Annotated in this window: 48 protein-coding genes, 2 CRISPR repeat arrays and 1 riboswitch (2 of these 51 running past the window's edge); of the genes, 19 read left to right on the forward strand and 29 right to left on the reverse strand. The window is 68.8% G+C overall.

What is annotated here, in order from left to right:
- Window positions 1-1,363 carry the 3' portion of an MFS transporter gene (locus ACM0M4_RS20080; RefSeq protein ID WP_034012712.1) on the forward strand. Its footprint begins 143 nt before the window's first position, so the window shows 1,363 of its 1,506 coding nt (coding positions 144-1,506); the start codon falls outside the window, past its left edge; it ends in the stop codon at window positions 1,361-1,363.
- Here the strand turns inward: ACM0M4_RS20080 and ACM0M4_RS20085 are convergent.
- The 12 genes from ACM0M4_RS20085 to ACM0M4_RS20140 form a co-directional block, all read right to left on the reverse strand.
- Window positions 1,326-2,063 carry an adenosylcobinamide-GDP ribazoletransferase gene (locus tag ACM0M4_RS20085; RefSeq protein ID WP_010793952.1) on the reverse strand — a complete coding sequence of 246 codons (738 nt, stop codon included), beginning with the start codon at window positions 2,061-2,063 and terminating at the stop codon, window positions 1,326-1,328. The genes ACM0M4_RS20080 and ACM0M4_RS20085 overlap by 38 nt on opposite strands.
- 2 nt (window positions 2,064-2,065) lie before the next feature.
- Window positions 2,066-2,650: an alpha-ribazole phosphatase family protein gene (gene cobC / locus ACM0M4_RS20090; protein ID WP_003120508.1), complete on the reverse strand. Its 585-nt coding sequence runs from the start codon at window positions 2,648-2,650 to the stop codon at window positions 2,066-2,068.
- Window positions 2,647-3,702, reverse strand: coding sequence for a nicotinate-nucleotide--dimethylbenzimidazole phosphoribosyltransferase (gene cobT, locus ACM0M4_RS20095; protein ID WP_033975827.1), 1,056 nt, complete (start codon window positions 3,700-3,702; stop codon window positions 2,647-2,649). Before cobT ends, cobC begins: the two co-directional genes overlap by 4 nt.
- Window positions 3,699-4,220 carry a bifunctional adenosylcobinamide kinase/adenosylcobinamide-phosphate guanylyltransferase gene (gene cobU / locus ACM0M4_RS20100; protein WP_003082599.1) on the reverse strand — a complete coding sequence of 174 codons (522 nt, stop codon included), beginning with the start codon at window positions 4,218-4,220 and terminating at the stop codon, window positions 3,699-3,701. The genes cobT and cobU overlap by 4 nt, the downstream gene beginning before the upstream one ends.
- The gene (locus ACM0M4_RS20105; protein ID WP_003112353.1) at window positions 4,213-5,685 is read right to left on the reverse strand and encodes a cobyric acid synthase; all 1,473 of its coding nucleotides are present in this window, start codon (window positions 5,683-5,685) and stop codon (window positions 4,213-4,215) included. The genes cobU and ACM0M4_RS20105 overlap by 8 nt, the downstream gene beginning before the upstream one ends.
- The gene (gene cobD, locus ACM0M4_RS20110; RefSeq protein WP_003133501.1) at window positions 5,678-6,673 is read right to left on the reverse strand and encodes a threonine-phosphate decarboxylase CobD; all 996 of its coding nucleotides are present in this window, start codon (window positions 6,671-6,673) and stop codon (window positions 5,678-5,680) included. The genes ACM0M4_RS20105 and cobD overlap by 8 nt, the downstream gene beginning before the upstream one ends.
- Window positions 6,666-7,604, reverse strand: coding sequence for an adenosylcobinamide-phosphate synthase CbiB (cbiB, locus tag ACM0M4_RS20115; RefSeq protein WP_014603142.1), 939 nt, complete (start codon window positions 7,602-7,604; stop codon window positions 6,666-6,668). Before cbiB ends, cobD begins: the two co-directional genes overlap by 8 nt.
- The gene (bluB, locus tag ACM0M4_RS20120) at window positions 7,601-8,257 is read right to left on the reverse strand and encodes a 5,6-dimethylbenzimidazole synthase (protein WP_003082592.1); all 657 of its coding nucleotides are present in this window, start codon (window positions 8,255-8,257) and stop codon (window positions 7,601-7,603) included. Before bluB ends, cbiB begins: the two co-directional genes overlap by 4 nt.
- A gap of 1 nt (window position 8,258) precedes the next feature.
- Window positions 8,259-9,566, reverse strand: coding sequence for a cobyrinate a,c-diamide synthase (locus ACM0M4_RS20125; protein WP_003107030.1), 1,308 nt, complete (start codon window positions 9,564-9,566; stop codon window positions 8,259-8,261).
- 31 nt (window positions 9,567-9,597) lie between these two features.
- Complete coding sequence (gene cobO / locus ACM0M4_RS20130) at window positions 9,598-10,209, reverse strand: cob(I)yrinic acid a,c-diamide adenosyltransferase (RefSeq protein WP_003086769.1); 612 nt, start codon at window positions 10,207-10,209, stop codon at window positions 9,598-9,600.
- Window positions 10,210-10,272: 63 nt separating this feature from the next.
- Window positions 10,273-12,111, reverse strand: coding sequence for a TonB-dependent vitamin B12 receptor (gene btuB / locus ACM0M4_RS20135; protein WP_003107028.1), 1,839 nt, complete (start codon window positions 12,109-12,111; stop codon window positions 10,273-10,275).
- 96 nt (window positions 12,112-12,207) lie between these two features.
- Window positions 12,208-12,415, reverse strand: a riboswitch (cobalamin riboswitch).
- A 47-nt stretch (window positions 12,416-12,462) separates the two neighbouring features.
- Window positions 12,463-14,502 (reverse strand): FUSC family protein, encoded by a 2,040-nt coding sequence (locus tag ACM0M4_RS20140; protein WP_031761362.1) that lies wholly within the window; start codon window positions 14,500-14,502, stop codon window positions 12,463-12,465.
- Between the two features lie 244 nt (window positions 14,503-14,746).
- Here ACM0M4_RS20140 and ACM0M4_RS20145 point away from each other — a divergent pair, with 244 nt between their 5' ends.
- The 5 genes from ACM0M4_RS20145 to ACM0M4_RS20165 all read left to right on the forward strand — a co-directional run bounded on the left by ACM0M4_RS20145 (window position 14,747) and on the right by ACM0M4_RS20165 (window position 19,071).
- The gene (locus ACM0M4_RS20145) at window positions 14,747-15,415 is read left to right on the forward strand and encodes a GntR family transcriptional regulator (protein WP_003082581.1); all 669 of its coding nucleotides are present in this window, start codon (window positions 14,747-14,749) and stop codon (window positions 15,413-15,415) included.
- Between the two features lie 116 nt (window positions 15,416-15,531).
- Window positions 15,532-16,476 (forward strand): 4-hydroxyproline epimerase, encoded by a 945-nt coding sequence (locus tag ACM0M4_RS20150; protein WP_003161795.1) that lies wholly within the window; start codon window positions 15,532-15,534, stop codon window positions 16,474-16,476.
- Window positions 16,473-17,588 carry a D-hydroxyproline dehydrogenase subunit beta LhpB gene (gene lhpB, locus ACM0M4_RS20155; protein ID WP_010793949.1) on the forward strand — a complete coding sequence of 372 codons (1,116 nt, stop codon included), beginning with the start codon at window positions 16,473-16,475 and terminating at the stop codon, window positions 17,586-17,588. Before ACM0M4_RS20150 ends, lhpB begins: the two co-directional genes overlap by 4 nt.
- The gene (locus ACM0M4_RS20160) at window positions 17,585-17,821 is read left to right on the forward strand and encodes a (2Fe-2S)-binding protein (RefSeq protein ID WP_003114956.1); all 237 of its coding nucleotides are present in this window, start codon (window positions 17,585-17,587) and stop codon (window positions 17,819-17,821) included. The genes lhpB and ACM0M4_RS20160 overlap by 4 nt, the downstream gene beginning before the upstream one ends.
- Window positions 17,818-19,071: an NAD(P)/FAD-dependent oxidoreductase gene (locus ACM0M4_RS20165; RefSeq protein WP_221345420.1), complete on the forward strand. Its 1,254-nt coding sequence runs from the start codon at window positions 17,818-17,820 to the stop codon at window positions 19,069-19,071. Before ACM0M4_RS20160 ends, ACM0M4_RS20165 begins: the two co-directional genes overlap by 4 nt.
- Here ACM0M4_RS20165 and ACM0M4_RS20170 read toward each other — a convergent pair.
- Window positions 19,068-19,970: a DMT family transporter gene (locus ACM0M4_RS20170; protein WP_115288831.1), complete on the reverse strand. Its 903-nt coding sequence runs from the start codon at window positions 19,968-19,970 to the stop codon at window positions 19,068-19,070. The two genes, ACM0M4_RS20165 and ACM0M4_RS20170, sit on opposite strands and share 4 nt — an antisense overlap.
- A 99-nt stretch (window positions 19,971-20,069) precedes the next feature.
- On the opposite strand from ACM0M4_RS20170, the gene ACM0M4_RS20175 reads away from it, so the two are divergent.
- Entirely contained in the window at window positions 20,070-20,936 is an 867-nt protein-coding gene (locus ACM0M4_RS20175) for a LysR family transcriptional regulator (RefSeq protein ID WP_003082572.1), read from the forward strand.
- Window positions 20,937-21,232: 296 nt separating this feature from the next.
- Here ACM0M4_RS20175 and ACM0M4_RS20180 read toward each other — a convergent pair whose 3' ends face one another.
- Window positions 21,233-22,177 carry a helix-turn-helix transcriptional regulator gene (locus ACM0M4_RS20180; protein WP_221345421.1) on the reverse strand — a complete coding sequence of 315 codons (945 nt, stop codon included), beginning with the start codon at window positions 22,175-22,177 and terminating at the stop codon, window positions 21,233-21,235.
- Between the two features lie 38 nt (window positions 22,178-22,215).
- Here ACM0M4_RS20180 and ACM0M4_RS20185 point away from each other — a divergent pair, with 38 nt between their 5' ends.
- The 10 genes from ACM0M4_RS20185 (at window position 22,216) to ACM0M4_RS20230 (ending at window position 33,218) form a co-directional block, all read left to right on the forward strand.
- Window positions 22,216-23,658, forward strand: a complete 1,443-nt coding sequence (locus tag ACM0M4_RS20185; RefSeq protein ID WP_015503268.1) for an MFS transporter — start codon at window positions 22,216-22,218, stop codon at window positions 23,656-23,658.
- A gap of 41 nt (window positions 23,659-23,699) precedes the next feature.
- Window positions 23,700-24,497: an AraC family transcriptional regulator gene (locus ACM0M4_RS20190; protein WP_010793945.1), complete on the forward strand. Its 798-nt coding sequence runs from the start codon at window positions 23,700-23,702 to the stop codon at window positions 24,495-24,497.
- A gap of 258 nt (window positions 24,498-24,755) precedes the next feature.
- Entirely contained in the window at window positions 24,756-25,577 is an 822-nt protein-coding gene (locus ACM0M4_RS20195; RefSeq protein WP_014834078.1) for an ABC transporter substrate-binding protein, read from the forward strand.
- A gap of 58 nt (window positions 25,578-25,635) precedes the next feature.
- A complete protein-coding gene (gene lhpI / locus ACM0M4_RS20200) occupies window positions 25,636-27,378 on the forward strand; it encodes a cis-3-hydroxy-L-proline dehydratase (RefSeq protein ID WP_115288833.1) in 1,743 nt (580 codons plus the stop codon).
- Window positions 27,378-28,043: an amino acid ABC transporter permease gene (locus ACM0M4_RS20205; RefSeq protein WP_003082559.1), complete on the forward strand. Its 666-nt coding sequence runs from the start codon at window positions 27,378-27,380 to the stop codon at window positions 28,041-28,043. Before lhpI ends, ACM0M4_RS20205 begins: the two co-directional genes overlap by 1 nt.
- A 10-nt stretch (window positions 28,044-28,053) precedes the next feature.
- Complete coding sequence (locus ACM0M4_RS20210) at window positions 28,054-28,698, forward strand: amino acid ABC transporter permease (RefSeq protein WP_003082557.1); 645 nt, start codon at window positions 28,054-28,056, stop codon at window positions 28,696-28,698.
- Window positions 28,695-29,417, forward strand: a complete 723-nt coding sequence (locus ACM0M4_RS20215) for an amino acid ABC transporter ATP-binding protein (RefSeq protein ID WP_003082555.1) — start codon at window positions 28,695-28,697, stop codon at window positions 29,415-29,417. The genes ACM0M4_RS20210 and ACM0M4_RS20215 overlap by 4 nt, the downstream gene beginning before the upstream one ends.
- A gap of 25 nt (window positions 29,418-29,442) precedes the next feature.
- The gene (locus ACM0M4_RS20220) at window positions 29,443-30,477 is read left to right on the forward strand and encodes a trans-3-hydroxy-L-proline dehydratase (protein WP_003082552.1); all 1,035 of its coding nucleotides are present in this window, start codon (window positions 29,443-29,445) and stop codon (window positions 30,475-30,477) included.
- 150 nt (window positions 30,478-30,627) lie between these two features.
- Window positions 30,628-31,545 (forward strand): dihydrodipicolinate synthase family protein, encoded by a 918-nt coding sequence (locus ACM0M4_RS20225; protein WP_003105052.1) that lies wholly within the window; start codon window positions 30,628-30,630, stop codon window positions 31,543-31,545.
- 92 nt (window positions 31,546-31,637) lie between these two features.
- Window positions 31,638-33,218, forward strand: a complete 1,581-nt coding sequence (locus ACM0M4_RS20230) for an aldehyde dehydrogenase (NADP(+)) (protein ID WP_031653010.1) — start codon at window positions 31,638-31,640, stop codon at window positions 33,216-33,218.
- Between the two features lie 103 nt (window positions 33,219-33,321).
- Here the strand turns inward: ACM0M4_RS20230 and lhpD are convergent, their stop codons facing one another.
- On the reverse strand, window positions 33,322-34,326 hold the full coding sequence (lhpD, locus tag ACM0M4_RS20235; RefSeq protein ID WP_115288834.1) for a bifunctional delta(1)-pyrroline-2-carboxylate/delta(1)-piperideine-2-carboxylate reductase: 1,005 nt from the start codon (window positions 34,324-34,326) through the stop codon (window positions 33,322-33,324).
- 228 nt (window positions 34,327-34,554) lie between these two features.
- Between lhpD and ACM0M4_RS20240 the strand changes: the two genes are divergently transcribed.
- Window positions 34,555-36,180 carry a methyl-accepting chemotaxis protein gene (locus ACM0M4_RS20240; RefSeq protein ID WP_003082544.1) on the forward strand — a complete coding sequence of 542 codons (1,626 nt, stop codon included), beginning with the start codon at window positions 34,555-34,557 and terminating at the stop codon, window positions 36,178-36,180.
- A 12-nt stretch (window positions 36,181-36,192) separates the two neighbouring features.
- Here the strand turns inward: ACM0M4_RS20240 and aprI are convergent, their stop codons facing one another.
- The 6 genes from aprI to aprX form a co-directional block, all read right to left on the reverse strand.
- On the reverse strand, window positions 36,193-36,588 hold the full coding sequence (aprI, locus tag ACM0M4_RS20245) for an alkaline proteinase inhibitor AprI (protein ID WP_003082543.1): 396 nt from the start codon (window positions 36,586-36,588) through the stop codon (window positions 36,193-36,195).
- A 246-nt stretch (window positions 36,589-36,834) separates the two neighbouring features.
- A complete protein-coding gene (gene aprA / locus ACM0M4_RS20250) occupies window positions 36,835-38,274 on the reverse strand; it encodes a serralysin family metalloprotease AprA (protein ID WP_003082542.1) in 1,440 nt (479 codons plus the stop codon).
- 358 nt (window positions 38,275-38,632) lie between these two features.
- Window positions 38,633-40,078 (reverse strand): alkaline protease secretion protein AprF, encoded by a 1,446-nt coding sequence (gene aprF, locus ACM0M4_RS20255; RefSeq protein ID WP_003105060.1) that lies wholly within the window; start codon window positions 40,076-40,078, stop codon window positions 38,633-38,635.
- 3 nt (window positions 40,079-40,081) lie between these two features.
- Window positions 40,082-41,380, reverse strand: coding sequence for an alkaline protease secretion protein AprE (gene aprE, locus ACM0M4_RS20260; protein WP_003082540.1), 1,299 nt, complete (start codon window positions 41,378-41,380; stop codon window positions 40,082-40,084).
- Window positions 41,377-43,158, reverse strand: a complete 1,782-nt coding sequence (gene aprD / locus ACM0M4_RS20265; protein ID WP_003105063.1) for an alkaline protease secretion ATP-binding protein AprD — start codon at window positions 43,156-43,158, stop codon at window positions 41,377-41,379. Before aprD ends, aprE begins: the two co-directional genes overlap by 4 nt.
- An 86-nt stretch (window positions 43,159-43,244) precedes the next feature.
- Window positions 43,245-44,489, reverse strand: coding sequence for a type I secretion system-dependent protein AprX (aprX, locus tag ACM0M4_RS20270; RefSeq protein ID WP_031642871.1), 1,245 nt, complete (start codon window positions 44,487-44,489; stop codon window positions 43,245-43,247).
- 1,040 nt (window positions 44,490-45,529) lie between these two features.
- On the opposite strand from aprX, the gene ACM0M4_RS20275 reads away from it, so the two are divergent.
- Complete coding sequence (locus ACM0M4_RS20275) at window positions 45,530-45,844, forward strand: LasR-specific antiactivator QslA (protein ID WP_003086723.1); 315 nt, start codon at window positions 45,530-45,532, stop codon at window positions 45,842-45,844.
- A gap of 158 nt (window positions 45,845-46,002) precedes the next feature.
- Window positions 46,003-46,947: a CRISPR direct-repeat array (repeat unit 29 nt; unit sequence CGGTTCATCCCCACGCATGTGGGGAACAC).
- A 64-nt stretch (window positions 46,948-47,011) separates the two neighbouring features.
- Here ACM0M4_RS20275 and cas2e read toward each other — a convergent pair.
- From cas2e to ACM0M4_RS20315, 8 genes are read right to left on the reverse strand one after another with little or no spacing between them, the layout of a single operon-like run.
- Window positions 47,012-47,311 carry a type I-E CRISPR-associated endoribonuclease Cas2e gene (gene cas2e, locus ACM0M4_RS20280; RefSeq protein WP_003159837.1) on the reverse strand — a complete coding sequence of 100 codons (300 nt, stop codon included), beginning with the start codon at window positions 47,309-47,311 and terminating at the stop codon, window positions 47,012-47,014.
- Window positions 47,308-48,225, reverse strand: a complete 918-nt coding sequence (gene cas1e / locus ACM0M4_RS20285; protein ID WP_031299144.1) for a type I-E CRISPR-associated endonuclease Cas1e — start codon at window positions 48,223-48,225, stop codon at window positions 47,308-47,310. The genes cas2e and cas1e overlap by 4 nt, the downstream gene beginning before the upstream one ends.
- The gene (cas6e, locus tag ACM0M4_RS20290; protein WP_283903172.1) at window positions 48,225-48,836 is read right to left on the reverse strand and encodes a type I-E CRISPR-associated protein Cas6/Cse3/CasE; all 612 of its coding nucleotides are present in this window, start codon (window positions 48,834-48,836) and stop codon (window positions 48,225-48,227) included. The genes cas1e and cas6e overlap by 1 nt, the downstream gene beginning before the upstream one ends.
- Window positions 48,811-49,473, reverse strand: coding sequence for a type I-E CRISPR-associated protein Cas5/CasD (cas5e, locus tag ACM0M4_RS20295; RefSeq protein ID WP_004348746.1), 663 nt, complete (start codon window positions 49,471-49,473; stop codon window positions 48,811-48,813). Before cas5e ends, cas6e begins: the two co-directional genes overlap by 26 nt.
- Before the next feature lies 1 nt (window position 49,474).
- A complete protein-coding gene (gene cas7e, locus ACM0M4_RS20300) occupies window positions 49,475-50,617 on the reverse strand; it encodes a type I-E CRISPR-associated protein Cas7/Cse4/CasC (RefSeq protein ID WP_004348745.1) in 1,143 nt (380 codons plus the stop codon).
- 9 nt (window positions 50,618-50,626) lie between these two features.
- The gene (gene casB, locus ACM0M4_RS20305; protein WP_023106945.1) at window positions 50,627-51,157 is read right to left on the reverse strand and encodes a type I-E CRISPR-associated protein Cse2/CasB; all 531 of its coding nucleotides are present in this window, start codon (window positions 51,155-51,157) and stop codon (window positions 50,627-50,629) included.
- A complete protein-coding gene (gene casA / locus ACM0M4_RS20310) occupies window positions 51,154-52,722 on the reverse strand; it encodes a type I-E CRISPR-associated protein Cse1/CasA (RefSeq protein WP_004348741.1) in 1,569 nt (522 codons plus the stop codon). Before casA ends, casB begins: the two co-directional genes overlap by 4 nt.
- A gap of 2 nt (window positions 52,723-52,724) precedes the next feature.
- Window positions 52,725-55,397 (reverse strand): CRISPR-associated helicase/endonuclease Cas3, encoded by a 2,673-nt coding sequence (locus tag ACM0M4_RS20315; RefSeq protein ID WP_023110809.1) that lies wholly within the window; start codon window positions 55,395-55,397, stop codon window positions 52,725-52,727.
- A 781-nt stretch (window positions 55,398-56,178) separates the two neighbouring features.
- Window positions 56,179-56,534: a CRISPR direct-repeat array (repeat unit 29 nt; unit sequence CGGTTCATCCCCACACCCGTGGGGAACAC) (it continues 283 nt past the right edge of the window).

Here is a 56,534-nt window from a genome sequence, read left to right on the forward strand (position 1 = left end):
CGTCAACGCCTATCCGCTGGTGGTCGCCGGCCTGCTGCCCGGCGCCGGCTTGCTCAGCGACCGCCTTGGCCACAAGCGGCTGTTCCTCACCGGCCTGCCGCTGTTCGGCCTGGCCTCGCTGTGCGCCGCCTTCGCCCCCAGCGCCGCGGCGCTGATCGCCGCCCGCGCCGGGTTGGCGGTGGGCGCGGCACTGATGATGCCGGCGACCCTGTCGATCGTCCGCCATGTCTTCCAGGACGAACGCGAACGCGCCCTGGCCATCGGCATCTGGGCCTCCGTCGCCTCTGCCGGCGCGGCGCTGGGGCCGGTGGTCGGCGGCGTGCTGCTGGAGTTCTTCTGGTGGGGCTCGGTGTTCCTCATCAACGTCCCGGTGGTGGTCGTCGCTTTGTTGCTGGCGCTGCCGGCCATCCCGGCCTGCGGCGGCCAATCGCGGCGCCCATGGGACGCCCTCGGCTCGCTGCAGGTGATGTTCGGCCTGGTCGGGGTGGTGTATGCGATCAAGGAACTCAGCACACGCGCCCCGGACTTCGGGCTGGCCGTCCTCGCCGCGCTCGGCGGCATGCTCTGCCTGTACCTGTTCGTCCGCCGCCAGCGCCGCGCCCGCGAACCGATGATCGATTTCACGTTGTTCCGCAACCGGCGCTTCGCCCGCGGCGTCGCGGTGGCCCTGGTGGCGACCATGGCGCTGGTCGGCATGGAACTGGTGTTCAGCCAGCACCTGCAACTGGTGCAGGGCCTGACGCCGCTGAAGGCCGGCCTGTTCGTCCTGCCGATCCCGCTGGCCTCGCTGGTGGTCGGGCCGCTGGCCGGCTGGCTGGTGCCGCGCTGGGGCGAGAACCGGGTGATGTGCGCCTCCCTGCTGTTCGGCAGCGCCGGATTGCTCGGCCTGGCCCTGTCCTACCAGTCCGCCACCGGAGCGCAACTGGCCAGCCTGGTGCTGCTCGGCGTCGGCTTCGGCGGCGCGATGACCGCCGCCTCCACCGCGGTGATGCTCAACGTGGACGAACAGAGTTCCGGAATGGCGGCCGCCATCGAAGACGTGTCCTACGAATTGGGCGGGGTGATCGGCGTGACCCTGCTCGGCAGCCTGATGAGTTTCGTCTACGGGATGTCGCTGAGGCTGCCCTCGGCCGAGCTGCCGGCGCGGGTCCGCGACAGCCTCGACGACGCCCTGTTGGTCGCCGAGGGCCTGGCGCCGGAGGTCGCGTCGCGGCTCGTCGAGCTTGCCCGGCAGGCTTTCGACCAGGCCTTCGTCGCCGTGCTACTGGCCGCCGCCGCGCTGCTCTTCCTCAGCGCCATGGCGGTCCTGCGCCAGCCGCGTCCGGCTACAGAGCCAGCGCCACCAGCACCGCACACTCGGTAAGTTCGACCAGCGCGCCGGCGGTGTCCCCGGTGGTGCCGCCGAGGCGCGCGAGGAAACGGCTGCGCAGCCAGGCGAAGAGCATCAGCGTCACCAGCAACGCCAGCAGGCCGGCCAGGCCGAACGCCAGGGCCAGGCCGAAACTCACCCCCAGCACCCACGGCAGGCTGCGCGCCGGCAGGTGCTCGGCGATGGCCTGGCCGAGGCCGCCGGGGCGCGCGTATGGCGTGGTCAGGAACAGCAGCGGCAGGCTGCTGCGCGCCAGCCACGGGGCCAGCGGCAACAACCCGGCCTCGCCCTGGCCGAGCAGCGCCGCCAGGGAGGAGAACTTCAACAACAGGACCAGTACCAGGACCACCACCGCCACCGGGCCGCTGCGCGGGTCCTTCATGATCGCCAGGGTCCGCTCGCGGTCGCCCAGCCCGCCGACCCAGGCGTCCGCCATGTCGGCCAGGCCGTCCAGGTGCAGCGCGCCGCTCAGCGCCACCCACAGGCTCAGCAGCAAGGCTGCCTGCAACAGCGGCGGCGTACCATCGAGCGACAGAGCCGCGGCGTACAGCACGACGCCGATCAGCACCCCGACCAGTGGATAGCAGAGCACCGCGCGGCCGAACTGTTCCGGCGTCGGCATCGCCGACAGGCGCACCGGCAGGCGGGTGAGGAACTGCAAGGCGACCAGCAGTGAGCGCAAGGCTTCGCGCATGGCTATTCCCCTTCCCGGCATTCGTGCCAGCGATCGTCGCCCTCTCCGGCGCGCAGGCCGAACAGTGCGCCATGACCGACGTCCACCTGCAGCAAGCGCTCGCGCGGCAAGCCACGGGCGCAAGCGAGCAACAGGCGTATGACGCCGCCATGGGTCACCAGCAGCACACGACGGCCGGCGTGACGCTGGCGCAGGCGTCGCTGGGCGGCCAGCACCCGCGCCTCGAACTCGGACAGCGGCTCGCCGCCCGGCGGGGTAAAGGCGTAGGGATCGGCCCAGAAGCGGCCGAGCGCCTCGCTGTGGCCGTCCATCAGGGCGGCCGCCGAGCGCCCCTCCCAAGCGCCGAAATGCAGTTCGCGCAGATCGTTTTCCAGTTCCAGCTCGATCCCCTGGCGCTGCGCCAGTTCCTCGGCGAAGGCGCGGCAACGTTGCAATGGCGAGCTGACCAGCAGGTCCCAGCGTCCGCCTTCCACCGCCGTGCGCATCTGCGCCCAGCCACGCGCGGTCAAGGCGTCGTCGAGGCTGCCGCGGAAACCGCCGCCGGACTCGGTTTCGCCATGCCGCAGGAGGTCCAGGCGCAGGCTCATGCCGGGCGGTCCGAGACCGCCGCTTCGGCGAAGGTCGCCATCCCCGCGTGCAGCGCGCAGGCCTGGCGCAGCAGCGGCACCGCCAGCGCCGCGCCGCTGCCCTCGCCCAGGCGCAGGCCGAGGTCGAGCAGCGGTTGCGCCGCCAGGGCTTCGAGCACATGGCGATGGCCCGGCTCGGCACCGCTGTGGGCGAACAGCAGCCAGTCGCGGCAGGCCGGGTTCAGGCGCACCGCGCAGAGCGCCGCGACGCTGCAGATGTAGCCGTCGACCAGGGCGACCATGCCTTTCTGCGCGCAGGCCAGGTAGGCGCCGGCCAGCGCGGCGATCTCCAGGCCACCGAGACGGCGGAGGGTTTCGAAGGGGTCGGCGCGATGGGCGCCGTGCAGGGCCAGGGCACGCTCGATCACCGCGGCCTTGTGCGCCACGCCGCTGGCGTCCAGCCCGGTTCCCGGCCCGACCAGCGCGCTCGCCGGCGCATCCAGCAGCGCGCAGGCCATGGCCGCCGCCGCGGTGGTATTGCCGATGCCCATCTCGCCGCCGATGAACAGCTGGCTGCCGGCCTGCTCGGCGCGGCGCACGCTTTCGCGCCCGGCCTCGAGCGCCAGCAGGCACGGTTCGGCGCCCATCGCCGGGGCCTCGACGAAGTTCGCGGTGCCCGCCGCCAGGCGCAGGTGACGCACGCCGGGCAAGGCTTCCAGGGGGAACGCGGTGCCCAGGTCGACCACCTCCAGGCCGGCGCCGAGTTCGCGCGCCAGCACGCTGATCGCCGCGCCGCCGCGGACGAAGTTGCGCAGCATCTCGCCGGTGACCGCCTGCGGATAGGCCGAGATGCCCTCGGCGACTACCCCGTGGTCGCCGGCGAAGACCGTCACCCAGATCCTCTCCAGGCTCGGTCGTTCGTGCCCCTGCAACGCCGCCAGGTCGATCGCCACTTGCTCCAGGCGGCCCAGCGAGCCGCGCGGCTTGGTCAACCGGTCCTGGCGTTCGGCCGCGCGCCGGCGCATCTGCGGGTCCGCCTCGCGGCAGGTGTCGCGCCACCATTGCAGACTCATAGCGGTTCTCCTTTCAACGGCATGGGCAGGCCGGCGACGGTGAAGGTCACCCGTTCGCAGCGTTCGGCGATGGCCTGGTGCAGCCAGCCGGCCTCGTCGACGTAGCGCCGGCTGAGTTCGCCCAGCGGCACCACGCCGAGCCCGGTTTCGTTGCTGACCAGGATGATCCGTCCCGGCAGCTCGCCGAGACATTCCAGCAGCGCCTCGCGCTCGCCGTCGAGACGCTGGGGATCGTCGCAGAGCAGCAGGTTGGTCAGCCACAGGGTCAGGCAGTCGACCAGCAGGCAGCGTCCGGCCTCGGCCTCGCTGCGCAGCGTCGCCGCCAGCGCCAGAGGCTCCTCCAGGGTTCGCCAGTGGGCCGGGCGGCGCGCGCGATGCTCGGCGATGCGCCGGCCCATTTCGCCGTCGCCGGCCTGGGCGGTGGCGATGTAGCTCACCGCCAGCCCGCTCTCGGCGGCCAGGCGCTCGGCCAGGCGGCTCTTGCCGGAACGGGCGCCGCCAAGGATCAGGTCACGCATGGGGTTCTCCGCAGAGGGCGAGCAATCGCCCGGTATCCAGGTGGCGCTCGACCAGGTCGGCGAGCCGCTCGATGTCGCGTTCGCGCAAGGCCTGGTAGTCCACCGCCTGGACCTCGCGCAGGCCGGCCCAGCGCAGCAGCGCCGAACAGGCCGCGGTGGATTCGAACAGGCCGTGCAGGTAGGTGCCCATGACGTTCCCGTCGACGCTGCGGGCACCATCCGCGCGGCCATCGTCGAGCACCACCGCCGGCCGCGCCAGGGCCTCGCCACGGGTGACCCCGGCATGGATCTCGTAGCCCGACAGCGGCGCATCCTCCAGGCTCAGGCGGCCCTGTACGTTGCGCAATTGCTTGTCCGCCTCAAGGGTCGTTTCCAACGCCAGCAGGCCGAGGCCAGCGCTGCTGCCGGCCGCGCCTTCCAGGCCGAGCGGATCGTGCAGGCGCTCGCCGAGCATCTGCAGGCCGCCGCAGATCCCCAGCAGGCGACCGCCGTAGCGCAGGTGACGGAGGATCGCCTCGTCCCAGCCACGCTCGCGCAGCGCCGCGAGGTCGGCGCGCACGCTCTTCGAGCCGGGCAGGACGATCAGGTCCGCCGACGGCAGCGCCTGGCCGGGGCCGACGAAGCTCAACTCGACCTGGGGGTGCAGGCGCAGCGGATCGAAATCGGTGTGGTTGCTGATCCTCGGCAGCACCGGCACCACCACCTTCAGGCGCGGCCCGACCTTGGCCGCCTGGCGCGTGTCGATGGCGTCCTCCGCCTCCAGGTGCAGGTCGCTGACATAGGGCAGCACGCCGAGCACCGGCTTGCCGGTGCGCGCCTCCAGCCAGTCGAGGCCGGGTTGCAGCAGGGCGATGTCGCCGCGGAAGCGATTGATGACGAAGCCCTTGACCCGCTCCCGCTCCGAGTCGGAGAGCAGTTCCAGGGTGCCGACCAGGTGGGCGAAGACCCCGCCGCGGTCGATATCGGCGACCAGGATCACCGGGCAATCCACCGCTTCGGCGAAGCCCATGTTGGCGATGTCGTTGGCGCGCAGGTTGATCTCCGCCGGCGAGCCGGCGCCCTCCACCATCACCACCCGGTAGGCGGCGGCGAGCCGCCCATGGGAAGCCAGCACCGCTTCCATCGCCACGCGCTTGTAGTCGTGGTAGGCGGCGGCGTCCATGCTGGTCACCGCGCGGCCATGGATGATCACCTGGGCGCCGATGTCGGTGTTCGGCTTGAGCAGCACCGGGTTCATGTCGGTGTGCGGCGCCAGCCGGCAGGCCTGGGCCTGGACCGCCTGGGCGCGGCCGATCTCGCCGCCGTCGGCGGTGACCGCGCTGTTCAGCGCCATGTTCTGCGGCTTGAACGGCACCACCGCGACGCCGCGCCGGGCCAGCCAGCGGCACAGCGCGGTCACCAGGGTGCTCTTGCCGGCGTCCGAGGTGGTGCCCTGGACCATCAGGGTCCGTCCGCGATCACTCATGAGCAGGCTCCTTGAAGCCGAGCAGCGCGGCATCCAGCCGGGCCCAGGCGGCCTCGTCGGCGGGCAGGCCGAGGCGCAGGCTGGCCGGCTGCTCGAACTGGCGGGTGAGGATGCCGCGCCGCGCCAGGTAGTCGTGCAACGCCGCGCAGCGTGGATCGACCAGGCGCTGGAACAGCGCGCTGCCGCCCGCCGGCGGCCAGCCGTGGCGGCGCAGCAGTTCCTCCAGGCGCTGGCTGGCGGCCAGCAGGCGCTCGCGCTGCTGGCGCTGTTGCTGGCGGTCGCGCAAGGCACTCTGGGCCACATGGCGCACCGGGCCATTGACCGTCCACGGACCGAGCTGCTCGGCCAGCGCCTGCAACAGCGGCCGTTCGCCGAGGGCGAAGCCGAGCCGCGCGCCGGCCAGGCCGAAGAACTTGCCGAACGAGCGCAGCACGATCAATCCGGGCCGGTTGCTGCAGGCCGCCAGGCTCGACTGCGGGGTGCAGTCCATGAACGCCTCGTCGACCAGCAGCCAGCCGCCGCGACGTTGCAGGCGGGCATGCCAGGCCAGCAGCTCGGCGGGCTCGAAGACCCGCCCGGTGGGGTTGTTCGGGTTGACCACCAGCAGCACGTCGAGGCTGTCGAGATAGGGCTCGACCTCGGCCTCGCCGATCTCCCGCACCAGGTGCCCGGCCTGGCGCCAGGCGTGGGCGTGCTCGGCGTAGCACGGCGACAGGACGCCGACCCGCCCGCCCCGCCGCAACCTTGGCAGGGCCTGGATCGCCGCCTGGCTGCCGGCCAGCGGCAATACCCGTTCGGCGCCGTAGTAGAGGCAGGCGGCGGCTTCCAGGCCGTCGTCGCTCTCCGGCAGGCGGGTCCAGGCCTGCTCGGGGATCGCCGGCAGCGGAAACGGCCAGGGCGCGATGCCGGTGGACAGGTCCAGCCAGTCCGCCAGCGGAATGTCGTAGCGGCGCGCCGCCTCGCGCAACCGCCCTCCGTGTTCAAGCATGCAGCCACCCCATGGCCCAGAGTCCGGCCAGCACCAGCAGCCAGAGCAGCACGCCCTGGCGCACCAGCGCCAGGGCCCGATAGATGTCGCGGCCCTGCGGCTGCGGGCCGCTGCCGAGGAGCGGCCGCTGGTGCAGCTCGCCGTGGTAGATCGCCGCGCCGCCCAGGGAAACCCCCAGCGCACCGGCGCCGGCGGCCATCACCGGGCCGGCGTTGGGGCTGTCCCATTGCGGCGCCTGCTCGCGCCAGCAGCGCAGGGCCTGGCGGGTGTCGCCGAGCAGCGCGTAGGTCAGCGCCACCAGCCGCGCCGGCAGGTAGTTGAGGATGTCGTCGATCTTCGCCGCGGCCCAGCCGAAGCGCTCGAAGCGCGCGTTGCGGTAGCCCCACATCGCGTCCAGGGTATTGCTCAGGCGATACAGCACCACCCCCGGCGCGCCGGCCACGGCGAACCAGAACAGCGCGGCGTAAACCGCGTCGCTGCCGTTCTCCAGTACCGATTCGGTGGCCGCGCGGGCGACCCCGGCCTGGTCCAGCTCGCGGGTATCGCGGCTGACCAGGTAGCCGACACGTCGCCGCGCCTCGTCCAGGTCGCCGGCGCGCAAGGCCAGCGCCACCGGTTCGGCGTGCTCGCCGAGGCTGCGCAGGCCGAGCGCGGCGTACAGCGCCAGGGCCTGGACCAGCCAGCCGAGGTAGGGAAGTTCAGCGAGCGCCCAGGCCAGCAGGGTCAGCGGCAGTACCGCGAGGACCCAGGCGGTCACCCCGTGGCTGCGCCAGCCGACCCCGGGATCGGCCTCGCCGGCCAGGCGCGAGCGGTTGAAACGGCGCTCCAGGCGATCGGCCAGGCGGCCGAAGGCGACCAGCGGGTGCCAGCCCTGCGGCTCGCCGAAGCGCGCATCCAGCGCCACGCCGAGGATACCCAGCAGTGCGCTCATGCTCGCTCGCCCCAACGGTTCTGGTAGACCAGCTCGGCCAGCGGACGCGGTTCGCTCCAACCCTCCAGCGCCAGCATCGGCGCCGGGTAGAACTCCGCCACCGGGCCCAGGCAGAGCACCGCCACCGCCTCGCTGCCGGGCGGCAGGCCGAGCAACTCGCCCAGCGCGGCCGGATCGAACAACGATACCCAGCCCATCCCCAGGCCCTCGGCGCGACTGGCCAGCCAGAGGTTCTGGATCGCGCAGGCGAGCGACGCCAGGTCCATCTGCGGCAGGGTCCGGCGACCGAACACATGGCGTTCGCGGTCGTCCATCAGGGCGGCGACCAGCAGTTCGGCGCAATCCAGCACGCCCTCGACCTTGAGCCGCATGAACTCGTCGGAGCGCTCGCCGAGGGCTTCGGCGGTACGTCCGCGTTCCTCCTCGACCAGCCCGTGGATGGCCCGGCGCAACGCCGGCTCGGTGATACGGATGAAGCGCCAGGGTTGCATCAGGCCGACGCTGGGCGCCTGGTGCGCGGCCTCCAGCAGCCGCGCGAGCAGCTCCGGCGCCACGCTGCCGCCGCTGAAGTGGCGCATGTCGCGGCGCTCGGCGATGGCCCGGTAGACGGCGGCGCGCTCCGTGGCGCTGAAGGCGTGGGAAGAATCGGACATGTCAGTCGGCGTCTCGCGCGGGCGCCAGCAACGCAGCGGCGGCCTGCGGGTTGGAAGGCAGGTAGAAATGGATATAGGAAGCCGTCAGCCGGCCAAGACGGAACACCGCCTCCGCCGTGTTCCGGCCGTTCGGGCAGACGCCACGGGCCAGAGGCTCGACGGCGCAGTCGAGGGTCGAGTGATGGAAGGTATGCCCGCGCAGCCGCCCTTCCGGCAGCTCGACCTCCTGCAAGGCCAGGGCGGTCAGGCGCTTCTGCAGGCGCGCCCGGCCCGGCAGCAGGCCGAGCAGTTCGCCGCGCTCGCCGTCGGCGTCTTCCAGGCAGTCGAGCAGGTAGAGCATGCCGCCGCACTCGGCCAGCAGCGGCTTGCCGGCGGCATGGTGGGCTCGGATCGCCTCGGCCATGGCGCGATTGCCCTGCAGGCGCCCCAGGTGCAGTTCGGGATAGCCGCCCGGCAGGTACAGGCTGTCCACGGCGGGCAACGCCTGGTCCTGCAGCGGCGAGAAGAACGCCAGCTCGGCGCCGAGTTCGCGCAGCAGGTCGAGATTGGCCTGGTAGAGGAAGGCGAACGAGGCGTCGCGGGCCACGCCGATGCGCACGCCTTCCAGGCTGCGTTGCAGCGGCGCCGGAGCGGGCACCTCGAAGGTCACCGGCTCCGGCAGGTCGGTCTCGGCGCTGGCCAGCAAGGCGTCGGCGGCGGCGTCCAGGCGTACATCGAGATCGGCCAGTTCCTCGGCCTGGACCAGGCCCAGGTGGCGGCTCGGCAATTCGAATTCGGCCGAGCGCGGCAGACCGCCGAACCAGCGCATGCCGGGCGGCAGGCAATCGCGCAGGATGTCGCTGTGGCGCTGGCTGCCGACGCGGTTGCCGAGCACTCCGGAAAACGGCAGGTCCGGCTGGAAATGCGCCAGGCCGTAGGCCAGCGCGCCGAAGGTCTGGGCCATCGCCGCGCCGTTGATCACTCCCAGCACCGGCACGCCGAAACGCCGCGCCAGGTCTGCCGCCGAGGGGTTGCCATCGAACAGGCCCATCACCCCTTCGATGAGGATCAGGTCGGCCTCGCCGGCGGCCCGCGCCAGCAGGCGTCGCGCTTCGGCCTCGCCGACCATCCACAGGTCGAGCTGGTAGACCGGCGCGCCGGAGGCGCGAGCGAGAATCATCGGGTCGAGGAAGTCCGGTCCGCACTTGAACACCCGCACCCGTCGCCCCTGGCGCGCATGCAGGCGGGCCAGAGCGGCGGTGACGGTGGTCTTGCCCTGGCCGGAGGCCGGGGCGGCGATCAGCAGGGCCGGACAGCGTGCCTGGGTCATGGGCGAAGCGTCTCCGCGCATGGCGCCGGCATCAGAACTCCACTCCTTTCTGCGCCTTGATCCCGGCCTTGAACGCGTGCTTGACCAGGCTCATCTCGGTCACCGTGTCGGCGGCCTCGATCATCCCCGGCTGCGCGCCGCGGCCGGTCACCACCACATGCTGCATGGCCGGGCGCGCCTGGATGTCGGCGAGGACCCTGTCCAGTTCCAGGTAGCCGTGCTTGAGGGCGATGTTCAGTTCGTCCAGCACCACCAGGCCAACGTCCGGGTCGGCCAGCAATTGCGCGGCGACCTTCCAGGCCGCCTCGGCCTTGGCGATGTCGCGCTGGCGGTCCTGGGTCTCCCAGGTGAAGCCCTCGCCCATCACGTGATAGCTAACTTCCTCGGGGAAGCGCCGGAAGAAGGCTTCCTCGCCGGTGCTGGCGGCGCCCTTGATGAACTGCACGACACCGACCTTCATGCCATGGCCCAGGGCCCGCGCGACCATGCCGAAGGCCGAGCTGCTCTTGCCCTTGCCGTTGCCGCTATGCACCAGGAGCACGCCGCGTTCGTCGCGGGCCTGGGCGATCTTCTCGTCGACCACGGCCTTCTTGCGCTCCATCCGCTCGCGGTGGCGCTGGTCCTTCTCGGGGGATTCGTTCATCGTCGATCACTCCTTGCGGCGACGCGGCCGCGCCGTCGCCTCGTTCATTCGAAATACCCGGCCTCACAGGGCCTGGTAGCGCACGCTGAGGTAGACCGCCTGGCCAGGCTGGTTGTAGCCATACGCGGTTTCGTAGTCGGCACCGAACAGGTTGGCGATCCGGCCCTGCAGGCGCCATTCGTCGTTCAGCCGGTACTCGCTGCGCAGGTCGAGGGTGGCGTAGCCGCCCAGGCGCACCTCGTTGGCCGGGTCATCATAGCGTCGGCCTTCGGCGTGCACGCTGGCGCCCAGCGAAAGACGCTCGAAGCGCCGGTCCAGTTCCAGGTTGAACATCCGCTGCGCCCGGCGCGGCAGTTCGTTGCCGTCGTTGACGCCGCCGGAACGGTTTTGCGGGTCGAGGAAGGTCGCGTTGGCGTTCCAGTCCCAGCCCAGCCACTGGCTGCCGAGGACCAGTTCGACGCCACGGATGCGCGCTTCGTCGATGTTGAACGGCACATAAAGCCCCTGACGGGTTGTATAGGTGATCAGCGAGTCGATGTCCGTACGATAGGCATTCACCGCCCAGTGCCCCCAGTCGTGCGTACCGCTGAGACCGACCTCCAGGCTGCGCGAAGTCTCGGCGTCCAGGTCGGGATTGCCGTAGTCGGGGAGGTAGAGTTCGTTGAAGGTCGGCGCCTTGAACGCCGTCCCGTAGCTGACGGTGAAGCGCAGCGCGTCGCTCAGCGCGTAGCCCCAGGCGGCGCTGCCGGTGTCGTGCACGCCGAACTGCTGGTTGTCGTCGCGGCGCAGGCTCAGTTGCCAATCCTGGCGACCGTACCGGCCGAGGTACTGGGCGAACCAGCCTTTGTTCAGCCGCGAGTCGACGCTGAAGGCTTCGCTGCTGCTGATCTCGTCCTTCTGCCAGTCGTAGCCGAGGGTCAGCACATGGCCTTCGGCCAGGGTCAGGTCGTTCTGCCAGGACAGGCTGTCGCGACGGGTATCGAAGCGCGAGTAGAAACGGCCATCCTGATAGGCATCGGCCTTGTCCTCGCTGCGCCCTGCCTGGAGGGTCACCAGCCAGGGATCGAGCGGAGTGAAGCGGGCACGGCCGCCGACCAGGTTCTGCTCGCCGTCGGCGTTGGTATTGAAACCAGAGTTGCCGAGGACCTGGTCATAGTCGTTGTGCGACTTGGCCCTGACCAGGGTGCCGTCGAGTTCCAGGCCATTGTCGAAGCGATAGCCGCCGCGCAGGTTGCCGGACAGGTTGCGGTAGCCGTCTCGGTCTGGCTCATAGCCCGCAGTACCGGCGCGCTTGGTATTGATCCCCGCCGTATCGAAGCTGCTCACCCCGAGGCTGTACCAGCCGTTGCCGGCGCCGCCGCTGACCCCGGCGCTGCCCTCCAGGGTCTGATGGGTGCCGTAACCGGCGGAGAAGAACGGCTTGGCGCCCTGGCCGTCGCCGCGCCGGGTGAAGATCTGGATCACCCCGCCGATGGCCTCCGAGCCGTACAGGCTGGAACGCGGCCCGCGGACCACCTCGATGCGCTCGATCAGCTCCACCGGCAAGTCCTGGAACGCGGTGAGGCCAGCGCTGGCCGAGCCGACCTTGATGCCGTCGATCAGCACCAGCACATGGTCGGACTCGGTGCCGCGCAGGAACAGCGTGGTGTTCTTGCCGAAACCGCCGTTGTTCGCCAGCGACACGCCGGGTACCTGGCGCAACAGCTCCGGCACGCTGCGCGCCTGGCTGCGCTCGATATCCTCGCGGTCGATGACGCTCACCGCCGCCAGGCTCTGGGAAGCGGTCTGGGCGGTACGGGTGGCGGTCACCACCTGGTCGGCAAGGCTGACCGGTTCGGCCAGGCTCAGGGAAGACGCGCCGCACAGCGCCACGGCTGCCGGGGTCAGGAAAACTCTGTTCATGCTCTGCGCTGCTCCGTCGCTCTCACCCGCGCGACCTGGGTCGAGGCAGACGGAGGACGAAGCGACGGCAGGAGACGTCCGACAGCGCCCTCCGCGATGCCGTGGGTGCGTCAGGCCGGTCTCCGGGCTCGCGAGCGAAGCGCTGGACGCTTCCAGCCGCGCCTTCCCATGCCGGAGCACAGTGGTCATCGAGCGGCTGTCTGATTCGCCTACCGTTGCGGGGGCAGCGCTGGCCTGGTTCCGACGGAACGCACCAGCTTCCCTGTTTCACCCCTTGCGGGGCACCTGTCGCAAGGCGCGCAGCTTAGTGGTTCGGGGCTTGCGCGGTCAATGTGGGCGGCCACCGCAGAACTAGCGCCCGGCTCCGGGGAGCGGGTCCGCGCGCAGCGCCGTCCCGGCCGGAGCATGGCTGCGGCACCACTGCCGCCAGGTGGCCTGCAACTGCACCAGCGCGGCGCCGGCCAGCTCGCCGCGTTCGCTGCCGGCCAGCGGGCTGGCGGCCAGGGCCTTGAGCAGGCGCGCGGTCGGCGGGTCGAGGGCGTGTTCACGCTCAGCCCGCGGGCCATCGCCCAGCAGCGCCAGGCGCAGGCGCCGCAGGTAGCGGTCGCGGGCCTGCGCCAGGGACGCCGGGACCTCCTCCAGGCACTGCCGCAGGTAGAGCAGCTCGTCGCCGAAGTCGAGTCCCATCAGGCCGTCCGACCAGGGCTGGCGGCGCCCCTCCGGCAAACGGTCGTAGCGCTGCGCCAGGCGGATCAGGCGATCCGCGGTGCGCCCGCCGAACCAGGCCTCGGCCTGCGCCGGCGAGCGCAGGGTGAGCCGCGCCAGGTCGCCGAGGGTGGCCTGCAGCATGCGCCGGTAATGGCGTTCGCCCGGCCGCAGGCTGACCAGGTTGAACACCAGCACGGCGAAGGCCACCCCGAGCACCGTCGACAGGGCGTTGTTGAGGAAGTGCGCGAGGTCGTAGCTCATGCTGTTGCTCGGCGCGACGTTCTTCACGAAGAAGATGCAGAACGGCGAGGCGATCCCGGCCAGGCTCGCCCGGTTCACGCACAGCGCGGCGAAGAACAGCGGTACGCCCAGGCCCAGGCAGAGCAGCGGGAAGCCGTCCACGCCGGGCAGGTAGAACAGTGCGACGAAGCCGGCCAGCGGGATCGACAGGAGGATCCCGCGAAGGAAGTTCAGGCCGGCCTGGGCCGGGTTGTCGCGGCTGGCGAAGAGACTCAGCACCACGCCGGTGATCGACACCGCGCCCAACCCGCTCGGCCAGGCGCTGGCCAGCCAGAACGCGGCCACGCAGAGGAACGCCAGGGCGCTGCGCAGGCCGAACAGCACGCCGCGCTCGATGTCCCGGTGCCAGGCGATGGCGCCCGGCGCCTGGCGGGTGGGCGCGCCATAGACCAGCGCCTCGACGCTGCGCCCGGCCGCCCTCGCCTCGCCGAGCAGGCGTTCGAGGCAGACCAGGCACAGGTGCAACTGTCCGTGCGCCGCGTCCAGCGCCAGGCGCAAGCGCTGCCGGCAGGCCTCGAACTCGGCCTGGCGGCCCTCGCGCAACAGTGCCTCGAGTTCTTCCAGCCAGGGCTGCAAGGCGTGCGCGCTGGCCGGATCGAGCAGCCTCCGCTCGCGAGCCACCTTGCGCGCCGCGCGCAGCAGGCCGAGCAGGTCGAGGCCTAGCACGCGCAAGGCCTGGGAACGGGCGCGGCCGAGCGCACCCTCGAACCAGGCGTGGTCGCGCTGGGCGTCCGCCGCGGCGATCCGCCCCAGCGCCGCGAGCAGCTCGCCGCGTTCGTCGGCACCGCGCAGCTCCGCCGCGGCCGCCTGCAAGCCGGCCTCCCAGGCCGCCTTGCCCTGGTTCGCCAACTGGCGTTCCAGGCGCCGCGGCCAGAGCAGCACATTCACCAGCGCCGCGCAGAGGATGCCCAGGCCGATCTCCGAGCAGCGGGCCACCGCCTGGTCGAACACCGTCGCCGGATCGGCGCTGGCCGGCAGGGCGACGATGGCCGCGGTGTAGCCGGCCAGGACGAAACCGTAGGACGCATGATTGTGCAGCAGCGACGCGCCGGCGGTGCAGAACGCCAGCCAGAGGGCCATCAGCAGGAGGAAGGGCAGCGATGCCTGGCCATAGAGTGCGACCATGCCGATGGACACCAGCGCACCGGCGCAGGTGCCGATCAGGCGGAACATGCCCTTGGCCAGGACCATGCCGCTATAGGGCTGGCTGACCACGAACACCGTCATCAATGCCCATTGCGGCTGCTCCAGCTCCAGGCCGAAGACCAGGTACAGGGCCAACCCGCCGGCCAGCAGGGCCTTCACGGCGAACTGCAATTCGTGCAGACGCGGGCACAGCAGCACCTGCACCAGGTCGGAGGAAAAGAAGGAAGGCTTGGCCATCGCGGACGCCCCGAAATACATGAGCAAGCGAATTATTAGCAAGCTAATTTTCTATTGTCCAGCCTCTCCGCGAACTTTCCGGAAGAGCGTTTCGCCCTGCGAAACCTGCGCCACGGAGGCCCACTGGAGCCGACCAACACGCCTGCGCAGAAGGCGCCAACCGGCAGCGGCACGCGCCAAGCGTTCGTATACAATATCCCGCACATTCCCAACGCCATGCAGGTTGTCCCGCTTGCCTCTCTCCATGCTCAACGCCCCTAACCTGGGCATCGCCCCTTCGGCCTCCGAGATCATCGCCAAGCACCTGCGCGAAGCGATCATCGCCGGGCATTTCGCCGAGGACGAACCGATCCGCCAGGACGACATCGCGCAACTCTTCAATGTCAGCAAGATTCCCGTCCGCGAGGCCCTCAAGCGCCTGGAGGCGGAAGGCCTGGTGCTGTTCCAGCGCAACAAGGGCGCGGTGGTGACGCGTATTTCCGAACCGGAACTGGCGCAGATGTTCGAAGTGCGGGTGCTGCTCGAGGCGCAGGCGATCCGCCTGGCGGTGCCGAACATGAACGAGACCACCTTCGCCCGCGCCGAGGCGATCTGCGCCGACTTCGTCGGCGAAGACAACGTCGGCCGCTGGGCCGAACTCAACTGGCAACTGCACGCCTGCCTCTACGAACCGGCGCAGCGGCCGTTCCTGGTCAACCTGATCCGCTCCATCCACGACAAGCTGGAACGCTACCTGCGCATGCAGATGAGCCTGTCCGAAGGCAAGCAGCGCGCCGACCAGGAACACCGCGAGATCGTCGCCGCCTGTCGCGCCGGCGATGCCGAACGGGCCGCGGCACTGATCGAGGCACATATCGTCGGGGTCTGCCGGACCCTCTACGAACACCTGCCGAACCGCCCGGCCAGCACCTGAGCCGGGCCATCCCGGCTATGCCGCTTTCGTCATCCGCCTGAGCGAAAACCCTCAAGCGCCCCGCCCCGCCGAAACGCCACCCTGTGGCGCATTCCCCGGCACAGGCGAGGGCCACCATGCAACGCATCCGCATCATCGATTCGCATACCGGCGGCGAGCCCACCCGCCTGGTCATCGGCGGTTTTCCCGATCTCGGCCAGGGCGACATGGCCGAGCGCCGGCGCCTGCTCGGCGAGCGCCATGACGCCTGGCGCGCCGCCTGCATCCTCGAACCGCGCGGCAGCGACGTACTGGTCGGCGCCCTGCTCTGCGCACCGGTCGATCCCGAAGCCTGTGCCGGAGTGATCTTCTTCAACAACAGTGGCTACCTCGGCATGTGCGGCCACGGCACCATCGGCCTGGTCGCCTCGCTGGCACACCTCGGGCGGATCGGTCCCGGCGTGCACCGCATCGAGACGCCGGTCGGCGAGGTCGAGGCGACCCTCCACGAGGACGGTTCGGTCAGCGTGCGCAACGTGCCGGCCTACCGCTACCGTCGCCAGGTCAGCGTCGAAGTGCCCGGCATCGGCCGGGTCAGCGGCGACATCGCCTGGGGCGGCAACTGGTTCTTCCTGGTCGCCGGACACGGCCAGCGCATCGCCGGCGACAACCTCGACGCCCTCACCGCCTACACCGTCGCCGTCCAGCAGGCGCTGGAAGATCAGGGCATCCGCGGCGAGGACGGCGGCGCCATCGATCACATCGAACTGTTCGCCGACGATCCCCACGCCGACAGCCGCAACTTCGTGCTCTGTCCCGGCAAGGCCTACGACCGCTCGCCCTGCGGCACCGGCACCAGCGCCAAGCTGGCCTGCCTGGCCGCCGACGGCAAGCTGCTGCCCGGCCAGCCCTGGCGCCAGGCGAGCGTGATCGGCAGCCAGTTCGAGGGGCGTTACGAATGGCTCGACGGCCAGCCCGGCGGGCCCATCGTGCCGACCATCCGCGGCCGCGCCCACGTCAGCGCGGAAGCCACCCTGCTGCTGGCGGACGACGATCCGTTCGCCTGGGGCATCCGCCGGTGAACGCCGAGGTCATCGTGGTCGGCGCCGGCATCGTCGGCAGCGCCTGCGCCCATGAACTGGCGCGTCGCGGCCTCGACGTACTGGTGCTGGACAGCCGCCGCGGCGGTGCCACCGCGGTGGGCATGGGCCATCTGGTGGCGATGGACGACAACCCGGCCGAACTGGCCCTCAGCGACTACTCGATCCAGGCCTGGCGCGCCTGGGCGGCGGATCTGCCGGAAGACTGCGCGTACCGCAATTGCGGCACCCTCTGGCTGGCCGCCGACGCCAGCGAACTCGCCGAGGCCGAACGCAAGCGCCAGGCGCTGCAAGCCGCCGGCGTTGCCTGCCGGATGCTTGGCGCCGCGCGCCTGTACGCCCTCGAACCGGCCCTGCGGCCGGGCCTGGCCGGCGCCCTGGAGGTGTCCGGCGACGGCATCCTCTACGCGCCCAACGCCGCGCGCTGGCTGCTCGACCAGGCCGGGCCGCGCCTGCGCCGGCTGTACGCCGAAGTCAGCGAAGTGGACGGCAGCCGCCTGCGCCTGGCCGACGGCCGCTGGCTGAGCGCCGAGGCGCTGGTGCTGGCCAACGGCATCCATGCCGGCGAGCTGTGCGCGGAGCTGCCGATCCGCCCGAAGAAAGGCCACCTGCTGATCACCGACCGCTATCCCGGCACCCTCCGCCATCAACTGGTGGAACTCGGCTATGTCAGCAGCGCCCACGCCAGCAGCGGTACCTCGGTAGCCTTCAACGCCCAGCCGCGCCCCACCGGGCAGGTCTTCCTCGGCTCCTCGCGGCAGTTCGACACGCTCGACCCGCAGGTGGAAGGCCCGGTGCTGGCGCGCATGCTGCGGCGTGCCCTGGACTACCTGCCGGGGCTCGCCGGCCTCAATGCGATCCGTGCCTGGACCGGCTTCCGCGCTGCCACTCCGGACGGCCTGCCGCTGCTTGGCGAGCACCCGGCGCAGCCGGGCCTGTGGCTGGCGGTCGGCCACGAGGGCCTGGGCGTGACCACCGCGCCGGGCAGCGCGCGCCTGCTCGCCGCCCAGTTGTTCGGCGAAACGCCGCCGCTGGATGCCACGCCTTATCTGCCGCAACGCTTCCTCTCCAGCTCCAGGAGTGCCCGGCCATGATCGAACTGTTCATCGACCGGCGTCCGCTGCGGGTCGCCGTCGGCACCAGCGTGGCGGCCGCCCTCGCCCTCGGCGGCGACGGCTGCTCCCGCAGCGCGGTCGGCGGCGGGCGGCGCGCGCCGTTCTGCGGCATGGGCGCGTGCCAGGAATGCCGGGTATTGATCGACGGTCGGCGACGCCTGGCCTGCCAGACCGTCTGCCAATCCGGCATGCGCGTGGAGACCCAGGCATGAGCGCCGACTACGACCTGCTGATCGTCGGTGCCGGCCCCGCCGGCCTGGCCGCAGCGCTGGCCGCCGCGCCGAGCGGCGCGCGCATCGCCCTGGTCGACGACAACCCGGCCGCCGGCGGACAGATCTGGCGCGACGGCCCGCGTGCCAGCCTGCCGCCGCGTGCCCATCAGATGCGCCAACGCCTGGCCGGGCAGGCCAATGTCGAGCACTTCCCGGCGACCCGGGTGGTCGCCTGCGGTCCCGGCAGGCGCCTGTTGCTGGAAGACCCGCAACGTGGCTGGCAGGTCGGCTACCGACGCCTGGTCCTCTGCACCGGCGCCCGCGAACTGCTGCTGCCTTTTCCCGGCTGGACCCTCCCCGGCGTCACCGGCGCCGGCGGCCTGCAGGCGTTGGCCAAGGGCGGCCTGCCACTGGCCGGCCAGCGCCTGGTGGTGGCCGGCTCCGGCCCGCTGCTGCTGGCCAGCGCCGCCAGCGCCAGCCAGTGCGGGGCGCGCCTGCTGCGCGTCGCCGAACAGGCGCCGGCGAGAACCCTGGCCGCCTTCGCCGTACGCCTCCCGCGCTGGCCCGGCAAGCTGTGGCAGGCCGCCGGCCTGTTCGCCCGTAGCTACCGCGCCGACAGCTACGTGCTCGCCGCCCTCGGCGAGGAGCGCCTGGAAGCCGTGCGCCTGCGCGAAGGCGGTCGGGTCCGCGAGATCGCCTGCGAACGCCTGGCCTGCGGCTTCGGCCTGGTGCCCAACGTGCAACTCGGCCAGGCCCTCGGCTATCGCCTCGACGGCCCGGCGCTCGCCGTCGACGAATGGCAGGCCGGCAGCCTGCCCGACCACTACGCCGCCGGCGAATGCACCGGCTTCGGCGGCAGCGAACTGGCCCTGGTGGAAGGCACCATCGCCGGCCATGCCGCCGTCGACGAGCGCGACGCGGCTCGCCGCCTGTGGCCACGACGGCGACGCTGGCAGGGCTTCGCCGACACCCTGGCGCGACACTTCGCCCTGCGTGCCGAACTGCGTCAACTGGCGGAGGCGGATACCCTGGTCTGCCGTTGCGAAGACGTCCCCTTGGCCGCGCTGGCCGGGTATGCCGGCTGGACCGAGGCCAAGCTGCACAGCCGTTGCGGCATGGGCGCCTGCCAGGGGCGGATATGCGGCAGCGCCGCGCAATTCCTGTTCGGCTGGACGCCTCCGGCGCCGCGTCCGCCGTTCAGCCCGGCGCGCCTGGAGACCCTGGCCCGCTGGCAGGGCGACGCCGGCTAGCGACGCTCGGCGCGATACAGCCAGCCGAGGCCGGCCAGCGACAGCAGCAGACCACCCAGCAGCATGGGTGTCAGCGGCTCGGCGAACATCCAGTACGCCCATAGCAGGGTCAGCGCCGGGCTCAGGTACAGCGCCGCGCTGCCACCCTGTGCGGAAAGATGGCGCAGGCCCAGCCAGTACAGGCCGTAGCCGCCGAAGGTGGGCAGCAGCACCAGCCAGGCGAGCCCGAACAGGAATCCGCCGGACAGCGGCGGCCGCAGGCTACCCTCCGCCAGCGCCAGGCCGGCGAACGCCGGCAGCGCGGCGCCGATCTGCACGAACAGCACCACGGCCAGCGATCCCGGCGCATCGTCCCAGCGCTTCTGCAACAGGGTGGCCAGGGCCAGCGCCAGCATGCCCAGCAGCGGCAGGCCGTAGGCCCAGCCCGGCGCCCGCCCCAGCGCCAACGCCGCATGCCCGGCCCAGAGCACCCCGGCGACGCCCAGGGCGATCCCCGGCCACTGCCCCGGCCGCGTTCGCTGCCCCGGCAGGACCAGCGCCAGCAAGGCCACCAGCAGCGGCAACAGGTCGGCCATCAGCGCCGCCACGCCCGGCGAGACGCCGAGTTCGATGGCCTTGGCGATCGGCGCGATGTAGCCCGCGTAGGCCAACGCCCCGATCAGCGCCTGGCGCCGCCACTGGCGCGCCGACAACCGGCGCAGCCCGGCCCAGGCGAAGGGCAGCAGCAGCGCCAGGCAAACGGCGAAGCGCCAGAAGCTGGTGAGGAACACCGGCGCCTGTTCCATGGCATAGCGGTAGCCGACGAAGCCGGAACTCCAGGCCAGTACCATGCCCAGTTGCACGGCCAGCAGGCGGGTCGCCCCGGGCATCGCTCGCGGGGTGCAGGTGGTCGCGCGCATCGCTCGCCTCCGTCGGTCAGGTTCGAGTCGAGGCTAGGCGGCCTCCGCCGCTACTATCAAACGAAACTATCTGCACCAGTCATGCAGGAAATCGGAACCATGAGCGCCAACCTGGATATCGAGCTGCTGCGTACCTTCCATGCCATCCTGCGCTTCGGCCGCTTTCTCGCCGCGGCCAGCCACCTCAACCGCAGCCCCTCGGCGGTGAGCACCCACGTCCGGCGCCTGGAGGAACTGGCCGGCGGCCGGCTGTTCGAGCGCGACAACCAGTCGGTGCGGCTGACCCCGCTGGGGCAGCGGTTCCAGCGCCAGACCGCCGAGCTGCTGGAGACCCACGACCGCGTGCTCGCCGGGTTGCGCAGACGGGAAGAGCCACTGCGGGTGCGCTTCGGCATTTCCGAGGAATACGCCGGCAAGCTGCTCGGCCGCCTCCTGCCACGCCTCGGCGCGGAACTGCCGGCGCTGGAGCTGGAGGTGCTCACCGACGCCAGCGGCAGGCTGGCCGGACGCCTGCGGCGCGGCCAGCTGGACCTCGCCCTGCTGGTGCAAGCGCAAGACGAAACCCCGTACGACGGGCACTCCCGCGAGATCGGCGGCACCCAGCCGGTGTGGGTCGCCGGCCACGGCCTGCGGATCGATCCGCAACGCCCGCTGCCGCTGGCCCTGCACGGCCAGGGTTGTCCCTATCGGCAGGCGCTGCTGGAAGCCCTCGGCGCGACGGGCCGGCGCTGGCGCACGGTGGTCAGCAGTCCCGGCGCGGCGGCGCTGGAAGCGGCCATCGAAGGCGGCCTGGCGATCGGCGTGATCGACCGTGCGCGGGTCGGCCCGACGATGCGCGTGCTGGGGCCGGCGGAGGGCTTCGCCGAACTGCCCGCCCACCGCATTCGCCTGGCCTTCGCCCCGGGAGAGCGGCCGCCGGCGCTGGAGCGCCTCGGCGAACTGATCGCCGAGGAGTTCCGGCTCTGAGCCGCTACAGCGCCGGGCGCTAGACCCGCAGGCGGTGGCCGTCTGTCAGTTTCCGGCAGCAGTCGCTCACTGCGCGGCGATGCTTTCCCGTTCACGCCACTCGCGCAGCAACGCCTGGCGCCGGCGCCGCCCTCGATGTGCGCGCCCTGCTGTCGCAGGATGGCGATATCGCGGTAGAGGGTGCGCAGGCTGATCCCCAGTTCGCCGGCGAGCACATGCCCGGCCACCGGGTAACGGTGCCGGCGCAGAATCTGCAGCAGGTCGAGCAGGCGCTGGCTACGGGACAGGGCGCCGACTCACAGTTGCTCCAGGCAGTCGCGGGCGTGGTCGTCGAGGGGGACGAAGACCAGCAGGCGATCGCCGTTCTTCGGCGCCGACCACCAGTTGGTCTGCTGCAGTTCGAATTCGCCGCAGCGCGCATGACGGAAGCGCTTGAGCTGGTTTTCGATACCCATCACCTCGTTGCGCCGCCAGATCTCGCGGAACTCCGCCGAAGCCTCCAGGCAGCGCTGCAACTGCCGCTCCCACAGCGGATCGCCCATGCGCTCGACCATTGCCGCGCGGAAGAAGCCGACCATCCGCGGCAACGCCTCCTCGCGGTTGGCCATGCAGTAGCGCCAGCGCTCGTGGGTCAGCGCCAGGTAGATGCAGTTGCGGTCTTCCTCGGGGATCTCCGCCAGGTCGATGCCCACCAGCCGGCAATAGGCGCGGTTGTAGCCGCGGATGTCGAAACGGGCGTTCTGCACCATGGCCGGCAACGGGTCGAGGGCATCGAGGATGGCCTGGGTGGCGGCCGAGGGCTTCTCGCAGACCGCCCGCCGCGCCGAGGTCGGCGCGGCCAGCCCGGCGAGGTTGAACAGGTGGTGGGTTTCCGTCTCGTTGCACAGCAGGGCCCGAACGATGGCTCCGATCACCTGCTCCGAAGCGCGTACCGCGCGGCCCTGCTCCAGCCAGGTGTACCAGGTCACGCCGACCCCGGCGAGCTGCGCCACCTCCTCGCGACGCAGGCCCGGCGTGCGTCGGCGGCCGAGGCGGGAAATGCCGACCCGCTGCGGCTCGATGCTTTCCCGCCGGCGGCGCAGGAAGGCCCCCAGCTGTTCGGCGCGGGACGGCTGCGCGGGGCTTTCCGCAGAGTGGCTGGCAGGGGCGTCGAGGGGCATGGCGAAGTCCTCCGAAGGGCAGACGGGTAGCGCCAATACCAGGATAAGCAAGAACTGGTACCGGGTTAGCCAGAAGCGCATGCTGCCAGCCCACTCCCCTCCGCACAAGGACTCCGCCCATGCCCAGCGCCGTCTCGTCGTCGCGGCTCGGCCTCGCCGGGCTCTGCATCCTGCTGGCGGGGCAACTGTTGCCGATGATCGATTTCTCCATCGTCAACGTCGCCCTCGACGCCCTCGCCCATTCCCTCGGCGCCAGCGAAACCGAACTGGAACTGATCGTCGCCGTCTACGGCGTGGCCTTCGCCGTGTGCCTGGCGATGGGCGGCCGGCTTGGCGACAACTACGGCCGTCGCCGCCTGTTCGATCTCGGCGTCGCCCTGTTCGCCGTCGCCTCGTTGCTTTGCGGGCTGGCCGGTTCGGTCTGGCTGCTGTTGGTGGCGCGCGCCCTGCAGGGCGTCGGCGCGGCGCTGGTCGTGCCGCAGATTCTCGCCACCCTGCATGTCAGCCTCAGCGGCCACGCGCATTCCCGCGCGCTGGCCGCCTACGGCGCCATCGGCGGCCTGGCCTTCGTCGTCGGCCAGGTGCTCGGCGGCTTCCTGGTCTCCGCCGATATCGGCGGCCTCGGCTGGCGCAGCGTGTTCCTGATCAACCTGCCGATCTGCCTCGGCATTCTCCTTTGCAGCCGCCGCTGGGTACCGGAGACCCGCGCCGAGCATGCCGCCCGCGTCGACGCGCCGGGCACCCTGCTGCTCGCCGCGCTGATCCTCTGCCTGCTGCTGCCGCTGGCTCTCGGCCCATCGCTGCACTGGTCCTGGCCCTGCGCCCTGCTGCTGGCGGCGGCGGTGCCGCTGCTGGCCTGGCTGTGGCGCACCGAGCTGCGCCAGGAACGCCGCCAGGCCTGGCCGTTGCTGCCGCCGTCGCTGCTGCGCCTGCCGAGCATCCGCTTCGGCCTGTTACTGGCGATCCTGTTCTTCGCCTGCTGGAGCGGCTTCATGTTCGCCCTCGCCCTGGCCCTGCAGGCCGGCGCCGGTCTCTCGCCGGTACAGGCCGGCAATGCCTTCATCGCCCTCGGCGCCTCCTACTTCGTCTCGGCGCTGCTCACCGCCCGGGTGGCGGCGCGGATCGGCCCGGTACGCCTGCTGCTGCTCGGCTGCGTCATCCAGATGTGCGGCCTGCTCGGCCTGATGCTGACCCTGCAACGGGTCTGGCCGCAGCCGGGCATCCTCAACCTGGCGCCGGCGACCCTGGTGATCGGCTTCGGCCAGGCGTTCATCGTCAGCAGCTTCTTCCGCATCGGCCTCTCGGAGGTGCCGGCCGCCCAGGCCGGCGCCGGCAGCGCCATGCTCGCCACCGTCCAGCAGGCCTCCCTCGGCCTCGGCTCGGCGCTGCTCGGCGCGGTGTTCGCGCACAGGCTGGAGCGCCATGGCGACTACCTGGAAGCGACGCAGACGACCCTGGCCGTCGAGTTCGTCCTGATGACGCTGCTGCTCGGCGCCACCTGCCTCTTCTACCTGCGCCGCGTGCGCACGGTGCCATTGCGCTGCGACTCGCCGGGCAACTGAGGCGCGCGGCCGGGCCCTGTTCCCGGCCGCCGGCGCCCCGTATGCTGGCGCGGTCCCCCAGCCAGGCCTTCGCCCCGATGCACGACCTGCTCGCCGCCCCGCCCCCCGCCGACCTCGCCAGCCTGCTGGCCAGCCTGCGCCAGGTCGAGGCGCTGCTCGACGCCATGCCCGGCGTGGTGTTCTTCGTCAAGGACGAGCGCGCCCGCTACGTCCTGGTCAACCGCACCCTGGCACGCCGCTGCGGCGTGAAGGACAAGGCCGAACTGCTCGGCCGCAGCGCCGACGAGGTCTTCCCTTCCAGCCTCGGTCCGCTCTATGCCGAGCAGGATCGGCGCGTGCTGCGCGGCGGCGCGACGCTGGAGAACCAGTTGGAGCTGCACCTCTATCCCGGTCGCCAGCCGGGCTGGTGCCTGACCCACAAGCAGGCGCTGCGCGATGCCGACGGGGCGATCATCGGCATGGCCGGCATCTCCCACGACCTGCCGGCGGCGCAGTCGGCGCACCCGGCCTACGGGCGGCTGGCGGCGGTGGATGCGCATATCCGCGAGCACTACGACCAGCCGCTCAGCCTCGCCGATCTCACTACCATCGCCGGGCTCTCGGTGGCGCAACTGGAACGTCACTGCAAGCGCATCTTCCAGCTCACCCCACGGCAGATGATCCACAAGGCGCGGCTCGGCGCCGCCTCGCAACTGCTCGCCGGCGACGCGCCGATCACCGAGATCGCCCTGCGCTGCGGCTACACCGACCACAGCGCCTTCAGCCGCCAGTTCAAGGCGCTCACCGGACTCTCGCCGAGCCAGTACCGCGAGACCCATCGCCAGCCCCGAAAAGCGTAACGCCTCGCCCCGCCACGGGGCGGCGGTAGCAATCCTGCTCCCTTTTGTAACACCGCCGGCCGCGCCCGAGCGGGGCGCAGTCCGGCGCGGCCTGGCACAGCGACGCGCCAGCCAAAGCGGTCGCGCTCCAGCGAAAGGTTTTTTATCGCCGTCGGACGAGGTTCTGGCACAGCCATTGCTCACTTAAAAATATCGTATACGAAATCACAAATACGGGATTTGCCGCCCTCCCACTCAACCGCATCGCCAGAGGCCCCCATGAATACCAAGAAGACCCTTGCCCTAGCCCTCACCGCTGCCCTGGGCTGTTCCCTCGCCGGTCTCGCCCAGGCCGACAAGCTCGACGACATCATCGAGTCCGGCAAGCTGCGCTGCGCCGTCACCCTGGACTTTCCGCCGATGGGCTCGCGCGATGCACAGAACAACCCGGTGGGCTTCGACGTCGATTACTGCAACGACCTGGCGAAGGCCCTGGACGTCAAGGCGGAGATCGTCGAGACGCCCTTTCCCGACCGCATCCCGGCGCTGGTGTCGGGTCGCGCCGACGTGATCGTCGCATCCACCTCGGACACCCTGGAGCGGGCCAAGACCATCGGCATGAGCATCCCCTACTTCGCCTTCGTCAAGGTGGTACTGACCCGCGAGGACACCGGCATCGCCAGCTACAAGGACCTCAAGGGCCGCCCGGTCGGCGGCACCGCCGGCACCTTCGAGGCGCTGGCCCTGGAGAAGGACAGCAAGGCCTGGGGCGACGCCAAGGGCAGCTTCCGCGCCTACCAGTCCGAGGCCGACACCGCCCTGGCGATCAGCCAGGGGCATATCGACGCCACGGTCGTCTCTTCCACCGTCGCCGCCTCGTGGATCAAGTCGGGCAAGTACAAGGGCCTGAAGATCGCCGGCGACGCGCCCTATGACATCGACTACGTGGCCCTCGGCGCCAAGCGCAACGAATACGGCCTGCTCAACTACCTGAACCTGTTCATCAACCAGCAGGTGCGCACCGGCCGCTACGCCGAGCTGGCGCAGAAATGGGTCGGCGGCACGGCGCCGGAGCTGACCACCAGCGCGGTCTACCGCTGAAGCCGAGGGCGCGGTCCGCCGCCGGGCCGCGCCGTTTCCCCCCGTCCTGGATGCGCCGATGAAGCACGCACACCTCATCGTTCCCCGTACCCTGGTCGCCGGCAGCGCGTCCGGCGAACTGCTGTACGCACCGACCGGCCTGAGCTTCTGGGGCGGCGTCGACCCGCGCAGCGCGGAAGTGATCGACCGTCACCACCCGCTCAGCGGCCGCCATCTACACGGCAGGCTGCTGGCGATTCCCGGTGGGCGCGGCTCCTGTACCGGCAGCAGCGTACTGCTGGAACTGATCCTCGGCGGACGTGCGCCGGCGGCGATCCTCCTGCGCGAACCGGACGAAATCCTCGCCCTCGGCGCGATCGTCGCCGAGGAACTGTTCGGCCGCTCGCTACCCATCGCCTGTCTCGGCGAGCGCTTCGACGAACTCGCCGCCTATCCCTGGGCGCGCCTGGCCGACGGACGCCTGGAACTCCACCGCGATGCCCCGCCGCCGCTGGAGGCCCGACCCGCCGAAGCGCTGGCGACCGATGCCGGCCCGCGACTGGACGCCTTCGACCAGGCCCTGCTCGCCGGCAAACACGGCGAAGCCGCACGCCTGGCGATGCGCATCGTCCTGCGCATGGCGGCGTTGCAGGGCGCGCAACGGCTGATCGACATCCAGCGCGCGCACATCGACGCTTGCATCTACACCGGCCCGGCCGGCCTGCGCTTCGCCGAGACCCTGCGCGACCTCGGTGCCCGGGTGCGGGTACCGACCACCCTCAACGCCATCTCCGTGGACCAGCGCCGTTGGCGCGAACAGGGCGTACCCGCCGCCCTCGGCGAGCCAGCCGCGGCCCTGGCCCAGGCCTATCTCGACATGGGCGCGCAGCCCAGCTTCACCTGCGCGCCCTACCTGCTCGACGACAGCGCGCGGGCCGGCGAACAGATCGTCTGGGCCGAGTCCAACGCGGTGCTCTTCGCCAACAGCGTGCTCGGCGCACGCACCAACAAGTACGCCGACTTCATGGATATCTGCTGCGCCCTCACCGGTCGCGCGCCGCTGGCCGGCTGTCACCTCGACGAGCAGCGCCAGGCGCGGGTACTGATCGAAGTGGAAGACCTCGGCAGCGTCGACGATGCCTTCTACCCGACCCTCGGCTACCTCTGCGGCCTGCTCTGCGACGGACAGATCCCGGCGATCGACGGCCTGCGGCAGCGGCAGCCGGACCACGACGCGCTCAAGGCCTTCGGCGCGGCGCTGGGCACCAGTTCCTCGGTGCCGATGTTCCACGTCATCGGCGTCACCCCGGAAGCCCCTGACCTGGCCAGCGCCTTCGGCGGCCGCGCGCCGCGGCGGACCCTGCGGGTCGGACGCGAGCGCCTACGCGACGCCTGGCGCGAGCTGGACAGCGCCGGCGAGACGCGGATCGCCCTGGTGGCGCTGGGCAACCCGCACTTCTCCGCCAGCGAATTCGCCCAGCTCGCCGCGCTCTGCCACGGCCGCCGCAGACACCCGGAGGTAGCGCTGGTGATCACCAGCAGCCGGCAGGTCGTCGCCCAGGCCGAAGCGGCCGGGCACCTGGCGACGCTGCAGGCGTTCGGCGCGCGGCTGGTCACCGACACCTGCTGGTGCATGCTCGACGAACCGCTGGTGCCGCCGGGCGCGCGCACCCTGATGACCAACTCCGCCAAGTATGCCCACTACGCCCCCGGACTGGTCGGCCGCCAGGTGCGCTTCGCCGGCCTCGCCGGCTGCGTCGAGGCCGCCGTCGGCGGGCGGGCCCCCGCCGGGCTGCCCGCCTGGTTGAGCGAGGACTGCTGATGTTCGACTACACCTTCCACTGGCGCTCGGCATTCAACGCCCTGCCGGAGATGCTCGCCGGCAGCCTGGTGACGCTCCAGGTCACCGCGCTGTCGATGCTCTTCGGCATCCTCATCGCCCTGCTCCTGGCCTTCGCCCGGCTCGGCGGTAACCGCCCGCTGCGCGCCGCCGCCGGAGCCTGGATCTCCATCGCGCGGAATACCCCGGCGCTGTTCCAGATCTACATCCTCTACTTCGGCCTGGGCTCCTTCGGCCTGCACGTCAGTTCCTGGTTCGCCCTGCTCGCCGGGGTCACCTTCAACAACGCCGGCTACCTCGCCGAGACCTTCCGCGGCGGCCTCCAGGCGGTGCCCGAGACCCAGTTGCGGGCGGCCCGCTCGCTGGGCATGAGCGCGCCGCAGGCCTATCGCCTGGTGGTGATCCCGCAGCTGCTGCGGGTGGTGTTCTACCCGCTGACCAACCAGTTGGTCTGGGCCATGCTGATGACCTCCCTCGGCGTGGTGGTGGGCCTGACCGACGACCTCACCGGCGTCACCCAGGCACTCAACGTCAAGACCTTCCGCACCTTCGAATACTTCGCCCTGGCCGCCGTCCTCTACTTCGCCATGGCCAAGCTGCTGGTGCTGGCCGCCCGCCTGCTGGGCTGGCGCCTGTTCCGTTACTGAGGGGAATGCCGTGTTCACCACCAGCCTCACCGCCAACGACCTGCTGTTCCTCCTGCAAGGCGCCTGGACCACCCTCGCCATCACCGCCATGGCGATGCTGATCGGCACCCTGCTGGGTGTCGTCTTCGGCCTGCTCCGCGCCCTGCTGCCACGCGCCAGCCTGCCGCTGGCGGCGCTGCTCGACGTATTCCGCAGCGTGCCGCTGCTGATCCAGTTCGTCCTGCTCAATTCCTTCAAGAGCATCCTCGGCCTCGACTGGAGCGCCTTCGCCGTGGCCTGCCTGGTGCTCGGCGTGTACGCCGCCGCCTACTGCACCGAGGTGGTCCGCGGCGGCGTCCTCTCGGTACCGCCGAGCGTGCGCCGGGCGGCGCGTTCCCTGGGCCTGAGCTATCGCCAGGACCTGTTCCACATCGTCCTGCCGATGGCCGCCCGGGTGGCCTTCCCCGGTTGGGTCAACCTGACCCTGTCGGTGATGAAGGACACCTCGCTGGTGCTCTGGATCGGCATCGTCGAACTGCTGCGCGCCTCGCAGACCATCGTCACGCGCATCCAGGAACCGCTCTTCGTGCTCTGCATCGCGGGGCTCGTCTATTACCTCATGAGCTGGGTGGTCGCGCGACTCGGCGCCCGGCTGGAACGGAGATGGCAGCAATGATCGAGATCAGCGACGTGCACAAGGCCTACGGCCAGTTCGAGGTGGTCAAGGGTGTCGACCTGAGGGTGGACAAGGGCGAGGTGCTGTCGATCATCGGCGGCTCCGGTTCCGGCAAGTCGACCCTGCTGATGTGCATCAACGGCCTGGAGCCGATCCAGCGCGGCAGCATCCGCGTCGACGGCATCGACGTGCATGCCCGCGGTACCGACCTCAACCGCCTGCGGCGGAAGATCGGCATCGTCTTCCAGCAGTGGAACGCCTTCCCCCACCTGACCGTGCTGGAAAACGTCATGCTCGCGCCGCGCAAGGTGCTCGGCAAGAGCCGCGCCGAAGCCGAGGCGATGGCGCTGAAGCAACTCACCCACGTCGGTCTCGGCGACAAGCTCAAGGTCTTCCCCCAGCGCCTTTCCGGCGGCCAGCAACAGCGCATGGCGATCGCCCGGGCGCTGGCGATGTCGCCGGACTACATGCTGTTCGACGAAGCCACCTCGGCGCTCGACCCGCAGTTGGTCGGCGAGGTGCTGGACACCATGCGCCTGCTCGCCGAGGAAGGCATGACCATGGTCCTGGTCACCCACGAGATCCGCTTCGCCCGCGACGTGTCCGACCGGGTGGCGTTCTTCCGCAATGGCCTGGTCCACGAGATCGGCACCCCCGACCAGGTGATCGGCAACCCGCAGCGGCCGGAGACGGTGGAATTCCTCCGCTCGGTGCTCTGAGCCCGCCCCCGCACAGGAGATAGCCATGCGTTCGCAGCGGATCGTCCACATCGTCAGTTGCCATGCCGAAGGCGAGGTCGGCGACGTGATCGTCGGCGGCGTCGCCGCGCCGCCCGGCGCCACCCTCTGGGAACAGTCGCGCTGGATCGCCAGAGACCAGGACCTGCGCAACTTCGTCCTCAACGAACCGCGCGGCGGAGTGTTCCGCCACGCCAATCTGCTGGTGCCGGCCAAGGACCCGCGCGCGCAGATGGGCTGGATCATCATGGAGCCGGCCGACACCCCGCCGATGTCCGGTTCCAATTCGCTGTGCGTGGCCACCGTACTGCTCGACAGCGGCATCCTGCCGATGCGCGAACCGCTGACCCGGCTGCTGCTGGAAGCGCCGGGCGGGCTGATCGAGGCCCGCGCGGAATGCCGCGACGGCAAGGCCGAGCGGGTGGAAATCCGCAACGTGCCGTCGTTCGCCGACCGCCTCGACGCCTGGATCGAAGTCGAGGGCCTCGGCTCGCTACAGGTCGACACCGCCTACGGCGGCGACAGCTTCGTCATCGCCGACGCCCGGCGCCTGGGCTTCGCCCTGCGCGCCGACGAGGCCGCCGAACTGGTCGCCACCGGCTTGAAGATCACCCACGCGGCCAACGAACAACTGGGCTTCCGCCACCCGACCAACCCGGACTGGGACCATCTGTCCTTCTGCCAGCTGGCCGCGCCGCCGGAGCGCCGCGACGGTGTCCTCGGCGCGAGCAACGCGGTGGTCATCCGCCCCGGCAAGATCGACCGCTCGCCCTGCGGCACCGGCTGCTCGGCGCGGATGGCGGTGCTCCAGGCGAAAGGCCAGCTGCGGGTCGGCGAACGCTTCGTCGGGCGCTCCATCATCGGTTCGGAATTCCACTGCCACATCGAGTCGCTGACCGAACTCGGCGGCCGTCCGGCGATCCTCCCGTGCCTGTCCGGGCGGGCCTGGATCACCGGCATCCACCAGTACCTGCTCGACCCGGACGATCCCTGGCCGCAAGGCTATCGGCTGTCCGACACCTGGCCCGGCGGCCACTGCTGACCACCCCGCCCGACCGCAGGCAGCGGCCGGGCGGAAACCGATCCGGCGCGTACCGGATCGCCCACGACGGCGAACGCTGCCGTCGCCCTGTGACTCGGACCGCAGCGGTCCGATTGAATTCGTATACGAAATACGAACAAAGGAGAAACCATGAGCAAGCACGTCAACTGGAGCGGCGTATTCCCCGCGGTCACCACCCAATTCAACGCCGATTTCTCGGTGAACCTGGAGGAAACCCACACGGTCATCTCCAACCTGGTGCGCGACGGCGTGTCCGGGCTGGTGGTATGCGGCAGCGTCGGCGAGAACACCTCGCTGACCATCGAGGAGAAGATGGCCGTCACGGAGGTCGCCAAGGATGCCTCCGGCGGCCGCGTGCCGGTGATCTGCGGGATCGCCGAGTTCACCAGCGCCGGCGCGGCGAAGGTGGCCAAGGCGGTGGAGCGGGTCGGCGTCGACGGCATCATGGTGATGCCGGCGCTGGTCTATTCCTCCAAGCCGCACGAGACCGCCGAGCATTTCCGCAGCGTGGCCAGCGGCACCGACCTGCCGGTGATGGTCTACAACAACCCGCCGATCTACCGGAACGACGTCACCCCGGACATCCTGGTTTCCCTGGCCGACTGCGAGAACATCGTCTGCTTCAAGGACAGCTCCGGCGACACCCGCCGCTTCATCGACGTACGCAACCAGGTGGGCGAGCGCTTCATCCTCTTCGCCGGCCTCGACGACGTGGTCCTGGAAAGCGTGGCGGTGGGTGCCCAGGGCTGGATCTCGGGAATGTCCAACGTGTTCCCGAAGGAAGGCGAGACCATCTTCCGCCTGGCCAGGGCCGGGCGCTTCGCCGAGGCGATGCCGATCTACGAGTGGCTGATGCCGATCCTCCATCTCGACGCCCGTCCCGACCTGGTGCAGTGCATCAAGCTCTGCGAGCAACTCGCCGGTCGCGGCAGCGCCCTCACCCGTCCACCGCGCCTGGCCCTGCGCGGCGCCGATCGCGAGCACGTCGAGCGGATCATGGCCAAGGCCCTGGCCAGCCGGCCGGCGCTGCCGGACGTCGGCTTGTAGCCGACGCCCCGCCCTCGCCGCCTCGCTCCCCGGGGAGCGGCCGGCGAGGGCCAGCGGCAGAGCATTCCGTCCACCGTCCCCAGGGAGGCCCCATGCCCAGCATCCTCGGTCACAACTACGTTGGCGGCGCTCGCAGCGCCGCCGGCAACCTCACCCTGCGCAGCCTCGACGCCGACAGCGGAGAAGCGCTGCCCTACGCCTTCGTCCAGGCCACCGAGGCGGAGGTCGACGCCGCCGCCCGCGCCGCCGAACGCGCCTATCCACACTACCGGCAACTGTCCGCCACGCGCCGCGCCGGATTCCTCGAGGCGATCGCCTCGCGCCTCGACGCCCTGGGCGACGACTTCGTCGCCCTGGTCCGTCGCGAGACCGCGCTGCCCGCCGCACGTATCGAGGGCGAACGGACACGTACCGCCAACCAGTTGCGGCTGTTCGCCGAAGTCCTGCGGCGTGGCGACTTCCACGGCGTGCGCATCGATCGCGGACAACCCGGGCGTACCCCGCCGCGCCCCGACCTGCGCCAGTGGCGAATCGGTCTCGGCCCGGTGGCGGTGTTCGGTGCCAGCAACTTCCCGCTGGCCTTTTCCACCGCCGGCGGCGACAGCGCCGCCGCCCTGGCCGCCGGCTGTCCGGTGGTGGTCAAGGCCCACGGCGGACACATGGCCACAGCCGAATGCGTGGCCGACGCGATCCTCCAGGCGGCGGCCGACAGCGGCATGCCGGACGGGGTATTCAACATGGTCTACGGCAGCGGCGTCGGCGAGGCGCTGGTGCGCCATCCGGCCATCCGCGCGGTCGGCTTCACCGGTTCGCTCAAGGGCGGGCGCGCACTGTGCGACCTGGCAGCGGCGCGGCCGCAGCCGATCCCGGTGTTCGCCGAGATGAGCAGCATCAATCCGCTGGTGGTGCTCCCCGAAGCCCTGCGCCGGCGCGGCCGGCAGGTGGCGGAGGAGCTGGCCGCCTCGGTGACGCTCGGCTGCGGCCAGTTCTGCACCAAGCCGGGCCTGGTGCTTGGCCTGCGCTCCCCCGGCTTCGACGCCTTCGTCGCGGCCCTGGGCGAGGCACTGGCCGCCAGGCCGGCACAGAGCATGCTCAACGCCGGTACCTTGCGCAGCTATGTCGAAGGACTGCAACGCCTGGAGCGCCATCCCGGCATCCGGCGCCTGGCCGGCGCGCCACAGGAAGGACGGCAGGCCCATCCGCAGTTGTTCAAGGCCGACGTGGGCCTGTTGCTGGAAGGCGACGAACTGCTCCAGGAAGAGGTGTTCGGCCCGGCCACCGTGGTCGTCGAGGCGGCCGACGAGGAACAGCTTGCCCGCGCGCTGGACAACCTGCACGGCCAGTTGTCGGCTACCGTGATCGGCGAAGCGGACGACCTCGCGGCGTTCGCCGGGCTGGTCCCGCTGCTCGAACGCAAGGCCGGGCGCCTGCTATTCAACGGCTATCCGACCGGCGTCGAGGTGTGCGACGCCATGGTCCACGGCGGCCCCTACCCGGCCACCTCCGACGCTCGCGGCACCTCGGTGGGAACCCTGGCCATCGAGCGTTTCCTGCGCCCGCTGTGCTACCAGGACTACCCCGACAGCCTGCTCCCGGACGCCCTGAAGAACGCCAACCCGCTGGGCCTGCTGCGCCTGGTCGATGGCCGGAGCACGCGCGAGGCGCTGGATTGAGCACGCCTGGGAGCCTGGATGGCGGATAGCGCCGTTGGCGCTATCCGCCCTACGCAGTCGTCCTCGTTGCGCCACGCTGTCCGGTCGGCCCCTCGCCTTGCGCTCACTCCAGCAACGCCAGCAGCTCCCGGTGCAACGCCTCGGGAATCGTCACACCGTCCCTGGCGCTGCGTTCGCGCGCTTCGAAGCGTCGCTGCGAGGGCAAGCGCGCGCCCTGTTCGACGATGCCTTCGAACAGCGTCTCGGCGCGCGCCAGGTGCTCCTCCGCCGAGGCGCCGAGCATGCGCCGCGGATCGATGGCGATCAGCAGTTCGCCACCGTAGGGAGAAGAACGGCTGCCCTCGTCGTAGGCCAGCGACTCGGCACTGGTCAGGTCGCCGATCAGCGGACCGGCGAGCAGTTCGACCATCGCCGCCAGGGCCGAGCCCTTGTGCCCGCCGAAAGTGAGCATGGCGCCTCGCAACGCGGCGCTGGCATCGGTGGTCGGCTCGCCCTGCTCGTCCACCCCCCAGCCCAGCGGGATTGGCTTGCCGGCGCGTTCGTGCAACTGGATCTCGCCACGCGCCACGGCGCTGGTGGCGAAGTCGAAGACGAACGGCGGGCCGTCCGGACGCGGCCAGCCAAAGGCGATCGGGTTGGTGCCGAAGATCGGCTTGCGTCCGCCCGCCGGCGCCACCCAGGCATGACTCGGCGTGGTCGCCAGGGCCACCAGGCCCGCCTCGGTGAGTGCCTCGACCTCAACCCATAGCGCGGAGAAATGCACACAGCGGTTTACCGCCATCGCCGCGATACCCTGGCTGCGGGCCTTCTCCAGCAGATGCGGCAGCCCCAGCCGGAATGCGCACTGGGAGAACCCGCCATGGGCGTCGACCCGCAGCAGGCCGGGAGTGATGTCGTGCAGTTCCGGCTCGGCGTCGGCGGATACCTTGCCGGCCTTCAGGGTGGCGATGCAGCCGAGCAACCGCCAGATACCGTGGGACGCGCATTCGTCACGCTCCCCCGCCACCAGGGTATCGGCCACCGCCTGTACATGGGCTTCGCTGAAAGCGTGCCGGCGCAGGATGCGCACGGCCAGCTCGCGGACCTCGTCCAGCGTCATTCGGATCACGGGCTTCTCCTTGTTCGACCAATCCCTAGGGTGGCCTGCCGCGACAGCCTTCTCTTGACCTCAATCGACCCGGAGCATGCCGAAAACGGCACAACCGGCGAAAACTTACAGAAAATTCCTAGCAATCATGTAAGGCAATTCCAAATAGCCCCGCAGACCATCAAGAAACCCTTCCGCGCCCCGCTACAGGACCAAGCACCTTCCCACAGCCCGGTCGGAGACCACCCCATGCTTCTTCGTCGTATCGCCATCACCCCACGCGCCGTCATCGGCTTCGCCATCCTCGCCTCGCTGCTGGTGGCGCTCGGCCTCTTCGCGCACAACCGCATGGGTTCGCTGAACCGCGCCGCCAAGGATATCGGCGAGGTCTGGCTGCCCAGCGTCGAAGCCTCGGCCCAGCTCAGCGGCCTGATGAGCGAACTGCGCCTCGGCGAGATGAACCACGTGCTGCTGCACGACGCCACGCGCATGCGCCAGCAGGAACAACGGATGGACGAGGTCATCGCTACCCTCGCCAGGGTGGAAAGGGAATACCGCCCCTTGCTGGTCCTGGACGAGGAGCGCGCGTTGCTCGACCAGTTCGTCCAGCGCCAGCAGGAATACCTCGAAGGACACGCCGCCCTGCTCGCGCTGTCCCGTGACAACCGTACCGACGAAGCCAGCGTGCTGATGGGCGGGGCCCAGTTGCAGCGCTACGAGCAGGTGCAGCGGACCCTGAAGCAACTCATCGCCCTCGACCGCGAGGCCGCCCGCGCCTCCACCGCCGAAGCCGCCGATGTCTACTCCCGGGCCTCCACCGCGATCCTCGCGGTGCTGCTGGTGGCCCTGGCGGCCAGCGTGACGATCGCCTGGCTGCTGACCCGCAGCATCGTCGTGCCGATCCGCCAGGCGGTGTCCTGCGCCGACCGCATCGCGGCCCGCGACCTGACCGGCGAGATCGCCAGCGACGGCGACGACGAGCCGGCGCAACTGATGAAGGCCATGCGCAGCATGCAGGCCAGCCTGCACGACACCATCGAGCAGATCGGCGATTCCGCCGCGCTGCTGGCCGCCGCTGCCGAGCAACTGAACGCGGTGACCGAGGAAGGCAACCGGTCGCTGGCCCGGCAGAACGATGAGATCGAGATGGCCGCCACCGCGGTCAACGAAATGAGCGCGGCGGTCGAGGAGGTCGCGCGCAACGCCAGCTCCACCGCCGAGGCCTCCAGTCTCTCGGAACGGGCCGCCGGCAACGGCCGCGCACGGGTCGGACAGACCGTCCGCTCGATCCGCCAGATGAACGCCGAGATCGGCCAGACCGCGCGCCTGGTGGAAGGCCTGGCCAGCCAGGCGCAGGATATCGGCAAGGTGCTCGACGTGATCCGCGCCATCGCCGAGCAGACCAACCTCCTCGCCCTCAATGCCGCCATCGAGGCCGCCCGCGCCGGCGAGCAGGGCCGCGGATTCGCGGTGGTCGCCGACGAGGTGCGCGCCCTCGCCCACCGCACCCAGCAATCGACCCATGAGATCGAAGGCATGATCGCCAGCGTCCGCGAGGGCACCGACACCGCGGTGTCCGCGATGCGCGAGAACGACCAGCGCGCCCGGCAGATGCTCGACGAGGCCGAGGCCGCCGACCACGCGCTGGGCGAGATCGCCGAGCACGCCACGCGGATCAACGAGCGCACCCTGGTGATCGCCAGCGCTGCGGAGGAGCAGGCCCACGTCGCCCGCGAGGTCGATCGCAACCTGGTGAACATCCGCGACGTTGCCGTGCAGACCACCCAGGGCGCCGAGCAGACCCGCGGCGCCAGCCACGAGCTGTCGCGCCTGGCCAACGACCTCAAGGGCATGATCGGTCGCTTCGTGGTCTGACCCGCAAGCGAGCTAGGGCGTCGCGCGGCGCAGCACCAACTGCCCGCCGTCGCCCTTCTGCACCCGGTAGTCGCCCTCGCCCTGGCGACCGAGGAGCATCAGGGTCAGGCCGCCGCGTTCGAGCAGCGCGATCCCGGCCGGGGTAGGCCTCCAGGCGCGCGGCTCGCTGGGCAGCCAGCGCGTGAGGCAGGCGGTATCGCCGCCCAGGTCGTAGCCACTGGCTTCCGCCACTTCGCTGTCGCGCAGCTCCAGGTGGCAGATCGCGGGCGCCTCGTCCTGCTGCAGGGTCCATTGCCCGGCGAGATCGGAAGCGCTGAGAAGAATCAGACTGCTGGCCATACTGATACCTGTGCTGAAAAAACCGCAGAGCAAGCAAACCATCCTGGAGAGCTTCGCGCTTGCCGACATCGAGAGATCTCCTTCAAGCCTGGAACATCGGATAACACGGCGAACGCCGCCCGCCATCCTCGCTTCGAACGCCAGCGCGCGCCAGGCGCCGCGGGCCTCCGTTCGTCCGCCAGGCCGCCGGCCCACGGGCGCGCCACAGTTCACAACTTCGCTCCTGTGGAAGACACCTATCAATTCGAACAGTGCCCGGCCGGCCGAAGGGCCGCGGTTCGTACCGCCGCACCGAACCGCGCCCGCTTCAGCGCGTCAGACGACGATGTCGGCCTGGGTCGCCTGGCCGATCAGATTGATCGCGAAATCGGCATGGGCGTCCCCGCTGAAGTCGATCGCCAGGCTGCCGGCCTTGCTCGCCGCGTCGTAGGACAGGATCGCCTGGCCGGCCTTGCCGGCGAAGGCGTCGACGTATTGCAGCACCAGCCCGCCGTTGACGAAGGCATCCAGCCCGGACAGGTCGATCTTGTCCTGGCCGCTGACGAAGTCGCGCAGGGTATCCGGCGCCGCCGCGGAGGACTCGGCGATATCGCCGTAGACGAAGGTGTCGGCTCCCGCGCCGCCCCACAACTGGTCCGCGCCGAGGCCGCCGTAGAGGATGTCGTTGCCGGCGCCGCCCTTGAGCACGTTGGCCACGTCGTTGCCGATCAACAGGTCGCTACCCGAGCCGCCGATGGCGTTTTCCACGGTGACCCCGGCAGCGATCGACACATTGCCCTTCAACCCGCCGACATCGGACAGCGCCTTCTCGTTGAGGTTGATCTTCTGGTTCTGGCTGAAGCCGGAGAAGTCCAGGGTGTCGTTGCCGCCGGCGTCCCACACCGAGAACACCAGCTTGGAACTGGACGAGGTGGCGCTGTAGAAGTCGCGCTCGGTGTTGGAGTTGAAGCCGTACACCGTGTCGCCGGTGCGAGTGGTCAGGTTGGCCCCGTAGAGCTTCTGGATCGCCGCGATGTCGTCCAGCAGCGGTGCCGAGGAATAGGCGCCCTTGAAGTCCTGGCCGGTGTTCTGCTCTTCCCAGTAGCTCATCACCGAATAGGCGCGGGTGTCCTCGGCGTAGGTAGCGTCGGCGTAGGTGGGATCGCCCTCGCCGGCGTTGTAGTCGCCGGGGTGGCTCAGGCCCAGGGTATGGCCGATCTCGTGGGTCAGGGTCTGGCGTCCGTAGTTGCCGTTGGCCGGATTGACGTTGGCGCTGTAGCTGCTGTTGATCAGGTACCAGGATTGCCCCTTGAGCGCATCCGGTACATCCGGCAGGAAGGCGAACGCCGCACCGCCGACACTACTGCTGAAGTTGCCGAAGGTCAGGTCGCCCTGATCGCCCTGGCCGGCGTCGACGAAGTGGATATTGGTGACGTCCGACCAGGATTGCAGCGACAACTTGGCCTGGGCCTGCTGCTGCGCGGAAAAGGCGCTGAACTTGCCCAGCGAGTAGATATCGCTGACATACTTCCACGGCGTATTGAAGAAGTCGTTCGGTTTGGTCAGGAACGAATAGGACAGGGTCAGCACCGAGTCGCCCGGCGCTTTCTGCCAAGACGCCTGTTCGCGGAGGATCTGCTCCGCCGCCTGGTCGACGGTATAGGACGGATGGCCATTGACCAATTCGTCCCCGCCCCGCGCATAGGCATGCAGGAAGTTGTCTACCTGGGTATACGCATCGCTACGACCTTTCAATGCAAGAGAATTGCTGGACATTGTCATATCCCTTTAAGTTGTAAAGGAAATAACTCGGATACAATTATCGGATGGATAATTGCAGTTATCGGCCAGATCAGGCCGAAGTCCAAACTGACACAGCTCATTTTCCAATGTCCACAGGTTTCATGAAAAAAATTAAGCTGCACTTAAAGCATATGCACGAACGAATTCCGCATATATGAATTCATGCAGGAAAGATAAACTACCGAAGACACTGGAATATTATAAAAACCGTTTCATATAAATAGCGCCTTATTGAAAAAACAATTCCATGCGTATTGTTCGACCTCTGTCGACCCGCCCGGGACATCGACTTCACGCCAGGCGAACAATTGCCCGCACGTCCTTCGCGGTCTCAATGGAGCGCGCTCCGGTTTTCCTCCGTATCGGTCTTCGACAGGGTGTGCAGCGGCGCCGGGCAATCCGTCGTCGCGCAGTCGCGGCGGCGCGCCGGCGTCTCGCCGGAAACGAAGTTCGCCGCCACCAGTTCCAGGTCGGCTTCGTCCAGCACCCCGGCGTAGAAACGCAGGCGTGCCCAGGCCGTGAGGTAGTCGTACTTGGCCTTGGACAGCTCGTTCATCGCGCTGTACAGCGCCTGCTCGGCGTTCAGCAGGTCGAGGTTGACCCGCACCCCGGCGGCGATGCTCTTGCGCGTGGCCATCACCAGCGTCCGCGCCGAATCCACGGTCATCTCGTAGGCGCGGATCTTCGCCGCGCTGCTGCTGCTCTGGTTGTACATCTTGCGCACCTGGTTGAGGGTCTCGCGGACCTTGTCGTCCAGGTCGTAATGGCTCTTCTCCATGCGATGCGTGGCCTGGCGCGTCGCCGCCAGGGTCTCGCCGCCGGAGAACAGCGGAACGCTCAACTGGATGCCGACGCTGTCGGTCTCGTAGCGCTGGTTGTAGGTGTTCTCCGAACCGGACTTGGACTTGCCGGTGCTGGCGTACAGGCCCAGGCGCGGCAGGAAGTCGGCGCGGTTCTGCTCGACCTCGTAGCGGGCCACGTCCACCGCGTGGCGCAGCGAGGCCAGCTCGGGATTCTCGGCCAGCGCCAGGTCGCGCCAGGCGGTGTAGCTGGCGGGGCTCAGCGGGCGCACCTGGAAGCGTTCGCCGAGCGGCGCCAGGTCGGCGATCTCCAGCGGCGCCCCGACCAGTCGCTCCAGCTCGCGCAGGGCGGCATCCTGGCTGTCCCGCGCCTCGATTTCCTGGGCCTGGGCCAGGTTGAAGCGGGCCTGGGTCTCCAGGGTGTCGGTGCGGGTGCCGTTGCCGCGCTCGAACTGGCGCTGGTTGAGCTGGAACTGCTCGCGGTAGGAGCGTTTCTGCGCCCGCGCCAGTTCGATCTGGTCCTGGGCCAGCAGCGCGCCGGTATAGGCTTCCAGGACCCGGACCAGCAGTTCCTGGCTCTGGCTGCGGAAGCGCTCGTCGGACAGCAGCGCCTGGGCCACGCCCTTGCGGTAGCGGCTGAAGGCCTCGTAGTCGAACAACGGCTGTTGCAGGCTGAGGGTGGAGACGTAGCTGTCGTAGTCGCGGTCTTCCTTGAAATCGCCGCGGGTGGTGGTCTGGGTCACATCGGACCAGCTGCGCCCACGGTTGTAGCTGTACACCAGGCGCGGCAGCAGCGCCGCGCGGCCGAGCGCACGGTATTGCCTGCCGGCCTCGTGCTCCTGGATCGCGGCCTGGAACTGCGGGTCGTTCTCCAGGGCCAGGTGATAGCCGTCCAGCAGGCCGAGGGCGAAGGCGTCCTCGCGCAGCAGCAACAGGAAGGCGCCGAACAGCCAGGTCATCAGGCGGCGCATGGTCATCGGTCAGTTCTCCGCCAGCGCCACGTGGGCGCGGTCGAACAGGGGCTTGAACAGGTAATTGAGCAGCGAGCGCTCGCCGGTGCGGACGAACACCTGCACCGCCATCCCCGGGCGGATCTGCAGGCCCTTCAGCTTACCCATCGCGGCCGCGTCGACCTGGGCGCGCAGCGCGTAGTAGGGCTGCTTGTTCTGCTCGTCGAGCAGGCGGTCGGCGCTGACCATGGTCACCTCGCCGGTGACCCGCGGAGTCTTGCTCTGGTTGAAGGCGGTGAACAGCATCTCCACCGGCAGCCCGCTGTGGATCCGGTCGACCAGGTTCACCGCGAGCTGGCCCTCCACTTCCAGGCTGTCGCTGTTGGGCACGATGTACATCAGCAATTCGCCGGGGCCGATCACCCCGCCATCGGTGAACACCTTCAAGCCGGCCACGTAGCCGCTGACCGGCGCGCGGATCTCGGCGTGGCGCAGTTCGTAGCGCGCCGAGGACAGCTCCTCCCAGAGCGTCCGCGCATTGACCTGGGTTTCCGCCAGTTGCCCGTTGACTTCCTTGCGGTACTCCTCCTCGCGTTGGGCGATGCGCATCTGCGCCTCGGCGATGCTCTGGCGGATCTGCCCGAAGCGACCGCTGCTCTCCGATAGCCGGGCGTTCACCTCGGCCAGTTGGCGCTCCTGTTCGAGCAACTGGTTGCGCGGCATGTAGCCTTCCTCGGCGAGGTCGCGCGCACCGCTCAACTGGCTGTTCAACAGGCGTTGTTGCAGGCGCTGGTTGCCCTCGGTCTGGCGCAACCCTTCGAGCTGGGCGCGCAGCCCCTCGATGTTCGCCCGCAATGCGGAGAGTTCGTTGGCCAGCGCGGTCTGGCGGCTGTGCAGCAACTGCCGCTGCAACTCCAGGCGCTCGCCGAGGGTCGGCAGCGGGGCCTGCTCGGCCAGCCCCGCGGGCATCTCCAGGGTCCGCCGGCCGTCGTATTCGGCCTGCAGGCGCGCCTGGTTGAGCCGCGCGTTGGCGTACCGGTTGAGCAGCGAATCGACGTTGGCCCGGGCCTGGGTCGGTTCCATGCGGATCAGCGGCTCGCCCGCCTCCACATGCTGGCCGTCGCGCACCAGGATGTGCTTGACCACCCCGCCCAGCGGATGCTGCACCGACTTGCGCTGGCCGGAGATGATCACCGTGGCCGGCACCGCCACGCCCTGGTCGAGCGGCGCGAAGGCGGCCCAGAGCAGCGCGCCGCCGAAGCCGAACAGGACCAGCAGCCAGCCCAGTCGCGCATAGGCGTTCTCGTCGCGTTTCACCGTGCGGGTCATTCCACACCTCCCTGGCGCGGCGCGGCCACCACCTGCGGCGCGCCGTAGCCGGCCACCCGGTAGTCCGCGCGCTGCTGCGACGCCGACGCGGCGCGCTGGTTGTTCAAGGCGGCGAGCACCTGGTCGCGCTCGCCGTACAGGTGCAACTGGCCGGCGTTCAGCGCCAGCAGGCGGTCGGCGCAACCCAGCACGCCGGCCCGGTGGGTGATCAGCAGCACCGTGCAGCTACGCGCCTTGAGCGCCTGGATCGCCGCCAGCAGCGCCTGCTCGCCGCTGTCGTCGAGGTTCGAGTTGGGTTCGTCGAGCACCACCAGGGTCGGCGCGCCGTACAGCGCCCGGGCCAGGGCGATGCGCTGGCGCTGGCCGCCGGAAAGCCCGGCGCCGCCGACGCCGAGCACGGTGTCGTAGCCCTGCGGCAGGCGCAGGACCAGTTCATGGACCCCGGCCAGGCGCGCCGCCTCCACCACCTTGTCGGCCTGCACCTCGCCGAAGCGGGCGATGTTTTCCGCCACCGTGCCGGCGAACAGTTCGATGTCCTGCGGCAGGTAGCCGATGCGCGGGCCGAGGGTCTCGCGCTCGTACTGGCGGATCTCGGCGCCGTCCAGGCGCACGCTGCCGTGCAGGGTCGGCCAGATGCCCAGCACTACCCGCGCCAGGCTCGACTTGCCGGAGCCGGACGGACCGATCACGCCGACCACCGAGCCGGCCGGGATCGCCAGGGTCAGGCCACGCAGGGTGCGCGCCTCGCTGCCGGGCGGCGCCGCGTCCAGCGATTCCAGCAGCAGGTGGCCACGCGGCTCGGGCAATTCCATGCGCCGCTCGCGGGCGGGGAATTCGTCGAGCAGGCCGCTCAGCCGGCGATAGGCATCGCGCGCCGCGCCCCACTGCTTCCACACGCCGATCAGTTGGTCGATGGGCCCCAGCGCACGGCCCATCAGGATCGAGCCGGCGATCATCATCCCCGGGGTGATGCGTCCCTCCACCGCCAGCCAGGCGCCGAGGCCGAGCACCAGGGATTGCAGGGCGATGCGCAGGTATTTGCTCAGCGCGTTGATCCGCGCCGCGCGCTCGCTGGCCAGGCTCTGCTGGTCGAGGAACGCCTGGTGCAGCCGTTCCCAGCGCCCGCGCATGCTGCCGAGCATGCCCATCGCCTCGATCACCTCGGCGTTGCGCAGGTTGTTGCTGGCCAGTTGGCCGGACTTGATCGACAACTCGCCGGCCTTGGCCAGCGGCGCACGGGTGGCGCGTTCGTTGAACCAGGCGAGGGCCATCAGGGCCAGCGCGCCGACCAGCGAGAGCAGGCCGAGCCAGGGGTCGAAGAGGAAGATCACCAGCAGGTAGACCGGGAACCAGGGTGCGTCGAAGAAGGCGAACAGCGCCTGGCCGGTGATGAACTGGCGCAGGGTGGTCAGGTCGTGCAGCGCCTGGCTGGCCTCCTGGCCGCCGGCGCGCAGGTTGCGTTCGAAGGCGGCGGCGTAGATCCGCCCGTGCAACTGGCCGTCGAAGCGTTCGCTGACCCGCACCAGGACGAAGCTGCGCAGCGCCTCCAGCGCGCCCATGAAGACGAACACGCCAAGCGCCATCAGGGTCAGCATCAACAGGGTGACTTCGTTGGCCGAGGACAGCACGCGGTCGTACACCTGCAGCATGTACAGCGAGGGCACCAGCATCAGCAGGTTGATCACCCCGGAGAACGCCGCCACGCTGCGCAATGCGCCGCGGCTGGCCGCCAGGGCCTGTTTGATTTCGTTGGTAACGCTGGAACCGAGCCTTGCCATCGAGCGCGCTCACTTCTGCCACGACTGCCGCTGGAATCCCGAATGAGCCCGGATGGCACCTCCCTGTGCCGGGCGTTCCCTCGCCGTCAGGCGGCCAGGGCCTGATGCTCCGGCGCCGGGTCGGCGCCGATCAGCTGGATTGTCGGCGGCGCCGCTTCGCCGCCGTGGCCGAGCAGCGCCGCGAGCACCTTGCCGGCCCCGTCCAGTGCGCTGTGCGCGGTATCCCCGGCGATACCGGCGACGATCGACAGGTCATTGTCGAGGTCATGCACCAGCTCGATCTGGCCCTTCGGCCCGACCCCGGCGACATCGACACCGGCAATCGTTTGCGCATACAGCTTGCTGTCGAAGTGCAGGTCCAGCGTCGGCAGCGAGACACCGATGTCCTTGACCACCGGCACGTAGCCGAGGATGCCGCCGACGATGGGCAGGTCCTTGAGGGTCACCTCGTTCCAGCTCAGCAGCTTGACCTCGTTGTAGCTACCCAGCTCCAGGGTGCCGCCGAGATTGGCCACGCCGAGGTTGTAGCTGGGTCCGGCGATACCGTAGAACTTGGCGCTGAAGCCTTCCTTGTCGACCGAGCCGACCACTCCCAGGCCGCCGAGGTTGAGCGGCGCCAGCACCGGCACCAGCGGCGCGGTGATCGGATTCAGCGCCAGGGCTGCGGTGACCAGCGGAGTCAGCGGCGTCTCGCCGCCGAAGGTCAGGCCTTGCTCGGTGAAGGAGACGTTGATCGGCAGCGGGCCGAGGATGCCGCGGCTATCGGGAATCACGCCCTGGTCGTGATTGCCGCCGAGCAGCGAGCCGATCACATTGACCCCGAGCAGGCCGTCGCTATTGCCGAGGCTTAGCGAGCCACCCTGGTAGGCGGCGTGGTAGAGATCGTTGGCGGCCTTCAGGCTGTCGCTGCCGAATTCCCAGGCATGGCCGACGGTGGCACCGACGCCCTGCCCCAGGTCACCGACCAGCTTCAGGTAATCCTCCGGCTCGACGCGCCCGTGCAACAAGTCGTCGGCGATCGCCAGCGAGTTGCCGGCCAGCCCGCCCAGCGTGCCGACCGCGGAGCCTACGGTGTCGAGGGCGTCGCCGGCGATCTCGCCGAGCGTGCCGGCCACCGCGCCGACCGTACCCTCCAGCGCCTGCTCCACGCTGGCAACGGCGTCATGCACCGATGTAAGCGCTTCGTGCACCTGCTGCTCCACGGCGTCGACGGTGGAGCCCACCAATGTCCTGGCCACGTCCGCCACCGCCATGACGGCGGTGGCGGCCACCTGCGTCGCACGCTCGTAGACCTGGCCGAACAGGTTCGCGGCTGCATTGAATAATCCCATCTTCTGTTCCTCGATTGAGTTGTCTCGGTTATCGCGTTTCCGGCGCAGGTCGCTGTTTACCGACCGAACCGGTCACGCGGTTAAGCGCAGTCAGTGAGTTCCGCGAGAAAACGGAACGCGGGTACCTGAAAGTTCATCAGGCCTGGCGACAACTTGTTTTTATTGGAAGACAGGAGCCCCCGAGGGCGAAACCCATTTAATCCCGAGCAGCCCGCAACAGAGCGCTCTCCACCGCTTCGCCTGTTAAGTAGGACTAACATGGGAAAGGCAAATTTGTACCACCACTTAAATCAGTTCAATACTTTGGTTGGGCATACCGACCTGTCAGTTCTGCCAGGTGGATTTCCAAGCCCCTGATTCCTAAACGGATTATTGACGCTTTTAATTAATATCGAATGACGGACGGTCGCCCCGGCACGAACTCTGACGAAAATCAGAAATGAAGAAAGGGTTATATCCTTATGCACCAAAGTGCCGAGCCGCCCTCGCGGCGTGCCCAACTAGCGTGAAACTTCGGCAGCGCCCTCTTCGAAGAAGCGAATGACACTTTTGCGTGGCTCATAAGGAATACTCTTATTACGTGAAGCGCATCACAAAATATTGAATCGAACAGTCCAGGCGGATTGTTTTCTCCTGGTAAACGATGATTAACGGCGCGCTCCAAGGCCGGGTTATTTCAATGAATCGCTTCAGCCAACGCCTTGCCTGCCGATAGCCTCTGCCGTCACCCGTTCCCGCCCTTGCTCCCCGCCTTGCCTGCCCCTATCCTGCGCCCGTCACGGCCAAATCCGTGACCGGGTTTGACAGCCCGAAGAGACGGCGCGATGCGCCGAGCGGTGCATGCGAAAGCAGCGAATGCTTTTGCAGGCATCGGCTCGACCGCAGTTTTCCAACTGCGGGCCTTCATGGCGGATCGCGTGGGGAGACCCTCGTGGTCTGCCGGTTCCGTTTCCCGGTCTGTCAACCCTGCGCGATCCTGCCTCCATCGATTGACAGCGAAGGCGGCAGGTCATGTGACTCTCAGAAACGGAGTACCCAGCATGACGAAGGATGAAAAGGAAAAGACCCACGTCGACGCAATCATCGAACGCTACAAGGACCTGATGGTCGAGATTCCCCCCGCCGACCGGCAACCCGGTCTCTCCCTGCTCTGGCCGGTTCCCGCCCAGCCCGCCATCGACAAGGGCGTCCGCCAGGCCGAGAACTGGCTTGCCGACCAGATCGAAGGCCAGCTCTGGACCGCCTTCGCCTTCGGCCGCGACAGCCTGCCCACACCGATGCAGAAGACCGCCTTCGAAGTGGCCTTCCTGACGCGCCTGCAGCAGCGCCTGGTAGCCGCTCGACGTTCCGGTTGACCCGGCCATGGCGAATGACGCCGGTGGCGTCGTTCGCCCTATGGGGCTGCTCTATCCATGCCAAAGGGGAAATACAGGACAGCCAGGAATGTCGGCTTTTCAAGTGAACGGCTCGCCCCGTGCATATATCGCATCCTCGCTGCGCGAGCGTACTTCCACGGTTCATCCCCACGCATGTGGGGAACACATCGTCTCCAGCAGCACGCGGACGCGGTCCTTCGGTTCATCCCCACGCATGTAGGGAACACTCTGCGGTGCTCGGGGCGGTCCGCTCCATCACCGGTTCATCCCCACGCATGTGGGGAACACGGCCGCTCGTAGCCCCACGGCCGCACCGGCGACGGTTCATCCCCACGCATGTGGGGAACACTTCACCCGACCCCGCCACACATGGGCAGTTTGCGGTTCATCCCCACGCATGTGGGGAACACCAGCGTGCCGTCATCGCGCAGCACGCGGCGGACGGTTCATCCCCACGCATGTGGGGAACACGCGCCGGGCTAGCTCGGACTGGTTCAGGCCTGCGGTTCATCCCCACGCATGTGGGGAACACCACAGCAGCATTAGCTTCAGTATCACCGATGAACGGTTCATCCCCACGCATGTGGGGAACACATGAGCATGCGTGCAAAAATATTCAGATACGGCGGTTCATCCCCACGCATGTGGGGAACACTTGGTATCCGGGATTACGTGCTTCAGCGCCTCCGGTTCATCCCCACGCATGTGGGGAACACTTCCCTGGTAAGGACGCCCAGGAGTATTCCGACGGTTCATCCCCACGCATGTGGGGAACACCGAGTCGGCCGGCGCCGGCTTCATCCTGCCACCGGTTCATCCCCACGCATGTGGGGAACACGATGCGCTCGGCAATGCCGAGGTGTGGGAGAGCGGTTCATCCCCACGCATGTGGGGAACACTTGAAGCCGCCGAGGAATTCGAGGGTAACGTCCGGTTCATCCCCACGCATGTGGGGAACACACCTGAGGCCTCTTAACAAAGAGTTCCGCACCCGGTTCATCCCCACGCATGTGGGGAACACTGGAGTATGCAGGCAAAACCCATCCGTGCAAACGGTTCATCCCCACGCATGTGGGGAACACACTTACCGTACAGCATTGTTTTTAAAGAAGAAAAAACACTTCGAAAAATCTACCGCCTCATCCTCTATTCCGTGGTCCGATCCAGAGGCTGGAATGCCACCAATTGCAGCCCGTCGAACAACACTGGATGTCGACGGTTAACGCCCAGGGTCTGGAACTCGTAGCCGGATTCGTTGGCGGCGGCCCAGGCCATTACCACGTTGCCCTCCTCGTAGCCCTCGCTCAGCTGCTGCCAGATCATTTCCCGGGTACGCCGCGATACATCGCCGATATAGACGCCCGCGCGGACTTCCAGCAGCCAGATTGCCAGACGTCCGCGCAAGCGCGGCGGGACGTTTTCCACCACTACGGCCAGGAAGCTCACCCTTGCGTCCTGTGCCCGAGGTCGCCGATTCCCTCCGGGTTGGGAATGGCTGGCGGCACCGACTCGGGCGGTGCGCTGGGAGGTTCGACGCCGCCGGCGGCCAGTACCTCTTCGATGGTGGGAATGATGCGGGTCAGCAGCTTGCTCGAACGGAAGATATCCCGGCAGGCGAGCCGCACGTCACGCTCGGGTTGCGACGGCGCCTTAGCGGCGATACGGAAGGCGACCGGCACCACTGTGTCGAATTTGAACAGGTCGGCGATGTCGTAAACGAACGACAGCGGTTTGCCAGTATGGATGAAGCCGACCGCCGGAGCATACCCCGCCGCCAGCACCGCAGCTTCGGTGATTCCATAGAGGCAACTGGTGGCCGCCGACAGGCAGCGATTCGGTACGTCGGCGGCATCCCACTTCCGCCGGTCGTAATTGCGCGCCCGCCAGTCCACTCCGAACTGGCGAGCCAGTAGCCGATAGGTCTCGCGCACCCGGGCGCCCTCGATGCCGCGCAATTGCTCGACACTACGCCGCGCGGGCGCCGGCTCGGCGAAACGCAGTTCGTACATCTTGCGTACCACCTTGAGCCGCAGCTCGTCGTCCAAGGCCAGACGGGCCTGGTACAGCAGACGATCAGCACGAGCGCCACCGGGCTGGCCACTGGCGTACAGACGCACGCCGGCCTCACCGACCCACACCAGCAAGGTGCCGACAGTCGAGGCCAGGTGTACGGCGGCATGGGACACCCGGGTACCGGGTTCGAGCATGATGCAGGCAACCGAGCCCACCGGAATGTGCATACGCACGCCGGTCTGGTCGATGACAACGAAGGCGCCGTCCCGCACGTCGATCTGCCCGTACTGGACGAACACCATGGACAGCCGGTCCTTCATCGGCAAGGGTTTGAGGGGCGGTAGCATCAGCTACGCGCCAGGCTCAGCAGGCCACAGCCGAAAGCCTTGGCAGGGCCTATCCCAGCGACCAGAGCCTGACGAAAGGCATCCGGGCGACTGATCCGCAAGCGCCCCTCGAACGCGGCGCGCAAGACGCTGATGCGTGTCTGCCCCTTGCGGCTGCCAAGCACTTCGCTGAAGGTTACGAGGGCCGCCTCGACCACGAAACCGTGCCGCTCGCCCTGGCGTGCCAGCCAAGCCAGTTGCTGCTCCTCGCCCACCAGCCCATAGCGCTTGCCCTGGCGTGTCACCGTCGGATTGGCGAACAATCTGAAACGGTAGGAGATATCGCTTTCCAGCCACTGTCGCAAAGCCAGAGATTTGCTCTGCGGCTCCCCCAGCAGGTAGCCAGGGAGCGCCTGCAGCACCGACCAGTTACCCTCGCTGGCCGCCTGGACCAGCAAGGTCGGAGTGGACCAGGCATTCCCCGAGGCCTCCAGACGCCAGAGGAAGCGCGATGCCGGAGCCTGCTCGTCGGCGAAAACCCGCGACAAAGTACGGTGCATCTCATAGGCGTCGCCTAGGTCGCGGCGCGCCTGAGCGCTGCGAGGATCAAGGGTCAGTCTGGTCAGGTACATCCGCGACTCCCGAGCGTACGAAGCGTGGGCCGAAACGGCGTTCGGCAAAGGGGGCGATGGGCTGATCGAGGCGTACCACCCCGCTGCGCTCATCCTCGATCAGGCAACGCAAGGGCTTGCCGCGGTCGCCCGGTTGCGCCTCGGCCAGGCGTGGCCAGGCCTGCAACGCCTGTTCCAGTGCCAGGGAAGAAAGGCCCTCGGGCAACCACACCGGGCTCCCAGGAACGAAACTCTTGCGGCCCAGGCACAGCGGCCAGAACGGGGCACGCAAGGCTTGCTGGATTCGCTCCAGCAGGGCCTGGTCGCGCCCTTCGAGCCCGACCAGAAAGACCGCGTCGGCCAGGTAATGCCGCGGGCTGACCACTGTCCGCCGCGGATCGGCCTTGCCACTGGCGACCAGCACACCGGTGGCCGTCTGGTAGTCGCGCAACGGAATGCCCTCTCGGTCGACGCGCACCCCCATCCGCAGGCTGGCCAGATCCTCCAGCGGCTCGCTGCGATCACGTCCCAGGGCGGCGCAGACCAGGCCAAGCACTCCCGACTTCGACGGTTCCAGCTGGGTGTCGCGCTCGTCAAAACGGCTGGTGGTGCCCCATGACTGCATCGGCCCTTGCAGGCGCATCAGCAAGGTAGCCATCTTAGCCTCCCAGACGGCTGGAAACCTGGCTGCGCAGCCAATCGGCGAGTTGCTGCAGGTTGCCGGCCGGCTCGCCACGCTCCTTCGGCCAGGCACCGCTGATGTCCAGATAAGCCCAGCGGTCGCGGCTGTCACCATAGACCGAGGCCAATTGCTGGTCGTGGCGGGCCAACTCGGCAACGGAGCGCTCGCTGAGGGAGGCATCGGCACGCGCGACGACCGGTTTCTCAAAGGCGTTGGCCAGGTTCAGCGGGCCCGCGTGGCGCAGGCAGATACCGACGAAGGCCGGCAGGTTGTGCGCCGCGAAGGTGTTCTGCTTGCCCGACGGGATCGCCCGGACCATGGCCTGGGTGAACGCTTCCAGCGCCGACAGCACCAGCTCGCCGTCGTTCTGCAGGTTGCCGAGCAACTTGCGCAGGTCGACCACTGCGTAGCGATACAGCGTGGCGGAATTGAACTCCACCTGGCCGATCATGCCGGCGCCGCTTTCGTCCGGGCCACCGCGATCGTCGACGGCGGTGAAGTAATCGAACTCGCGCTCGACACGATGGGTACTGATCGCATGGGCCACCTGGCAGGCCGCGTCCTGATTGACTTCGGGCAGATCGGCGAGCATCCGCCCGAACAGCGCCACGTCAACGGCCTTGCCACCGTCGAGCAGGGCCCTGGCCTGCTTGATCACTTCCGCCGGCACGTTCGCCTTGGCTTCCTTCTTGCCCTTTTTCTCGCCAGCCGGCGCGGCGCTGCCCAGTTCATCCCAGCGCTGCTCGATCAGCGCGGCGAAACCGGCAATCTCCGCTTCGCCGAGAAACAGCAGGTATTCGGTCTTGCCATCGTCCTTGAGCTTGAGCCCCGCGGCCGCCAGCGCCGTCTCGATCTTGCCCTCGGCCTCGGCGGGATCGCGTCCGGCAAGCCGCTCCAGCAGCAATGCCTTGAGCTTCTTGGTGCGCACGCCGCGATGTTCGGGCGCGACCAACTCCTGCTCGTGGGCAGTCAGGCGGATCGCGCGCTTGAAGCACTGGCTGCTGACGCGAGCCCGACGGTGACCGCCAAAGATGGCATCCTTGGGCGCTCCGGTATCGTCACGGTTGAGGTTGGACGGAGCGAAGTTCTGGATCAGATGGAACTCGATGAACAAATTCATGCTGGTCTCTCAATCCTTGTGAAGGGAGGTGTCGGTTGTGTTGGCCAGCGCCGCGTAGAAATCCCTGGCCCAGCGCTGGCGAATGGCGTCGCCGCGCGCAACAGGCAGGTAAGGGTCGAGCCAATGGGCAAGGTCGTCGAGCAAGGCGCCATAGTCGAAGGCGAGCTTGTCCGCCGCCAACAGGCTCACGGCCTGGCGCAGATACACCGGCAGGTTTTCCGCATCGGCAGCCAGCAAGGCGATGAAACGCTTTTCGATGCTCGCGCTGTTGCGCGCTTTCATCAGTTCGCCGAAGCGCATCGCCAGGCTCGCCCGCCCCTGTCCGGGATGGCTGGCGAACAATCCGGCGGTCAGATACAGTGCCAGGCGCCAGGCATCCTGCGCATGCCTCTCGGCACCGACGAAGCGTTCCACATAGGGATAGGCCGGCACATAGGCACCCGGCGCGAAGCCCAGGCTGCGCCGTAGAACGGCCAGCGCACCGCGATCATTCTGCAAGCGCTGCAGATGGCCGATGAAAGGATGTTCGGCAGCACTCATGCACGCTGCTCCTCTGCAAATGGAGTGGAAGAGGTACGTTCGCTACGGTAACGACGCAGCAACGCCAGGTAGCGCGGCCGGACCTTGGCCTCCGCACGCAACGCTGCGACCGACAGGCCCAGGCCTTCCCGCACGCCCTGCCAGGCGACCTCGAGGGCTGCCAGCAGGCGGCTTCGCCAGAACGCCTCGGCTTCGTCCAGCATCTCCAAGCTATCGCCGCCGATGAGGGCCATGAGCGAGGGCAACGAGCGCTCCAGCAAGGCGAAATAGGTGGCCGCAGCCGGACCGTTGTCAAACGACGTACGAGCCCTCGCCCAGGTGTCCTTGCTGGCAGGATCGGGCAACGCCTCGGCGAGCATTGCCACGGCGATCTTGCGCAGTTCGCCGTACAGGTCTTCCGATTCCCGGATACAACGGCGCAGTTCGTTGGCACAGCCCTCCGAGTCGAGCAGGGCCGCAGGCAGGACAACGGTCTCGGAGCGCCAGCGCAACAGTTTGGCCTGGTCGCTGGCCAATCCGGCGACCAGCAGCATCGAGGACGGCGCATCGGCGCCGATGCTGCGCAGGTTGGAAGCCCAGTCGAGAACGGCAGCCCGTTTCGAGCCAGCCGCCGCGCTGTCCGGCAGCAAGCTCGGCAGGTCGCGCCAGAACACCCGCCCTTCACCGAAGCTCAGCCGGACCATGCTGTTGTTGGCGCCGGGGCGGTAGCTGGCCATGGGGTCCGGCGCCTGGACATCGTCGGCCAGCGCCTGGCCGGCGGCGAAACGAATCCAGCGGACGCAGCCCTCTTCCTCCGGCAGCAACAACACTGCTCGCGACTGCCGGGTGTAGCGATCGTTAGGCCCGCTGGCAAGAATGGGGTCGGCGGCCAGTTGCGGAATCGTCAAGGCTTCCCGCTCCCAGGCAGGCAAATCGAAGGCTGCTTCGCCCGAGGCCGGGTGCAAGGCCAGGCACAGGGTTTTCGCCAGACTGTCCGCCAGGGGCACCACCGCCGCCGTATTGGCCAGTGCGCCGGCTTTGTCCGAATCGCGAACAGTCTTGACCAACCCGCCCGGAGTGAACTGTAGGAAGCCCAGCAAGGCGCACAACGCCCGGTCCGCACTCACCGCGGAAGGCGCCAGGTCATAGGAATGGTCGAACACGACAGGGGTATTGCCGTTGGCGCTGGCCAGGGAAATCTGGGCCCAGGGCTTCTGTTTGTCGCAGGTTTCCGCGGCGCTAGCCAAGGCCGCGACTTGCATGAACGGATACTGTGGATGGAACAGCCAGAAACGCTCTCGCCAACGCTCCAGGTAGCGTTCCACGACGTCAATGGGCAACCCCTCGCGGAACCAACGCAGCCTGCCACTATCCTTCCACGCGCCGTACTCCAGCAAAAGCGCCCGGTGGGTAATGGCCAGCAGCAGGCGGTACTGTGCAATCACACTGGGCGGCTCGGTTTCCGCCAGGGCGCTGATACACCCGGCCTCGCGGAACACCTCCAGCAGCCCCATCTCGCGGACCTCGCCGTTCGCCAGGCGGACCGGCAGCCAGGGGGTGTCCAGCAGGTTGTAGTGTTCAGTCATTCTTACTCCTTGGGGTCCCTGATAAACACCAAGCCCAGCTCCTCATCCAGCACCACCGTCAATCTGCCTATCACCGCCTGTCCTTCAATTAGTTCCAACGGCCTGAGCTGCCGCAGCAACGGATGCTCGACGAAGGCACGCGGCACCTCCGTTGCCAGCAGGTGCTTGACCAGATCTTTGCGCGAGGTCTTGATCTGCCGGCTGGCCAAGGCCAGGGCCAGGTCATCGGAAACCCTATGCGCCGGGTCGAAGAGTTCTCCCCCAGCGGACAAGGACCAGCCGCCTTCCCGGCGATACACCGGGACCAGGGAAACCGACTCGTCTCCCAGGCGGGTGTAGTTCGGCAGACCGAGTCCTTCCTCGCCTTCCTGATAACCTCGATTGCGCTGCGTGTAAGCCAACTGGGGCTCGTCTTCCACAGCGATCGCCACGTTCGTCGCCATCATTCGCTCGGTGCGACGCTCACCCAGGCGCTTGCCGTAGGCTTCCACTTCGATGAAATGGCGATCGCGCTCGGTGATCTCCGCCGGCAGTTGCACCTCCTCGTCGTAGACCGCCTGGACCAGCAGGTCGATATCCTCGGGCAGTCGCAGATGATCCCGGAGGGACAGCAGCGCCCAGGTCCGCCCCAGGATGTAGGGGTCGTAGACATACTCCCAAGCCGTCGCCTTCAACTCGGGGAAGCGTTGCGGGTTCAGCCCGGCCACGTACAACCGTGCCTCGGCATGCGCCTCGGGGCGCAACCGATGAGCGTGCCGGTGCAGGCGCCCGGCGCGCTGCAGGAGCAGGTCCACCGGCGCCAGGTCGGTGAACATGAAGTCAAAGTCAATATCCAGCGATTGTTCCGCTACCTGGGTCGCCACCAACAAGGCCCGCTCGGGGCGCTGCCCCTCCTTGCCGAAGCAGTCGAGCACCTGGCCTTCCAGGCGTCCGCGCTGGTCTTCGGGAAAACGCGCATGGAACAGCAGCAAGCGGGTTTCCTCGCCGACCTGTGCCTGCAGCAGGCGATAGAGTCGTTGCGCGCGGTCTACGGTGTTGACGATAACTACGCCACAGCCGCCATGGGACAAGGCCTGCAACGCCTGTTCGGCGATACCTGGGAGGGCTTCCGTTACTTCGCGCAGGAGAATCCGTGGAAGCGAACGAGCCTGGCAGGCCTTCGACCGGACACCCCGCCCGTCGGCCAGCAGCAAACGCGGGTAGGCCGTCTGCGTTAACTCCGCGTCGTTCACACCCCAGGCGCGCAGCAGCTCGCAACGGCGCTGAGCGGGCAAGGTCGCGCTCATCAACACCACAGAGCAACCCATGGCCCGCAACCAGCGCAACAGTGCCTCGATCAAGGCACTGGTATAGGTGTCGTAGGCGTGCACTTCGTCAAGTACCACAACCTTGTTCGCCAGCCCCCAGAGCAGAACGAAGTGGTGCTTGACGTTCAGCGCGGCGAACAGCGCCTGGTCCACCGTGCCCACGCCATACGGAGAGAGCAGCGCCCGCCGACGACGGGCGAACCAGGCCGAGGACGCCACGCTTGCACCTGCGCCGCCGGCGATCCCGCGCAAGTGCAGGACCTGCGCGTCCTGCCCGGCCCCGCCGTGGACCAGTTGCACATCCGCGCCGTCGCCGCCGGCAAAGGCCTCCAGGAAAGTGCGGACCCGACGGAACAAGGCGTTTCCGGTCGCTCGCGTCGGCAGGGCGAGGTACAGCCCGCGATGCTGGTTGGCCGCCTGCAGGCGCAGATGAGCAAGCAGCGCCAGTTCGGTCTTGCCCTCACCCATTGGCGCCTCCACCAACAGCAACGCAGGTCCCGCGGCCGTCGCCAGCAGTCCGTCGGCGATGCGCTGCAAAGGACGCGCCTCGACCGCCTGCTGAAGGCCAAGCACACGGCCGAGCAGTTGGTCGACCTCGGACAGTTCCGCAAGCAACGGCCGGTAATGCCGCCAGCCGATGGCCGCCAGCGCCGCCTCGGCACGCCGCCGGGCATCCTCGAAATAGTCGGCGAAGGCCGGCTGGCGCTCACCCAGCGGGAACCACTCTGGATTGGAACCAATCCAGTCGGAAACGCTGGTCAGCCCCGCCAGCCACTGAACGGCAGGCTGCGATAGCTCCTCCAGGGACGCCTGGCCTGTCGGCGCCAACAGCTGCCAATAGAGATCGAAGAGGCGACGCCGGGCCTGGCACCAGTCGGCCGGCTCGTGTCGCTGGACCACCCGTTCTATATCGGCAGAAGTGAAGTTGTAGCCATGATGGGCGCTGATCGCCTGCAGCACGTGCAGTATCCACAGCAAGGATGCATCGCCTTTTTCCAGCAGCAGCGGGCGCAGGAGCGAGGCGCTGGCACAGGCGTGGTCGGTGACCTTCAACAGGCGCGTATCGAACCGCAGGCCGTTGGCCTCGTCCCGCTCGCGACCCGCCGGCCATTTGGCCTGGAACCCGGCTATCGCCTTGCCGAAGTCGTGCAGCCCAACCAGCGTAGCGATCCAGCGCGGCGCGCCGTCCAGCGGCAGCCCCAGGGCCTCGGCGGCCCATCGCCGACTGCTCCGCGGCTCGTGCTCCAGCACCGTCAGGGCCACCGCGGCCACATCCAGCAGGTGTGCCAGCAAACCATGGCCAGCCCCCTCATCGCTCTTGGCCCAGAGGTATCGCGATGCGTCATCCATGTCAGAAAAGCCGAGCATTCCTTCCACCTTCCATCCCTGCCTACAACCGAGGCCGATCCTGAACTGCGGCTATCCTGCGATCACCGCCGGCCCCTGGACTTGCCACATATCAGCCGACTCGCTGCCACAGGGCGATCCTACAGAGAAAAGAAAATGCCATTATTTGGCCATCGTTTCCAGCCCTCCCTCGGCGCCCGTACCGGGCCTGAGCCGGACCGGAGGAACGCGTCCTATTGGTGCATGACGCTCGTCAAGGAGCAGCCAGCGAGGGATGCGCCTGTTCACCCCCGTTTAGCAAGCGAAGGAGCGCAGGAGGGATATGGACCGGACCGACCACCCTGTCCAAATTAGCAGGAACTCCATGGTGCAACAGCGAACGTCGGACATTCCGCTAACTCTCTAACAACCTTCACTTGCCGCCTGTTCACAATCTATTTCCTTCCGCCACAGGGGGCTGGAAGCCTTCTTCGAGACCGGTAAGGGCAAGGTATCCAGGCAGCCCCCGCCCAATGCCTGCGCCGTCAGTTATTCGTGCTGAGCGAAGCCTGCATCCCCAGCGACGTGAACCAGGTTGGTTGGAAACTCCATGCCCTGAAAGAGGATCTTGCCGGACGGTGGGCGATCCGCGTCTCCGCAACTGGCGGCTGACACTGGTGATCACGCCACTGGTCGTAGTGCCGCGCGGTTCGCCCCACCGTGGGAAATACCGCGCGGTGGGGCGAACCGCAGGAGCGTAGACAGGTTTATCCCACGCCTGTGGGGAACATTGGACCAGCCTGGTCACCATCGATGTCGATACCAGCTCATCCCCACGCCCGTGGGGAACACCCCCACCCCTGGCCGCGGGTTGGGTCTTCCATCGGTTCATCCCCACACCCGTGGGGAACACACCCAGCCAAGGGTTTCGGCGTGAACGCGCAGCGGTTCATCCCCACACCCGTGGGGAACACCCGACGTAGGGGTTCGGGGTGTTGTCCGCGAGCGGTTCATCCCCACACCCGTGGGGAACACTCGACGCGCAGCTGGGGCTCTTCCTTGATGGCCGGTTCATCCCCACACCCGTGGGGAACACATCATGTTGCGCGGGATGTTCTTCTCGTTGAGCGGTTCATCCCCACACCCGTGGGGAACACAGGTCCATGCGGTGCGGCCATT

It is taken from the genome of Pseudomonas sp. 18-147, assembly GCF_051048045.1.
Lineage (GTDB): Bacteria > Pseudomonadota > Gammaproteobacteria > Pseudomonadales > Pseudomonadaceae > Pseudomonas > Pseudomonas aeruginosa.

Coding starts and splice junctions, on each gene's coding strand:
- ACM0M4_RS20180 (WP_221345421.1), bottom strand. CDS start 22,177: ATGCGCTTCTGGCTAACCCGGTACCAGTTCTTGCTTATCCTGGTATTG.
- btuB (WP_003107028.1), bottom strand. CDS start 12,111: ATGAACAGAGTTTTCCTGACCCCGGCAGCCGTGGCGCTGTGCGGCGCG.
- ACM0M4_RS20315 (WP_023110809.1), bottom strand. CDS start 55,397: ATGCTCGGCTTTTCTGACATGGATGACGCATCGCGATACCTCTGGGCC.
- cobT (WP_033975827.1), bottom strand. CDS start 3,702: ATGAGTCTGCAATGGTGGCGCGACACCTGCCGCGAGGCGGACCCGCAG.
- aprD (WP_003105063.1), bottom strand. CDS start 43,158: ATGGCAAGGCTCGGTTCCAGCGTTACCAACGAAATCAAACAGGCCCTG.
- cobD (WP_003133501.1), bottom strand. CDS start 6,673: ATGCTTGAACACGGAGGGCGGTTGCGCGAGGCGGCGCGCCGCTACGAC.
- cobO (WP_003086769.1), bottom strand. CDS start 10,209: ATGAACGAATCCCCCGAGAAGGACCAGCGCCACCGCGAGCGGATGGAG.
- ACM0M4_RS20195 (WP_014834078.1), top strand. CDS start 24,756: ATGAATACCAAGAAGACCCTTGCCCTAGCCCTCACCGCTGCCCTGGGC.
- ACM0M4_RS20215 (WP_003082555.1), top strand. CDS start 28,695: ATGATCGAGATCAGCGACGTGCACAAGGCCTACGGCCAGTTCGAGGTG.
- ACM0M4_RS20145 (WP_003082581.1), top strand. CDS start 14,747: ATGCTCAACGCCCCTAACCTGGGCATCGCCCCTTCGGCCTCCGAGATC.
- ACM0M4_RS20085 (WP_010793952.1), bottom strand. CDS start 2,063: ATGCGCGAAGCCTTGCGCTCACTGCTGGTCGCCTTGCAGTTCCTCACC.
- casA (WP_004348741.1), bottom strand. CDS start 52,722: ATGACTGAACACTACAACCTGCTGGACACCCCCTGGCTGCCGGTCCGC.
- cas1e (WP_031299144.1), bottom strand. CDS start 48,225: ATGCTACCGCCCCTCAAACCCTTGCCGATGAAGGACCGGCTGTCCATG.
- aprI (WP_003082543.1), bottom strand. CDS start 36,588: ATGTCGGCAAGCGCGAAGCTCTCCAGGATGGTTTGCTTGCTCTGCGGT.
- aprA (WP_003082542.1), bottom strand. CDS start 38,274: ATGTCCAGCAATTCTCTTGCATTGAAAGGTCGTAGCGATGCGTATACC.
- ACM0M4_RS20225 (WP_003105052.1), top strand. CDS start 30,628: ATGAGCAAGCACGTCAACTGGAGCGGCGTATTCCCCGCGGTCACCACC.
- ACM0M4_RS20220 (WP_003082552.1), top strand. CDS start 29,443: ATGCGTTCGCAGCGGATCGTCCACATCGTCAGTTGCCATGCCGAAGGC.
- cbiB (WP_014603142.1), bottom strand. CDS start 7,604: ATGAGCGCACTGCTGGGTATCCTCGGCGTGGCGCTGGATGCGCGCTTC.
- lhpI (WP_115288833.1), top strand. CDS start 25,636: ATGAAGCACGCACACCTCATCGTTCCCCGTACCCTGGTCGCCGGCAGC.
- bluB (WP_003082592.1), bottom strand. CDS start 8,257: ATGTCCGATTCTTCCCACGCCTTCAGCGCCACGGAGCGCGCCGCCGTC.
- ACM0M4_RS20140 (WP_031761362.1), bottom strand. CDS start 14,502: ATGGCCAAGCCTTCCTTCTTTTCCTCCGACCTGGTGCAGGTGCTGCTG.
- casB (WP_023106945.1), bottom strand. CDS start 51,157: ATGAGTGCTGCCGAACATCCTTTCATCGGCCATCTGCAGCGCTTGCAG.
- ACM0M4_RS20105 (WP_003112353.1), bottom strand. CDS start 5,685: ATGAGTGATCGCGGACGGACCCTGATGGTCCAGGGCACCACCTCGGAC.
- cobC (WP_003120508.1), bottom strand. CDS start 2,650: ATGAGCCTGCGCCTGGACCTCCTGCGGCATGGCGAAACCGAGTCCGGC.
- aprF (WP_003105060.1), bottom strand. CDS start 40,078: ATGACCATGCGCCGCCTGATGACCTGGCTGTTCGGCGCCTTCCTGTTG.
- cobU (WP_003082599.1), bottom strand. CDS start 4,220: ATGCGTGACCTGATCCTTGGCGGCGCCCGTTCCGGCAAGAGCCGCCTG.
- cas6e (WP_283903172.1), bottom strand. CDS start 48,836: ATGTACCTGACCAGACTGACCCTTGATCCTCGCAGCGCTCAGGCGCGC.
- cas7e (WP_004348745.1), bottom strand. CDS start 50,617: ATGAATTTGTTCATCGAGTTCCATCTGATCCAGAACTTCGCTCCGTCC.
- ACM0M4_RS20125 (WP_003107030.1), bottom strand. CDS start 9,566: ATGACCCAGGCACGCTGTCCGGCCCTGCTGATCGCCGCCCCGGCCTCC.
- ACM0M4_RS20185 (WP_015503268.1), top strand. CDS start 22,216: ATGCCCAGCGCCGTCTCGTCGTCGCGGCTCGGCCTCGCCGGGCTCTGC.
- ACM0M4_RS20190 (WP_010793945.1), top strand. CDS start 23,700: ATGCTGGCGCGGTCCCCCAGCCAGGCCTTCGCCCCGATGCACGACCTG.
- ACM0M4_RS20240 (WP_003082544.1), top strand. CDS start 34,555: ATGCTTCTTCGTCGTATCGCCATCACCCCACGCGCCGTCATCGGCTTC.
- ACM0M4_RS20175 (WP_003082572.1), top strand. CDS start 20,070: ATGAGCGCCAACCTGGATATCGAGCTGCTGCGTACCTTCCATGCCATC.
- ACM0M4_RS20165 (WP_221345420.1), top strand. CDS start 17,818: ATGAGCGCCGACTACGACCTGCTGATCGTCGGTGCCGGCCCCGCCGGC.
- ACM0M4_RS20160 (WP_003114956.1), top strand. CDS start 17,585: ATGATCGAACTGTTCATCGACCGGCGTCCGCTGCGGGTCGCCGTCGGC.
- aprE (WP_003082540.1), bottom strand. CDS start 41,380: ATGACCCGCACGGTGAAACGCGACGAGAACGCCTATGCGCGACTGGGC.
- ACM0M4_RS20230 (WP_031653010.1), top strand. CDS start 31,638: ATGCCCAGCATCCTCGGTCACAACTACGTTGGCGGCGCTCGCAGCGCC.
- ACM0M4_RS20150 (WP_003161795.1), top strand. CDS start 15,532: ATGCAACGCATCCGCATCATCGATTCGCATACCGGCGGCGAGCCCACC.
- ACM0M4_RS20275 (WP_003086723.1), top strand. CDS start 45,530: ATGACGAAGGATGAAAAGGAAAAGACCCACGTCGACGCAATCATCGAA.
- ACM0M4_RS20205 (WP_003082559.1), top strand. CDS start 27,378: ATGTTCGACTACACCTTCCACTGGCGCTCGGCATTCAACGCCCTGCCG.
- aprX (WP_031642871.1), bottom strand. CDS start 44,489: ATGGGATTATTCAATGCAGCCGCGAACCTGTTCGGCCAGGTCTACGAG.
- ACM0M4_RS20170 (WP_115288831.1), bottom strand. CDS start 19,970: ATGCGCGCGACCACCTGCACCCCGCGAGCGATGCCCGGGGCGACCCGC.
- cas5e (WP_004348746.1), bottom strand. CDS start 49,473: ATGGCTACCTTGCTGATGCGCCTGCAAGGGCCGATGCAGTCATGGGGC.